Below are 57,671 nucleotides of genomic sequence, written 5' to 3' on the forward strand. Positions count from 1 at the left end.
GCCCCTTCCAGCGCTTCGGCATTGGAGGGCGCTATCGTCGCCCCCGCCGCCGCATAGTCCTCGTCCGTGATCCCGGAGGCCAGGCCCGCCCCGCTCGCGACCCGAACCGCCGCGCCAAGCGCAAGCAGCTTCTTCACCGTGTCGGGCGTCGCTCCAACCCGGGGCTCGCCGGGCTCCGTTTCCGAGGGAATACCGATCTTCATGATGATGTCCGCTCCGACAGATCAGCTTTCATGAGTCAGGCCTGGCCGACGGCGCGCAGCGGAGCCGGCGCCGCCTCCTGCGGGAAAGTGGGGTAGAGCCCCCGAACCCGCGCCATCTGCTGGACCAAAGCGAGCACGGCATCGATATGCGGCGTCTCGATCTCGGCGATGCGCCCCATTTCCTGCACCGAGGTGAGCAGGGCGTCGATCTCCAGTGCCCGTCCCTTGTCGAGATCCTGCAGCATCGAGGTGCGATGGGCGCCGACACCGGCCGCGCCGTCGATGCGCCGGTCGACCCCGACCCTGAAGCGCGCCCCGAACTTGAGGCCGATCTGCTCGGCCTCCACCATCATGGCGCGCGCCAGCGCCCGCGTGCCCGGCTCGGTCGCGATCACGTCGAGCGTAGCATGGGTGAGGGCGGAGATCGGGTTGAAGCACAGATTGCCCCAGAGCTTCAGCCAGATGTCGTCGCGAATATCCTCGTAGAGGCGGGGCTTCAGGCCGCCGGCCGTCATCGCTTCGGCGAGCCTGGCGACGCGCAGGCTCTCCGTGCGGTTGGGCTCGCCGAGGCCGAACTGGTTGCCGTAGATGTGCCTGACCACGCCGGGCTCGGTGATCTCGGTGGCCGGATAGACCGTGCAGCCGATTATGCGCTCGGGGCCGATGGCCTGCCACTGCCGGTTGCCCGGATCGACGCTGGCGAGGCGGGTGTCGCCATGAGGCGCGGGCAGGCCGTAGAAATACCACCAGGGCACGCCGTTCTGGGCGGTGACCACGGCGGTGTCGCGGCCGAGCAGCGGCTTGAATGCCTCCGCCGATTCCCAGGCCTGGTGCGCCTTGAGGGCGACGATCACATAATCCTGCGGTCCCAGATCGGCTGGGTTCTGCGTTGCCGTGAGCGAGGCCGTCAGTTCCTGCCCGTCGACGAGCAGCTTGAGGCCGCGGGCCTGCATGGCCTTGAGATGGTCCCCGCGTGCGATGACCGAGACTTCGGCGCCTGCACGTTGCAGCATCACCGCCATGTAGCCGCCGATCGCGCCGGCGCCATAGATGCAGATCTTCATGATGTCGCTCCCCTTCTGCAGCCCGCCTTGCGGGTCTTGGTTTCAGCTGGTCGTGGTGGTGACGGCGTGGTTGGCCATGAGTTCGAGGGCTCGCACCATGGCGGAATGGTCCCAATCCCTGCCGCCATGGGAGGCGCAAGTGTTGAAGAGTTCCTGCGCCGTCGCCGTATTGGGCAAGGCGATGCCCAGCGTGCGGGCCCCGTCCAGCGCCAGATTGAGGTCCTTCTGGTGCAGGGCGATGCGGAAGCCCGGATCGAAAGTGCGCTTGACCATGCGATCACCATGCACTTCCAGGATGCGGGAGGCGGCAAAGCCGCCCATCAGCGCTTGGCGCACCTTGGCCGGGTCGGCGCCCGCCTTGGAGGCGAACAGCAGGGCTTCGCCGACGGCCTCGATGGTGAGGGCGACGATGATCTGGTTGGCGACCTTGGTGGTCTGGCCGTCGCCATTGCCGCCGACCAAAGTGATGTTCTTGCCCATTGTCTCGAACAGCGGCCTGGCGCGCTCGAAAGCGGCCTCGGGGCCACCGACCATGATGGTGAGGGAGGCCGCCTTGGCGCCGACCTCGCCGCCAGAGACCGGCGCGTCGAGATAGTCGCAGCCGAGCTCGTTGATGCGCTTGGCGAATTTCTTGGTCTCGACAGGCGAGATCGAGCTCATGTCGATGACGAGCTTGCCGGCGGAAAGGCCCTCGGCGACACCGTTCTTGCCAAACAGCACCGTCTCCACGTCCGGGGTATCCGGTACCATGGTGATGATGATGTCGGCCTTGCGGGCGACATCGGCGGCGCTCGCTTCGGCCTTGCCGCCGGCGGCGGTGAGCTCGGCCGGAACCGGGCCGAGTGTGGTCAGGTAGACGGTGTGGCCGGCCGCGATCAGATGCCCCGCCATCGGGGAACCCATGATGCCCAGTCCGACAAAGCCGATATTCATGGTGAGAGTCCTATATGGTTAAGGTCGAAACGCTGGGGCCTTCCCTTCTCCCCTTGCGGGAGAAGGTGGCGCGAAGCGCCGGATGAGGGGTGGAGGCACTTCGTTCTGGCAAGTTGGAGAGACCCCTCATCCCCCTGCCGGGACCTTCTCCCGCAAGGGGAGAAGGGAGTTCATTCAACTCAGCGAGCGGCACCCGCCGCCTTCAGCCAACCCAAACCCGCTTCCGTCTCGCCCTTGGGCTTGTATTCGCAGCCGATCCAGCCGGCATAGCCGAGCTGGTCGAGCCACTGATAGAGGAAGGGATAGTTGATCTCGCCGGTGCCCGGCTCGTTGCGGCCGGGATTGTCGGCCAGCTGCACATGCCAGATCTGCGGCAGGTATTTCTCGATGGTGCGGGCGAGGTCCCCTTCCATGATCTGCATGTGGTAGATGTCGTATTGCAGGCCGATATTGTCCGAGCCCGTCTCGGCGATGATCTCGGCGGCCTGGCTTGTGTTGGTCAGGAAGAAGCCGGGAATGTCGCGCGTATTGATCGCCTCGATCACCAGGCGGATGCCGGCCTTCTTGAGCTCCCCGGCGGCATAGCCGATGTTCTCGACCAAGGTGGTCCTTGCCTGCCCCGCATCGACGGAAGCGGGCGCGATGCCGGCCAGGCAGTTGACCAGCTTGCAGTCGAGCCCCTTGGCATAGCTGATCGCCTGGGCGACGCCCTCGCGGAATTCGGCCTTGCGATCGGGGAGCACGGCGATGCCGCGCTCCCCGCCCGCCCAGTCGCCGGCCGGCAGATTGTGCAGGACCTGGGTGAGCTTGTGCTCCTTCAGCGCCGCAGCCAGGTCGGCCGCCGCGAAGGGATAGGGGAACAGATATTCCACGCCCGAAAAGCCGTGGCGGGCGGCTGCCGCGAAGCGCTCCATGAACGGCACTTCGTTGAACAGCATGGTGAGGTTGGCGGCAAATCGGGGCATGGCTGGCTTCCCGGTTCAGGCGAATTGAGGACGAGGCTGTCCGATCGAGGAACGGTTTCCTCGGCAGGGACGTGGGCGTGGGATGAAGCGATAGCCGGCTATTCGGCCGCGACGGCTTCCGACCGGATGGGCAGGTCGAGGATGTCCTCGAACTCGGTCACCGCATCGATCTCCGGGCCCATGGCGATGTTGGTGACACGCTCCAGGATGAACTCGACCACGACGGGCACTCGATGCTCGCGCATCCATTCGCGGGCCTTCTCGAAGGCCTGGCCGAACTCGTTGGGACTGCGGACCCGGATCGCCTTGCAGCCGAGCCCTTCGGCGACGGCGACGTGGTCGACGCCATAGCTTTCGAGGTCCGGCGCATTGATGTTCTCGAAGGAGAGCTGGACCTGGAAATCCATGTCGAAGCCGCGCTGGGCCTGGCGGATCAGGCCGAGATAGGCGTTGTTCACCACGACATGGATATAGGGCAGCTTGAACTGGGCGCCGACGGCCAGTTCCTCGATCAGGAACTGGAAGTCGTAGTCGCCGGACAGGGCCACGATCTCCCTGTCGGGATCGGCGGCACGTACGCCGAGCGCGGCGGGAATGGTCCAGCCGAGCGGGCCGGCCTGGCCGCAATTGATCCAGTGGCGCGGGTGGTGCACGCGCAGGAACTGGGCGCCGGCGATCTGCGACAGGCCGATGGTCGAGACGTAGCAGACATCCCGGCCGAAGGCGGTGTTCATCTCCTCATAGACGCGCTGGGGCTTCAGCGGCACATTGTCGAAATGGCTGCGTCGATGCAGGCTGCTCTTGCGCCCGCGGCATTCGTCGGCCCAGGCCGAGCGGTCCTTGAGCCTGCCCTGCGCCTGTAGGTCACGGGCCACGTCAAGGAAGAGATCGAGGGCAGCGCCTGCATCGGAGACGATGCCGAGATCCGGGTTGAAGACCCGGCCGATCTGGGTCGGCTCGATGTCGACATGCACGAATTTGCGGCCCTTGGTGTAGACCTCCACCGAACCGGTGTGGCGGTTGGCCCAGCGATTGCCGATGCCGAAGACGAAATCGGAGGCGAGCAGCGTGGCATTGCCGTAGCGATGGCTGGTCTGCAGGCCGACCATGCCGGCCATCAGAGGATGGTCGTCGGGAATGGTGCCCCAGCCCATCAGGGTCGGGATGACAGGCACGCCGGTCAGCTCGGCGAAAGCGACGAGCTTGTCGGCGGCATCGGCATTGATGATGCCGCCGCCTGCCACGATCAGTGGGCGCTCGGCCGTCTGCAGGAGCGCGATGGCCTTCTCGGCCTGGAGCCGCGTCGCCACCGGCTTGTAGACGGGGAGCGGGGCATAGCTCTCGTCGTCGAACTCGATCTCGGCCGTCTGCACGTCGAGGGGCAGGTCGATCAGCACAGGGCCGGGGCGGCCCGAGCGCATCAGGTGGAAGGCCTGCTGGAACACGCGCGGCACCAGAGCCGGCTCACGCACGGTGACGGCCCATTTGGTGACGGGCTTGGCGATGGCCTCGATGTCGACGGCCTGGAAATCTTCCTTGTAGAGGCGGGCGCGCGGCGCCTGGCCGGTGATGCACAGGATCGGAATGGAATCGGCCGCCGCCGAATAGAGGCCGGTGATCATGTCGGTGCCAGCCGGGCCGGAGGTGCCGATGCAGACGCCGATATTGCCGGCCCTGGCCCGGGTGTAGCCCTCGGCCATATGTGAGGCACCTTCGACATGGCGGGCAAGGTAATGGTTGATCGAGCCGCGTGCCTTCATGGCCGAATAGAGCGGGTTGATCGCAGCGCCCGGCACGCCGAAGGCGCACACCACGCCCTCGCGTTCCAGCACCCTGACGGCGGCGTCGATTGCTCGCATTCTGGTCATGGAGGTTCCGCCCTGTTTCTGATTTTTCTGGTATACAAGATGCCAGCATTTGGAGGCGTGTCAACTGCTTTATGCAACCTGGCCTTTGCGCCGGCCGCGGCGGATTGGCGCAAATTGCTCCCGAATCCGCCAGTTCGGCGAAGCGAAAAGACCCTTTCTGTTGATGAACGGCGCTACCGTCGTACCGGTCCGATGCCTCCAGCCGTAATCTATGAGAAGCTGGCGTATCTTCACGATCACCCTGTCATTTCAAGGAGAACGGCCATGCGGCTATCCGACCTGATGCGAACCACTGTGGTAGGACTTGCGCTCCTCTCCACGGCAGGGTCGGCCCTCGCGGCCGCGAACTGCGCCAATGCCAGTGACGAGGCTGCCTTGAATCAATGTGCAAGCACATCGCTGAAGGCGTCCGATGGTGAGCTCAACACCCTCTACAGGCAGATCCAGAAACGCCTGAACGGTGATGCGGATAAAACGAAATTGCTGGTCGCGGCGCAAAGAGCCTGGGTCACCTTTCGCGACGCCGAATGCAATTTTTCAAGTGCCGGTGTCACCGGTGGCACCCTCTATCCGTTGGCGGTGACGCAGTGCCGCGATGGCCTGACCAAGGATCGCATCAAGACTTTCAAGACCTATCTCAACTGCGAGGAGGGCGATCTGAGCTGCTCGGTTCCGGCCGCGAATTAATCATCCGCCGTACCTTCGCCCGATTGCATTTCTGACACGATCCTCGTCGATAGGCTTTCTGCCGTCGCTCTCCCTGAGCAGGCCTGCGTTGATCGCCGATGGCTGGAACTTTATAAAGCCTCAGGATTCGATCGAAGAATCACACAAACGTCATGATGAAAGGACAGGAGTGTTCCCGTCAATGACGTAACCCTGCCGCTCTGACACTGAAACTGTCGTTCGTTCAACTGATACCGAACATCTCGCAGAGCGCGGGCAACTTATCGCAACATATACGGATCATGATATGTCTCGACCGACCCTAGCCGTCATCCTCGCCGCAGGTGAAGGCACCCGCATGAAATCGTCACTGCCGAAGGTGCTTCATGCCATCGCCGGCCGTTCCATGCTGGCCCATGTCCTGGCGAGCGTGAAGCAGGCCGGCATCACCGACGCGGCCGTCGTCGTCGGCCCCGGCCGGGAGGATGTCGCCAAGGTCGCCCAGAAAGAACTGCCCGGCTGCGCCGTGTTCACCCAGGTCGAGCGCAAGGGCACGGGTCACGCCGTGCTGGCGGCGAAGGAGGCCCTGGCTGATGGCAAGGACATCATCGTGCTCTATGCCGACACGCCGCTGGTGCGTCCGCAGTCGATCGAGACGCTCAAGGCAGCCTTGGCGGATGGCGCCAGCGTCGCCGTGCTCGGTTTCCATGCGGCCGATCCTACCGGCTATGGCAGGCTGATCGTCGAAGGCGATGCGCTCACCGCCATCGTGGAGGAAAAGGATGCCACGCCTCAGCAGAAGGCTGTCGGCTTTTGCAATGGCGGCCTGATGGCCCTCAGCGGCGAGCATGGCCTTGCCCTGCTCGAAGCCATCGGCAACGACAATGCCAAGGGCGAATATTATCTCACCGACGCAGCGGAGATCGCGCATCGGCGAGGGCTCCGGGCCGTCGCCCGCCCGATCGCCGAGGAGGAGGTGCAGGGCGTGAACGATCGCCTGCAACTGGCCGCGGCGGAGGCCGTGATGCAATCGCGTCTGCGCGCGCATGCCATGCGCGAAGGCGTGACCATGACTGCGCCCGAAACCGTGTTCCTCTCCCATGACACCCGCATCGGCAATGACGTGATGATCGAGCCCAATTGCTGGTTCGGCCCGGGCGTGACTATCGAGAGCGGCGCGGTGATCCATGCCTTCTCCCATCTGGAGGGCGCGCATGTCGGCAGTGGCGCTTCGGTCGGCCCCTTTGCCCGGCTGCGGCCGGGCGCCGACCTCGCCGAAGAGGTCAAGATCGGCAATTTCGTCGAGGTCAAGGCGGCAAGCGTCGAGAAGGGCGCCAAGATCAGCCATCTCAGCTATATCGGCGATGCCAGGGTGGGGGCCGAGGCCAATATCGGTGCGGGCACCATCACCTGTAATTATGACGGCTATCTCAAGCATCGCACCGACATCGGCGCGGGCGTGTTCGTCGGCTCCAACTCGGCCCTGGTGGCACCCGTGACGATCGGGGATAACGCCAATATCGGCGCCGGCTCGGTGATCACCCGGGATGTGCCCGCCGATGCCCTGGCGGTGGCCCGTGGCCGACAGGTCGGGATCGATGGCTGGGCCAAGACCTATCGCGCCAAGAAGAAGGCGGAAAAGGAGGCCAAGACCAAGGGCTGAAGAAAAAGCTCCGGGGAGCGCGGGCGAGCCGTCCGGGCTCCCCGGGAGACAATGGTCCGTTTGATCCTGTCTGCAGAAAATCAATGAAAATAGCCGGCTGAAAGCCGGCTATTTTCATGTCGAACGTCCCGTATCGGCCGGCGCTGCTGCGATCAACCTTCCGCCCGGAGCAGCACCACGCCGGATCGCGGCTTGAGTTCGATCGGACCGTTGACCGCTTGGCCGGACAGATCGCGCCAGCTGCCGGCGGGCGGCTGGATCGTGGCCGATTCCCGGTCCGAGAAGTTCACGGCAGCATAGCCGCGCTGGTAGTTGCGCCAGGCGGTTGTGCCCTGAAGCTGGGAAGCGCCGGTGGGAGGCCCGACAGGCGGATCGAGATTGGGATATTCGACCCAGCGCCCGGTGTCCTTCTGCGGCAGTACGGCGAGATAGCTGCGATTGTTGCGGTTCACCAGGAAGCTGGCGACGATCCAGGACAACTCGGCGTTGTCGGGGGGAGCGGAGCCGTTCGTGCAAGTGTAGTTGATCGAGACATAGGCCCGATCCTTGCGCTGCTGGATCAACTCACGCTTGAGACGCCAGGCGTCGTCGGTGATGCGGCGCCGGCAGCTGTCGCTGAAGCCGCCTTCATCGACCCAGATATCGGCGAGATTGATCAGGGCCTTGGTCTCGTCGGGCTGCTTGGGGTCGATCTTGGCATTCAGTGCGATCAGGCCGCCGCGTTGATGGATTTCCTTGGCGAGCCAGCCGATATAATCGAGCTTCTGGGCGGTATGAGCCGGATCCCGTGACTGCCCGCTGAAAAGCTGCACCCATTTGCCGTCGCGCCAGACACCGCAGCGCTTGTCAGTGTTGGGCAGGGCGACATTGTCGAAGGCAATGGAATGATAACCCTTGGCCAAGGCCGGCTCGATATAGGTCTTCAAGAGATATTGGCGCACCTCGGGATTGCTGGTGTCCAGCGGCGCATAGGCACCCCAGGAATAGGTGTAGCCGAAGGAGGGCGTCTGCTGATCACACTGATAGGTGATCCAGCTGGGATGATTGGCCTTGTACCATTCCGCCGTATGGGCGCGGTTGAGATCGCGCTGGTTGGGGTAGTAGAAGCTGTCGATCACCTTGTTCGAGCGCAGGGGTGTCTTGGAGCCCCAGACGAAGCCGACATTGGGCAGGTTGGCGGGCGACTTCATGCGACCGTTGAAGATCTGGGCGCGCGGGATGCGGTCCACGGTCTCCGGATGCGCCACGCTTTGTTGCCCCAGGGCTGCGGTCCCAACCAGGAGGGAGGCGGTGACGGCAATGCCGAAACTCACATGTTTTTGCAGCATGGCTCTTCCGTTGATCTATATGCGCATGCGCGGCCTCTCGACCTCGCCCGCAGGGTGAAACAGCCTCCAGCGGAGCCGGAGGCCGTCGTTTATTCCCGGCCCGGCAGGAGATGTCCGAGGAGGACCAGCGCAGTCGGATCCTCGTGGCGCAACGCGAGGGCATCGAAGCAGGCGCCGATGGCGTTCTCGATGTCCTGGCTGGCCCGGCAGGCACGTGCAAGCTGGACATAGTCGTCGGCGGTGGCAGCGCCCTGCGCGGAGACCGCCTGCAGCAGCGTCTTGGCCTGTGCATAGTGACGGTTGGCAATCAGGGCACGTGCATGCAGGCTGCGGGCGGCGCCGTCCTCCGGATAATCCGCGAGCAGGGCGGCGGTGTGCTCCTGGCTGTCCGGCTCCTTGGCGACCAGCACCTTGCGGGCTTCGGCGAGCCGGCGCGCCTTGATGCGTTCGGCAAGATCGCCCGCTGCCTGTTCGAGGCCGAGCCGGCCGCCGGCCTGCAGCCATTCATGGGCTTCCTGCCAGCGCTGGTCGCGGAAGGCCTGCCTGGCGCGATTGCCGACATCGCGGGCAAGGGTGGCCGAAGCATCGGCGAGGGCCGTTGCATCGGTAACCAGTTTGGCATTGTGGGCAAAGGCTCCGGCTTCGCCTGCCGAGGCCAGCAGCCTCAGGAAATCGATGCGAAGGGCGGCATTGTCCGGAGCAAGGGCGAGCGCCATTTCGAAGGCTGCCATCCGCTCCGGTGCCGGGTTCTGCTTTCGCAGTGCCTGCTGGCGGAGCAGGGTGACGATGCGCGGCAGCACTTCGGAATCGCAGGATTCGATCCTGGCGGGTGCCACCGCCGAGACGCGCGCCGCCGCCTGTACCTCGCCATGGCGCAGCAGGGCGCGAATGCCGGCAACGGCCTCGTTGACCGAAGAAGGCAGGAGATCGGTGAGGGCCGCGATGGTGCCCTCGATATCGCCCAGGCTCAAAGTGCTGCGCGCCAGGGTACGCAGGGCAATATTGTCGTCGGGCGTGATCGCCAGGGCGGTCCGTGCTTCCTCGGCAGCTTCGGCGAAGCGTTCAAGCTTGAAGAGTGCCACGCTTGCGCGCGTATGCGACTCCGCTGGAGAGGCTAGGGTCATCTTGACAACTCGGCGTTTGCCCCAGTCGGGGGAGGTGGATCTGGCTTTCGGCCCGTCGCGAAATTCCTTCGCGGCGAGCCGGCCGGGGGGTGTCTTGCAAGTCCGAGCTCAACTCAGACCCGGTAGTAGGAGCGGTACCATTCGACAAAGTTCTTGACGCCGACATCGATCGTCGTCGTCGGCTTGTAGTCGATGAGCTGCTCCAAGAGATCCGCGGCCGCGAAGGTCGCGGGAACATCGCCCTTCTGCATGTCGAGGAAGTTCCGCTTCACCGGCATGCCCAGGCATTTTTCGACGGCATCGACATAGTCGAGCAGGCCGACCGGCTGGCCGCCGCCGATATTGACGACGCGATAGGGCCCGGCCGGCGACAGGGAATCGATGTCGCTGACCGGCTGGCCCTCCACGGGCGGCACCTTGGTGAGGCGCGCGATGGATTCGACCAGATCTTCGACATAGGTGAAGTCGCGCTGCATCTTGCCATGGCCGTAGACGTCGATCGGCTCGCCAGCCAGCGTCGCCTTGACGAATTTGAACAGGGCCATGTCGGGCCGGCCCCAGGGGCCGTAGACCGTGAAGAAGCGGAAGGCCGTGGTCGGGATCTTCCACAGATGCGCATAGGAATGCGCCATGTCCTCGGTGGCCTTCTTGGTCGCCGCGTAGAGCGTGAGCGGATGATCGGTGCGCTCGCGCTCGTTGAAGGGCATGTCCTTGTTGGCGCCGTAGACCGAACTCGTCGAGGCGAACAGGAAATGGCCGACGGAATGAGCCCGGGCCAACTCCATCACGTTGAAGGTGCCGACCAGGTTGGCATCGACATAGGCGCGCGGATTTTCCAGGCTGTAGCGCACGCCCGCCTGGGCGGCGAGATGGATGATGACATCGGGCTTCTCGTCGGCGACGACCTGCTCGAGCGCACCGAAATCCTCCAGCATCAGGATGTGTTCGCGGAACGCATTGGTCTTGCCGAGCATGGCGTGCCGGGCCTGCTTCAGCGTGACGTCGTAATACGGCGTCATGCCGTCCACGCCTGCCACGAAGTGGCCGTCGGCCAACAGGCGGCGGGCGAGATGGAAGCCGATGAAGCCAGCCGTGCCGGTAATCAGAAAGCGCATAAAGGGTCAGTCCTTTCATAGCGTTTTGCGATTTGGCGGTATCGCCAAGAATCGCAAAGACGCGTCACGATAAAGAGCTGGAGCAGAGCGGCGGTTGCACCAAAACGCGCTTTGCTCCGAGGTGGATAAAACCGACGCGGCGGGCCGTCAGGCCGCCAGGTCGGGAATGACGGAAGCGTTCGGCTTGATCACGCGGTTGAGCAGATACCAGCCATACATTTGTTCGAAGCCCGGGTCGTAGTGATCGAGATCGGCGCCCTGGCGTTCGAGGGCACGCGTGCGGCCGACGGCCTCGATCACGCCGCGCGGCTCGAAGACCGGAATGCCGAGTTCCGCCCCGATCTTCTTCACCCGGGCGATGAAGGTTTCACGGCTCTGCAGCACCCGCCCGTCCTGCAGCGGCAGGCCGACATGAGATACCGCAGCCATCGGCTTGCCCCACAGCTGCTTGAGCTCGATCAGGCCCTGGCGCAAGGCATCCTCGTCGGCAAGTTCGCAGCGGGCGTTGCGCAGGATCCGGGCGTCGGCCTCCCCGAAACCCGCCTCGGCGAACTGTTCTGAGGCGATGACCTTCTTGGCGGTTTCGGCCGAGATGCAGCGTTTTTGCAGCATCTCCTTCCACCACAATTTGCCTCCTTCGCCCAGCGGGCTGAGCAAATGGCGGTGGAGATAGTTGAGCTGGAGATAGATGCCGTCGCAGATCAACTCCTTCTCGGAAGCGACCTCGACAAGGAGGAAATCGGCCTTGGCCTGTTCCTTCTGGGCATTGGCGGAAAGCCTGGGCACGCGCTCCGTCGAGAAGACATAGGGCGCCATACCGTCGGGGATCTGGCATTCGCCGCGCATCCAGCGCAGACGCTGCACGGCCTCGCCGACCGAGTGCAGATAGGCGCGTGAACCGCCGTCATAGTGGCTGCAGCGCCCGGTGGCGGCGATCTCTTCCATCGGCCTGTGCAGACGGCAGGAACCCAGAACGAATACCTTCATCGCGCGTCACTCCTTGCATGAATGGGATAGCGGGAGAATTGGAGAGTTGAACAGCCGGAGCCAAGCTTCATCGCCAAACCTCACCGGCCCGAGATCGCGTTGCGGATCAGGCCGCCGGTCACCGAAGCGAGAAAGGCCAGGGCCAGCCCCACCAGCAGGGCGGAGCCGAGAGCGGTCAGCTTCTGGGGATAGGTAGGCGTGTAATCGGCCTTGGGCTGGGCGATCGGCGAGACATAGCGCTGCTGGCGCAGGATCGCCACGCGCGCCTGGTCCAAAGACTGGCGTGCGGAAGCCAGGTTGGTGTCGGCGAAGTCCTGCGCGATCTTCAGGCTTTCATAGCTGGAAAGCTGCTTGGCCACCGTTTCGCTGCCGCCACCCAGCCGCTGGCGGGTATCGTCGATTTCCTTGCGGAGAGTGACGATCCGGGTCTCCACGCTCTTGCGCCGCGGATTGTCGCCCTGCGTCGCCTTGATCTGGCCGAGATCGGTCTGGGCAGCCGCCAGCTGGGCTTCGAGCTGTCCGATCAGATTGGTCAGCACGGTCAGGTCACCCGTCGGATCGACATTGGCATTCCGGTTACGCCAGTTCGCCACTTCGAGGCGAGCCGCCGCCGAACGCTGTTCGCTGCGGCTGACTTCCTCCTGCGCGACCTTGAGGGCGTCGTCGAGGGCGCGCTGGTTCATCTTGTTGGCGAAGGTGTCGGACAGATCGATCAACGCATTGGAGATCTTGACGGAGTCCTCCGGGGTGAAGGCCTCGACCTGCAGGACGACGATCTGCTCGATCATGTTGTAGCGCACCGTGACCAGCGACTTATAGGCCCGATACAGCTCGTCCGGCGACGGATTGTCCGGCAGGCTCACCAGCGGATCGGCCGGATGCTCGGTGAGCATCTTGGTGAGGTCGATCTTCTTGGCGAGCCCGTCCATCGCTTCGCGCGACTGCAGGAAGTCGCGCACGGCGTAGCCATCGACGAAGCCGCTGACACCCATGCCGGACGAGCCGGACGAGAGCAGGCCACCGACGCCGACCGGCTGCTGGACATCGCCGCCTCGGATCGCGAACCGCGACTCCGCCGTATAGAGCGGCGTGGCGACAACGAAGACATAGAATGCCGTCAGCGCCAATGGCAGCAAAGCAAGCATCAGTCCGATCAAGGAAAAACGCCGCCTCCGGCGCCTTACCTTGTGCTGGTAGCGCAGAAACGCCGCACTCTCTTCCGGAGCGATCTCGCCTTTAAGCGAATTGATCGTCGACAAGGGGCTCGGGTTGACCTCGTCCAGTGTCGTTGATGTCGGGACGGAGAGGGAATTTGCGGAGGACTTCGTCAAGTTGGCTCTCTATTTCGATCAGACCCTGATTGAGGATGAGGGCGGTGTCACAGAACTCATCGACTTCGGATTTGCGGACGGTCGACAGGAGAAGCGTGCGACCGTCAATACGCTGCTCGAAAAGGGCTCTCCACAACAAGGTGAAGCGATCTTTCCGATAGGGGAACGTGCCGTCGACGACGTAGATGTCAAATGTCGGCAGGAGCGGCAAAATATACCCAAATTCCTGCCGCGCTGTGGCCGGCCAATGCTCTACGAACTCGTCGAGATATTCCGGCAGAGTCAACATCGACTCGACGAGGTATATACAGAATCTATAGTCAAGATGATACAAACGGGAGATTAAGGCTACAATTTGTCTCCCGCTCAATTTACCACGGACAAAGCCTGCTCGTCCGATGGGCCAGGAACAACTGCCCCCTCGGACGACACGACCGCTGCTTGGAGGGCGCAGGCCGGCGAACAGGTCGATGGCGGGTTTGCGCGCGATCGGATCCGGCGAGACGACGGCGTAGCGCCGGATCGGCAGCGTCATGGTGATGTCGAGCGCTATGGGATAGGGCGTTCCCCCCACCATGGGCGTATCCACGACATGTTCGAGAGCGATCATGGTCCTCACACCGGTTGAATGCGAGGCCGTGCGTGCTTTTCGGCCAGGAGGCCGACGCCCAACACAGCGATCAGACACAGAAAGAAATAGGTCGGGTTGGCGTCCGAGGAGGCGTAGCCCGGGAAATAGGCGGCACGCAGAAGCTGCATGCCATGGGCGGTCGGGGACCACAGCACGTAGGCGCGATATTCCTCGGGCAGCTGCTCGGTCACGAAGAACACCGATGAGAACAGCTGCAGGCCGCGTTCGAGCACCGAAGCCAGGCGCAGGAAGAACGGCCAGTGCACGGCAATGCTGCCGAAGATGAGACCGATCGCCAGGCCATACGACCACATCGCAACGACATAGCTGACCACCTTCGGCACGTCGGCGGGAAGGGTGATCATGTTGACCATCCTTCCGCAGGTCAGCAGGATCATGAAGACCACGGCGTAGATGATCAGATATTGGATCGCAAAGGCGAGCGCCTGATGGATCGGCCGGACAGGAGGCAGATTAATGAAGACGCGGTTATGCGCGACTGCCGTGCTGACACGGAAGATCACCTGGCGACACATGATCCAAGTCGTGCTTCCGAGCAGGGCGAAGGTCGGCACGTCCATGTTCATGATGAACTGCGTCTGAAGAATGAAATAGATCAGCGAGATCAGCGTCAGCAACACGGCCGGCTGAATCAGCATCCAGAGAATGCCGAAGCGACTTTCGGAGGCGATGAGCTGGAACTGGACGATGAGAATGGCGCGCACCACGCCGATCGCACCGGCAACCCGGGTGCCGCGGCCGTTCTTCCCGCGGGCAGGATCGGCCAGGAACAGCCCGTTGCTGAGATGGGCGATCAGCTCCAGGTCCTGTCGGCTGGCACGGCTGAGATAGTCTTCCTGCACCCCGCCATCGACAAGCCGTGCCTCCCTGGCTGCGGCGTTGCGCTTGCGGGAGCGCCTGAGATCGCGCGCTTCGGCCAGCTTGTTGGCGGCCTCGCGCAGATCCGGCGGCGCATAGTTGTCGGCGAAGACGTCGATGTCGGCACGGATGTCGTTTTCGAGGATCCGGATCGTCGTTCTCAATAGACGATGATGATAGTCGAGATCCTCTGCATCGGTCTCGCTCTCATCTTCGTCGAAGATCTGCTTTTGGGTCTTTTCAGCATGATTGTAGACGGCTCGCCGCGTCTTGACATTGTTGTCAGGCAGATCGCGCAGCGCGTGGCGCAGCAGGATGAGATATCCGTCCCAATCTTGTTGGAGGACTTCAGCTGACGTCATCGGCCATGATCCTTCTGTCTGCCATGGGCCGGTGACGGCTGGGGAAGTAACGGGCTGCGTGCTGCCCGGCAACGCAATGGGCGTAAGGCCTCATCCTCACTCCGGGTCGACGCAAGGGGATGCCAGAGCCCATGCCTGCCCCGCGGAAGCGGGACAGGCATTGCGCCGAAGCGCCTATGATGCGTTGAGCGTTCAAGAGTGCGAGGTCACAGCCGCCAGACTGTGACACCCTCCGGCGCGGTCGCGCGATCGAGTACGCCCTTGACGTCCATGACCACGCCCGTGCCGTTGCGCAGGCGCGACTTGATCAGCGGCCAACCCTTGGCGGCATATTCCTTGTGGGGAACGGCCAGGATGATGGCGTCTGCCGGTTCGACCTCGTCCAGTTCGGAAAGCTCGACACCATATTCGTGCAGCGCTTCCTCATTGGAGGCCCAGGGATCGTGCACTGCGGTCTGGATGCCGAAACGGTTGAGCTCCTTGAGGATGCTCGCCGCCTTGGAGTTGCGCAGATCCGGCACGTCTTCCTTGAAGGTCAGGCCGAGCTGCAGCACGTTCTCGACCTTACGGCCCTCCTGCAGCAGCAGGCGCACGCATTCGCGGGCGATGCGCTCGCCGACGGAGTCGTTGATGCGCCGGCCCGACAGGATGACCTGGGGATGGTAGCCCGCCTTCTCCGACCGGTAGGTCAGGTAATAGGGGTCGACGCCGATGCAATGGCCGCCGACCAGGCCCGGCTTGAAGGGCAGGAAGTTCCACTTGGTGGAGGCCGCTTCGAGTACGTCGCTGGTATCGACGTCGAGGAGCTGGAAGATGTGCGACAGCTCGTTCATGAAGGCGATGTTGATGTCGCGCTGGGCATTCTCGATCACCTTGGCGGCCTCGGCCACCTTGATGGTGGGAGCGACATGCACACCGGCGGTGATGACCGACCCATAGACGTCGGCGACGATACCGCGGGTCTCCTCGTCCTGGCCGGACACCACCTTCTTGATCTTGGTGAAGGTGTGTTCCTTGTCGCCCGGATTGATGCGCTCGGGGGAGTAGCCGACGGTGAAGTCGACGCCGCTGGTGAGACCCGAGGCCTTTTCCAGCACAGGCACGCATTCTTCCTCGGTCGCGCCGGGATAGACGGTGGATTCATAGACGACGATGTCGCCGCGCTTGAGAGCGCCGCCGACGGTGCGCGAGGCGGCGCGCAGGGCGCCGAGATCGGGCTGGTTGGCGCTGTCGACAGGGGTCGGCACGGTGACGATGAAGAAATCGGCTTTGTTGAGATCGGCCGGATTGAAGGAGAAGATCGGCGGCGTTGCCTTCAGCTCTTCGCTGGAGATTTCGCGGGTGCGATCCTCGCCGGACTGTAGTTCCTTGACGCGGGTCTGATCGATGTCGAAGCCGATCGTGTCATAGCCATGCTTGGCAAAGGCTACCGCGACCGGCAGGCCGACATAACCCAGCCCGATGACTGCGATCTTGCGTTTCTGACTCAAGACATAACTCCTTGCGGTTTGTCATTGCGACGCCCTGGGGGCTGTTGCGTGGGTCGATCGCCTGGAACGGCAGATCGTCCGTAGGTCACCGTCCTCCTGCGGGAGGCGGACAGGTTTCGAAAAAGGGATGGAGTTCCTTCGTGGATGGAGGTCTCGTCATCCCATTCCTCTTGCGCTCACAAGCAGGCCTGCGAGGTTCGATGGGGGATGACTGGTTATGTGTGAGGGGCGGAGCCATCAGCGGATCCCCCGCCAGATGCCGCCGCTGAGCCGGAGGTTTTCGGGGCCGCGCAGGATCTGCCGTTCGACTTCCCGGAAGAAGGCGTCCTGATAGGCTTGGGCGAAAGCGGGGAATTCCTGGCCCTCCTGCTTGGCGGGCATGGCCTCGACGTGGAATTTCACGCGGCGGTCCTGCCAATAGGGGATGGTGATGAAGCTCGGAACGCCAAGGCGGTAGCACAGCCCGGCGGCGAACGGAGAATAGGTTACCCGCCGCCCCTCCCAGCCGACGCGTGGGGCCGCGGGGCTCATCGCGCCGTCGATGGCGATGATGACCGCATTGCCGTGGCGCAGGGAAGTCATCACCTCGCGCGTCACCTCCAGTTCCGAATGCTCGCTGGTGGAGATCAGGGAGCCGACATGCGGGAAGGAGGCGATCTTGGGGGCGGATGCGAGCCATTTCATTGGAATGCCGGCCATGTGCAGCGCCAGGGGCCCGGCATACATCGGTCCCATGTGCGGGCTGATCAGCAGAGCACCCTTGCCCTTGTCCAAGCCGTTGCGGAGGCCGGCTACGGCGGCATCGATACCGTCGAGCATTTCAGCCACTTCGCCCACCCGCTCGGGAGCGCATTCGAGCCAGTCGAGGAGCAAGAGGTCGGCCAGGCAACCCCAGCGCACCCGGTCGTCCCAAGCGTTGCGGTCCGCAGGCTCGCTGCCGGCAAGCCGGCTGGCGAGCGACCAGGCGAAGTCGAGCCTGCCTTTGGGGATGGGCGCACTGGCCAGGTTCTGGTCGAGGCGGGCGAGCGCATCGGTGAAGGAACCCTGGAGATAGGCGCGTTTGCGGACGACCAGATCGGCATAGTGTCCCTGGGCTTCATCCTCCAGACCCGCCTGCAGCAGCGTCGAGATGGTGTAGCGCTGCAAGGCCGGCGAATGGGGGTCTTCCTGTGCCAGCTTGCGCAGCAGCGTGGCCGCCTCGTCATAGTGGCGTGCCAGCCGCAGCGCGCGTGCCAGCAGCATCTTGAGATTGCGCAGATCCGGCGCCAGCGCGCTCGCCTGCCTGAGGACGTCGACAGCCTCTTCATTCTGGCGCAGCCTGAGCAGGGTCTCGCCGAGGGTGCGCAGGAGAAGCACGTCCTTGGCGGCCTTGTCGCGTGCCTGGCGCAGGTGCTCGAGGATCTCCGCGTCTTCCCCGCCGAGTGACAGCATCGCATTGGCGACGACGAGGTGCAGCCTGGGCGACTCCCCGCCCTGTTCCAGCGCCTTGCGGCCGATGGCCAGCGCCTCTTCGTGGCGCCCCGCCAGTTGCAGGACCTGGGCGACTTCGAGGGCGAGGTCGGCGGTAAGGTCGGGCTGGTCCTGCAAGCGCTCGACGATGACGAGACTTGTATCGAGATCACCCGCTCGCGCTAGAGCGATCAGGCAGAGCTGAGCCAGCCGTGCATGGTCCGGGCTGCGGTCGGCATAGCGGCGTGCGAAGTCGCGGGCGGCGTCGAAATCGGTCGCCTGGACCAGGGCCTGCAGCCGCACCGCCGCGATGGCGAGATTGTCGGGGTCGAGTTCTCCGGCCCGTTCGATATGCGCCTGGCCTGCGTCGCGGCGGCCGGCACGCATCATCACGCTGCCAAGCGTGAGGAGGTCGTCGCTGGAAGAGGGATTGGCCTCGACCAGGCGTTCCAGGAAGAGGCGGGCGGTGTCGAGTTCACCGGCGCGCATGGCGGGGGCGACGACCAGGCGGCGGACCTGGTTGCGGTTGCGCGGAATGGCGGCCACGGGCGGCGTCAGCAAGGCGAGAGCGTCCTGCATCCGGCCGTCACCGGCCAAAGCGAGGACATCGTCGATCGCCTGCCTGGCATCCGCAGCCTTGGTATCTTGTTCGGTCATTCGCTTCATGCGTTGTCGCCTCGCGGATTAGCGGTCGAGATAGGCATCGACGGTCAGTTCCAGCATGCGGCGCATGGAAAAGCGTTCGCGGGACCATTTCGCCACATTGGCGGCGAGTTCCGCGCGGTCCTGATGGTCGCGGCGCCAGGCCAGCACTTCGCCGGCGATGGCATCCGGTTGCAGATTGTCGATCGAAGGCAACACGGTGCCGCTCACTCTCGGCATCAGCGTTTCGGCCGCGCCACCTGCCGGCGTGGTCACGACCGGAACCCCGCTGAACTGCGCTTCGATCAGCACGTTGGGCAGGCCTTCATGGCGCGACAACAGCAGGAAGACGTCCATATGCGACAGCCAATGGCCGACGCGGGGGGAGCGGCCGGTGAACAGCACGCGATCGGCGATGCCCAATTCCTCGGCATAGGCGGTCGCTTTGCCGAGCAGGGGGCCGTCACCCACCAGGATGAAGCGGGCATCGGGCACGCGGGCGGCGAGGCTCGCGGCGGTCTCCAGCCAGAGCAGCGGGCGCTTGTTGTCGTCAAATCGCATGACCGAGCCGACGGTGAAGCCGGCCTTGACCTCGAAGCTCTCAAGCTTTTGGGTCAGGGCCAGGGTCTTCTCGTCGGTTGCCGTGCTCAGGGGATCGAGCCCGTTGGGAATGATGCGCACCGAGCCGCGCGGCAGTTTGAGCCAGGCTTCGTAGCGCTCGCCGGCGGCCTGGGAATTCGCCACGATGGCAACGCCCCGTGCCGAGAGCAGCGAGCGATAGACCGCCTCATATTCAGGCTTGTTGCGTTCGAAGCGATCTTCCGGCGGCAGCGTGCGCACGCCGAGCAGGATGCGCGGCACGCCGGCCAGCAGGGCGGCGAGGCCGGTGGCGAGGACCGAGCCGTCCTGCCAGATATGCACGATGTCGGGGCGGATATAGTTCAGTGCGTCGGTAAGGCGGACCACGCCCGTCCGCATCTGCGTCGGAAGGTGGTCGAGGAAGCCGATCAGCTCCTTGACGCGGGAATAGCGCGGGCGTCCGCCATATTCGGCAAACAACGAATATTCATGGATCTGCAGGCCCGCTTCCACGAATTGCGGCACGAAGAAATCGGCACCGGCACGCGAATGCAGCGAGCTGCAGACCACATGGATGGGGCCCATGATGTCGGTATCGGCGATCGGGCTGGCCGAGTGGATCGCCCGGTTCAGGCCGAGCGCCGTGTTGGTGAACTGGCGTTCGGCCCCGCCCGATCCCAGGCTGCCATTGATCAGCACCACCGGCCCGACGAAGCGGCGCGGCTCGAAGTCCGCGGTCGCCGCCCGCTGGGCGATGGCCATCTCGAACACGCGCTCGATCACCAGATTGGGCAAATGGTCGTCGCTGTCGGCGTGATCGGGCACGAGTTCGCTGAGGCTGCGCAGGTCCTGTTCGATCCGCGCCTGCGTCTGGGCGATGTGCTTGGTCTCGCCGAACTTGTCGCGTGCGAACTCGATGATCTCGCGCGCCCGCATCGGCTGTCCCAGCGAGACATAGAGGCGTCCGAGCGCGACCAGCACGGATTCGGGTGTGTTGTCCATTTCGACGAGCTGGCCGAAGGCGGCCTCGGCGCCGTCGAAATCCTTCAATTCGATCAGGCCGCGGCCATAGATCAGCAGCTGCGAGGGATCTTCCGGCTCTTCGGGGAAGCGCTCGCTGTGAAGTGTCCTGCCGGCATCGACCCCGTCGATGCGGATGGTCCAGCGCAGCACGCGGAAGAAGGCTTCGCGCGAGGTCGGGAAGCGCTCGTCGATGCCGCGCCAGACCAGGAGGGCACGCGGGTCCTGCACGCGTTCGAGCGCCCGGGCGACCAGGGCCTGGAAGCGCTCCTCGCGCGGATGCTTGATCACATAGGGAAGCAGCTTGTCGAGGGCCTCGGTGAGTTCGGGCAGCCGGCGCATTGCGTTGGAGATGTCGCGGGCCCGGTTGACTTCGGCTGTGGTCACGCGCTGCACGCCATTGCCCGCGCGCAGGCCGTTGGCCACCGCGGCCGAAACGATGTCGCGTGCCGAGATCTCGTGGGCTACCGGTGCCGACGTGGCGCCGCTTGCGCCGGCGTCATCCACCGGCTGCACGGCAGGCTGGGTGCGGAAGGCCATCATGACGAGGGAACCGCCCGGGCCTTGCGGAGCCGTTCGACCAGCGCGTTTGCCGATGACAAGGCACGCCACTCCTCAGCCCGGCTCGCGCTCTTGTCCTGCTGCGCATGGCGCAGCGAAGCGTCACCGGCGAGCCGGCGCAGCGTTTCGGCCAGGCCGTCCTCGCCGTCCTCGATCCAGACCGCGGCATTGCCCAGGATGGCGCGGGCCACCGGGCCGTCGGACGCCACGATGGTCTTGCCATGCATGAGGGCATCGACGAGGTCGAACCGGGTCCGTTCGCTCCGGGCCACACCCGCCAGGGCGGGCGTAACGAAGATGTCGATCGCCTTGTAGGCCTCGGCGATGGAGCCGACCTTGGGACGGCCGGGGAAGAGCACGCGCTCGCCATGGCCCATATGGCTCAGGCGCTCATGCAGCTTGAGGAAGCGCGAACCCACGCCGAAAACCGCCAGCCCGGCGTCGATCCCATGGCCCACGAGCTTGTCGAAGGCATCGGCGATGCCGTCCAGGTCGAGGTCGTCATAGGGATCGCCGACATAGCCAAGGACCAGCCGGTCCTTGAGGGCCGGGTCGCTGCGCCAGGCGGGAGTCTTCTCGTCGTGCTTGAAGGCGGGTGCATTCTCGCCCAGCAACAGGAGCTTTTCGGCCGGCACGCCCCGGGCTGAGAGGGCCTCCGTGGCGCCGGGCCAGCGGGCCAGCATCAGGCTCGCCTCCGCCACTAGGACGTCGTCCGCCTGTCGAAAGAGCGCTTCGCGGTCGTTGGCGGGCGCGGCATCGGCCGTCGATGCCAGGCGCTGGCAATCGAGAACGAGATCGGTGCCCGTCATGCGGGTGGCGATGGCGGCGGGATAAGCCGCCTCCAGCTCACCGGATACCATGATGACGTCGGCTTCCAGTGTCCTGGCGATCCGTCCGAGCGCCACGCCGGCCTCGCGGGCATATTGATCGATGATGGCCGGAGCGGCCTCTATCGGCGCCATGCGGTGATAGGCGATGCCATCCACCATGTCGGGGCCGGATTTGCGTGAGGCGCCAGTGTTGCGGACGGGATAGCCGGGCTGGGTCACCACCCGCACCGAACAGCCAAGGCTCGTCAGATCCTGGGCCAGGGCATGCGTGCGCATGCTGGTGGCAGACCAGTGATAGGGCAGGGATTGCGGCACATAGAGCAGGATATTGAGACGCGTGCCCTGTGCCTTGCGTGATACGGGCTTGGGCAGGCGAATGCCCTGGCCCTTGAACCGTTCGAGCGCCATCAGCTCTTCATAGCGGCGCGTTTCCGTCGCATTGAGGGCAGCGCCGGCGCGCAGGGCTTCCTGGAGAATGGCACTGGCCTCGTCGATCGAGCCGGTATCCATGAGCGTGAAGGCCAGGAGCTTGATCCGTCCCTCGTTCGGGTCGGCCTCGGCGGCGGCCTTGGCGAGCGCGACGGCCGCGGCCGGATCGGCGGTTCTGGCCTGCTTGGCCAGGTCGAGCAGCACGCGCGACAGCACGCTGCCACGCGGGCGCTGGTCGTGGATCCAGCGCTCGGCTGCGGCCAGGCCGTCCTTCTGCGCCTTGGCGAGGGCGATCTCGGACAGTTGCAGATATTCGGGGGCTGCACCGGTCGGCACCAGATCGGCCGGCAGCGAGAGGGAATGACGATAGTCGCGATACCATTCGGCGATGCGGGCCGGCAGGCGCATGCCATCGCGCCAGCTCGAAAAGCCGGTCATCATCACCTGGCCGAGCCGGTATGTATGGCCTTCACGCAGCTTGGCGATGCGCTGCTCGGCGTGTTTCCAGACGCTGCGCGTGTCGAGCACGGCCAGTTCCGCGCTGCGCTTGGCCTCGCGATAGACGTCGAGGTCGCGTTCCAGCTGCTGCAGCCGGGTGGTGAGGGCGACATTGTCCTCGGCCAGGGAACGCTCGGCCAGTTCGGCTTCGAGTTCCCTGATGCGCCGTGTCGCGGCCGCCTCGCGGTCGAGCGCGGCCTGGAGCTCGGTGTCGGAAGAAGAAGCCTGCAACGTTGAAACGGCTGCAAGCTTGGCTTTATGGCGAGCGGGAGAACCGGAACCGTGCAGGGCGCTGCCCATGGCAATTGCCGCCCCTTCGAGCTGGCTGTCGTCGAAGGAGGTCGTCCTGGAACTTACATGTTCTGCCGGCACATCGCCGTTACGATGCAGCTTCGGCGCTTCGGTCACTCTGCTCACCTTGATCTCCGGCTCCTCAGAACAAGGCGCGTTCAGGGAGAACGCGCCTTTGCTCCAACTTTTCGTTCGGATGCGTCTTGCGAGGGCCGGCGCGAACGCCGGATCGCAGGAGGCTCTGGGCTCAGCTCGCCAGCTTGAGGTTCAGCAAGCCTTCCAGGTTCTTGCTGGCGCTGTTGTCCGGGGCGAGCTCGCGGCTGCGGGTCACGGCCGCCGAGGCCGTGGCGAGATCGCCGGCCCGGTGGCTCGCGCGCGCCAGATGCAGCCAATGGGTGGCCGAGTCCGGCTTGAGCTCGAGCACGCGCTGGTAGTAGTTGGCCGAGTCGGCGAAGGCGTGCGTCTGGTAGAGATGATGCGCCACCGCCGTCAGGGCCGGCACGTTCTCCGGATCGATCTGGAGCAGGAGATAGGCGACCTCGGCAGCCTCCGCCGGGCGCTTCTCGCGGCGATGGGCGCTCAGCTCCTTGGAAAGGATCGCCGCGACCTTGCGGCGCAGCAGCTGCAGTTCGTCGTCGTCCTGGCCGACCTTAGCCAGCAGGGCCAGATGGAGCGCTGCCTGGCGGGCCTCGCCGCCGCGCAGGGCGAGCTTGGCGGCGCGACGGACGCGCTGGATCAGGCGGCCGACGTAGTCGACCTCGGGCGCGGCCAGGCCGGCCTGATAGAGGGTCACCAGGCCCGTATATTCGAGCTCGGCTTGTCCGGCGGCACGGGCGAGGCGCTTGGCGGCAACCTGATCGGTGGGATCGATGTCGAGCAGACGCGACCACAATTCAAGGGCGCGTTCCGGGGTACCGGTCCGTTCGGCTGCAGTCGCCAGACGCTTGGTCGCCGTGGGATGGCGTGGATCCACCTTGAGGACCTGTTCCCAAGCGGCCGCAAAGCCGGCGGGATCCTGTTCGAGATCGGTCTGCTTGGCCTGGTCCACCACGTCGTTGCGCAGGGCGATGATACGCTTGCGCAGGACCGGATCGGCGGGAGCCACCGCGTTGCCGAGGCGAAGCACGCGACGATAGCCGTCCTGGTCACCCGCCCGGTCGAGCTCGGCGGCGGCCTTGGCGAGATTGCTGCCGACCCGTGCGGTGATGTCGTCGAAACCCTCGATCGTGCCGGCATCGGCATGACGAATGGCGATCAGGACCTTGGCAGCGTCCTCGACCTGCTGGCTGCTCAGGAGCTTCTTGGCTGCCAGGAACGCGGTCGAGGGATGCGCTTCGGCAGCGGCGATTGCCGATTGTGCGACCTTGTCGAGCTGGCCGGCATTGATGGCCGCTCTCAGACGCATCTTCAGCGCATTGGCATGACTGGGCGAAATCGCCAGCAATTTGTCGGCCTCGGCGATCACCGCGTCCCAGTTCGAAGCCTGCCAGGCATCGCGCATGGTTTCGAGATGGTTGCGCAATTCCGGCGCCGAAGGCGAGATGCGCCGCTTCGACTGGGTCCAGCTTGCAGGGCCGGGAATGACGCTATGGCCGAAGGAGGCTTTCGAGAAGGCGTCGTTCGCAATGTCCATCTTCTATCTCACTCGTCATATTGCCTGGGTAGGCACTCGGCGATCACCACATGTGATCAATTGATCTGATCGTAAGGAAGCGACCAGAAACGTTCGGTACGAATCTGTGTGTATTTTTGGGCCAGGAGGCCAGTTAAGCACCTGAATTTGACGGCATAGTGGCAATAATTAAACAAAAATTAATTAAATTATATTTCTAATAGTTCGCAAATTAGGATATTATATTTGAAAATATACATTTAATTTCGATTTTAAGTTTTGTTTTCGCCGACTGACGCTGGCGATTTGCTTGCTGCCGGGTTGTCATCGACGACGGGACTCAGCGGGCACGGGCTCTCTTGTATTTCCGCGGTTGCTCGGCCGGAGGATCTGCCGCCGGCGGACTTGCCAACAAATCCACGGTTCGCTGCACCATCAGGGTGGTGGAGAAACGCTCGGAAGCAATTTGCCGGATGCGGTCCGCAAGGCTCGGATCCGAATGCCGCCAGTCGACGACGTGCCCGACCTTGGCGCACAAGGCGTCGAGATCGACGGCCTCGACCGTGTCGGTGGCCAGCCCCGTCACACCCGGCGTGAAGGTTTCGCAGGCGCCGCCTGCCGGGGTGGTCACCACCGGAATGCCAGCGAGCTGGGCTTCGATCAGCACGTTGGGCAGGCCCTCGAAACGCGACAGCAGCACGAAGGCATCCATCTTCGCCAGCCAATAGCCGACGCTGGCCGAACGGCCCACGAACAGTATCCGGTCGGCGATGCCGAGTTCGGCTGCACGCTGGCGTACGCGGGGCAGCAGAGGGCCGCTGCCGACCAGAACGAAGCGGGCATTCGGACGGGCCTCATGATAGGCGTGGACGAAATCGATCCAGAGTTCGGGGCGTTTGTCGACATCGATGCGAAAGACGCCGCCAATCGTCTCGGTGGCATCCGCAGTGCGGCGCTGGAATTTCTGCCAGCGCTCCTCGTCGGTCTCGTTCGGTTCGGGCGGCAGGTGCTCGACCCCGTTGTGAACGATGGTGAAACGCTCCTGCGGCAGGTCGAGCCACTCGCAATAGGCCTTGGCGGCCGCATGGCTGTTGCTCATGAACTCGACGCCGGGAATCCGAGCCAGGGCCCGATACATCGGCTCATATTCACCCCGGAACAGATGGGGCCGCAAAACCGGCGGCAGGCCGCGTACATTGAGGACGATGCGGGGGACGCCGGCCACGAGTGCCGCCAGGGCAGCGAACAGGACGGCGCCGTCCTGCCAGATATAGGCGACCTCGGTTTCGTGCCGCCGAAAATGCTCGACCAGGCGTTGCGTGCCGAAGGCCGCATGGACCGGCACCAGGGACAGCAAATGCCGGAGATCGCTCTCCTCGGGCACGAGTTCCGCCGGGCGGGCCGGCGTCATGTTGTCGATCTGATAGGCCTCGACCTGCTCGCAGGCGATCATGGGCAGAAAGAAGTCGTGATTGTTCTCGCGGCTAAGCGATTTGACCACGACCTGAATCGGACCGCGGATCTGCCGGCCGGAGATGCTGCCGCTTTCGCGCCGGGTGCGTTCCAGCCGGGCTGCGGTTCGGGCAAGCTGGCGTTCCGCTCCGCCGGTGCCGAGGCTGCCTGTGATAAGCGAGACGGAGCCGAGCCGGCCTGGCGCCACCGAACGCACGGATCGGTTGCGGAAGATGTCGATGGCCGCCCTCAGCACCACGATGCGGGCGGGGATGCCGCAGGTCTGCCAGTCCGGTACATGCCGGCCGAGCACCTCCATGCCCTTGCGCAGCTCCTCGGCCATGACCGAGGCGTTCTTGGGGGCTTGCCCGGTCGCCAGCAGCCGGTCCAGGATCAACAGGGCTTCGGTTAATTCTCCCCATTCGCGCAACCGCTTGGCATAGACGAGCGGCGCGTTCTTGGAATCCGGGAAATCGGCCAGGGTCGAGACGAACAGCGCCTTGGCTTTGGCGATTTCACGCAGTTCGACGAAAAGCTCGGCCTTGCCGAGGCGACGATCGACGTCCGAGGGCACGCCGGGGTAATGACGCTCGAGGATCTCGAGCCCCTCGGCAATGCGCTGATGCCGCGACAGCCAGCGCAGGCGATATTGCAGGGCCCGGTAATTGTCGGGGAATTTTTCGTGGACGCCGGTCCACAGCTCCAGCATGCCCTCGCGGACGCGGGTCATCTCGGCGACGAGAGCGTGGGAGAGATTGACGTCCAACTCCCCCGGAAAGCGGGAGAGCAGATATTTCAGGCGCGGCAGCGCAACCTGGGCGGTTTCGACATTGTCGGCACGCTTGACCAGATCGGCGCATTCGGCGCGCACGGCTTGCGAATAGACGTCGGAAGCGGAAAACCAAGCGTGGCCATTTTCATGGACCGCGAGTAAAGGCACCTCGGCGGTCTCCGACGATGGAAATCTGTTAGGTTTCAAGAGTGCCTGTCCCGTGGTTGCCCATGTATAGATTCCATACTCAATCATTAATTCCATAAAGATCAGATAATCTTTACAAAAGAATGACGCAAGTAAGGCAACTATTTGGTTTTCAACTGATGATTATCTAGGCGACTACAGAAAGAAATTTGGACTGTTTCTGTGAACAATTCCAATTTCGCTCGTTTTCCCCTCGGGCGGCATCATGTCCGTTTTGGACGGTTGGTGGTTGCGGCGCGTGGCGATGGATCGCCCCGCATGACCGCGCCGAATGGCCGCTCGGTACAGGCTCTGCGGATATTGCAATGCAGCAATGTCCGCGCAGCCGGATAGAGCGTCGGGGCTCTGGCTGTTGGATGGGCAGCGTGAGCGAGGGGTACTGCTGCGCCCAGAAACGTCGATAGCGCACAGGCCACTTTCGCCATCCGTCCTCCGATTCAACCAATGCCCCATACGGCACGATTCATCAGTACCTATGGCATTGCCAACCTCAGCGAGTCGGCTTTTTAGACTCATCGAAAATGGATTGCAAGCTTATAATGTTCTCCCCTTGGTGAAGCCAGCTTTGAATGATTGCAAATAGGCTGATCAAACCCCATTTTGTTCATCTATATGAACGATATGGGTATAACAGAAGAAATATGCTGTATTTACACTGACCATATTCTGACCATATTGTGTATGTTGAGTTTGATTGGCTGACTGTTGATGAATCTTTTATGACCGGGGTGTGATCAGTTGCGAGGCAGGGAAGTATGAGGCGGCTCGATTTCGGGCTGCCGTTCCACGTGTTTTGGCGCTGTGTCCGGACCGGTTGCCGTAGGGTGGGCAATCCAACACCAGCCTGTTGCGGCAAGGGATTTTGGCGGCTGGCCATCAACTTCATGACAACAAATCGGCAGGGGGTGGCGGGCACTTCGTGAGGTGCCGGAAGCTTGCTCGGATGTCTGGCAAAACCCGCCCTGCGGCCTTGGCCCGAGGCGGGTTGCGGCCGTCTGTCGTTACAAAACGTAAGGCATTTTGAATATGCCTTCTATCCAGAGTTCCTTAATCGAAAACACGATTGTTTTGATTCGGATCAAGATAAGGTAGAGCACATGTGTGGTATTGTTTGTGTTCTTGGCAACGAATCAGTGGCCATGCCGCTGGTGGATGCGTTGCGAAGACTGGAATATCGGGGGTATGATTCCGCCGGTATTGCGACCCTGGAGGGCGGCGCCATTGTCCGCCGGCGCGCCGAGGGCAAGCTGGTCAATCTCGAGGCCAAGCTCGGCCAGGCACCGCTCAAGGGCACCAGCGGTATCGGCCATACGCGTTGGGCGACACACGGCAAGCCGACGGAGGACAATGCCCATCCTCATGCGACCGAGCGGGTGGCTGTCGTTCATAACGGCATCATCGAGAATTTCCGCGAGTTGCGGGATGAATTGAGCGCAGATGGCGCCGATTTCCAGTCGGAAACCGATTCCGAGGTCATCGCGCATTTCGTCACGCGCGAGCTCGAGAAGGGCCAGTCGCCGATCGAGGCCGTGCAGGCCTGCCTCAAGCGCATTCGTGGTGCCTTCTCGCTCGGCTTCCTGTTTGCCGGGGAGGATGATCTCATCATCGGTGCCCGGCTGGGGCCGCCGCTGGCAGTCGGCTATGGCAACGGCGCGATGTTCCTGGGATCGGATGCTATCGCCCTCGGTCCACTGACGAATACTTTCGCTTATCTTGAGGATGGCGATAGTGTCGTGATTACCCGCTCCACCGCAACGATCTACGACGCCGGGTTCAATCAGGTCGAACGCCCCATCCAGAAGGCGGAGATTTCGGCGGCCATCGTCGAGAAGGGCAATTATCGCCATTTCATGGCCAAGGAGATCCACGAGCAGCCCGAGGTGATTTCCCATACCTTGGCTTCCCTGGTCGACATGACCAGCGAAACCGTTCGTTTGCCGGACCTGCCTTTCGATTGGAAGAACCTCAGTCGCCTGACCATCTCGGCCTGCGGTACGGCGTCCTTCGCCGGGCAGGTGGCGAAATACTGGTTCGAGCGCTATGCCCGCCTGCCGGTCGAGGTCGATATCGCCTCGGAATTTCGCTATCGCGAAGCGCCGCTCGAAAAGGGTGGATTGTCGCTCTTCGTCTCCCAATCGGGCGAAACCGCCGATACCATGGCGGCCTTGCGCTACTGCCAGGAGAATGGCCAGCATACGCTTGCCGTCGTCAATGTGCCGACCTCCACGATGTCGCGCGAGGCGGACGCCATGGTGCGCACGCTTGCCGGTCCCGAGATCGGCGTCGCCTCCACCAAGGCCTTCACCTGCCAGCTGGCCGTGCTCGCCTGCCTGGCGATCGGTGCGGGCAAGGCTCGCGGGACGCTGACGCCCGAGGCGGAAAAGGAACTGGTGCAGGCCCTGATCGAGGCACCGCGCCTGATGGCGGAGGCGCTCCGCCTCGATCATGAGATCGAGGCCTGCGCGCGCGATCTCTCCAAGGCCAAGGACGTGCTCTATCTCGGCCGCGGCACCAGTTTCCCGCTCGCTCTGGAAGGTGCGCTGAAACTCAAGGAAATCAGCTACATCCACGCCGAGGGTTATGCCGCGGGCGAACTCAAGCACGGCCCGATCGCGCTCATCGACGAGAGCATGCCGGTGGTGGTGATTGCTCCCTTCGATGCGATCTTCGAGAAGACCGTCTCGAACATGCAGGAGGTCGCCGCGCGCGGCGGGCGTATCATCCTGATCACAGACGAAGAAGGGGCCAAGGCCGCCTCGCTTCCGGGCGCCAAGACAATCGTGATGCCGGTAATGCCGTCGGTGGTTTCGCCACTGGTCTATTCCGTGCCGATCCAGCTTCTGGCCTATCATGCAGCAGTGCTGATCGGCGCGGATGTCGACCAGCCGCGCAACCTCGCCAAGAGTGTGACGGTGGAGTAGGCGCCGGACCGGCAAAGCGTTCGGCGATTTGACGGGAGACCTTGAATCGCGAGGACGCGTCGAAACGGAGAGACGGAGCAAAACGGCGCCCTGCGATGAAGACGTTTTGCTCGTGAGACCGCGGCATCGGGCCGGAATGACGCTGTAAAAAGGCAGTTCGACCGGCCCGATGCATCTGCAGGTAAGATCAGTAACGCGGAAACAATAACTGAGGCGCTGCAGGAATGACGCTGCAGCCATGCCTCGAAACCTCAGGGTTATCACATGAGCCGCAAATATTTCGGCACGGACGGCATCCGTGGCCTGGCCAATAGTGTCATTACGCCGGAACTGGCGATGAAGGTCGGCATGGCGGCCGGCCTCGCCTTCCAGCGCGGCGACCACCGCCATCGCGTGGTGATCGGCAAGGATACCCGCCTGTCGGGCTACATGATCGAGAACGCGCTGGTGGCGGGCTTTACCGCCGTCGGCGTCGACGTGATGCTGCTGGGCCCGATGCCCACCCCGGCTGTCGCCATGCTCACCAATTCGCTGCGCTGCGATATCGGCGTGATGATCTCGGCCTCGCACAATCCCTATGAAGACAACGGCATCAAGCTGTTCGGTCCCGACGGCTTCAAGCTGTCCGATGAGACCGAGCGTGCCATCGAGGCGCTGATCGACACCAACCTGTCCTCGCGGCTGGCCGGCTCGCGCGATCTCGGCCGGGCCCGCCGCATCGACGACGTGCATGCCCGCTATATCGAATTCGCCAAGCGCACCTTGCCGCGCGGTTTGCGCCTCGACGGCCTCCGGGTGGTGGTCGACTGCGCCAATGGCGCCGCCTACAAGGTCGCCCCGGAAGCCTTGTGGGAACTCGGGGCGGACGTCATTCCGATCGGTGTCGAGCCTGATGGCTACAACATCAACCGGGATGTCGGCTCGACCGCGCCGAGGGCTCTCGCCCAGAAAGTGCGGGATCTGCGCGGCGATATCGGCATCGCCCTCGACGGTGACGCCGATCGCGTCCTCATGGTCGACGAGAAGGGGCATGTCATCGACGGCGACCAGCTGATGGCGGTGGTGGCCTCGGACTGGAAGGACGAGGGCAAGCTCACCCAGCCCGGCATCGTCGCCACGGTGATGTCCAATCTCGGCCTGGAGCGCTATCTCGGCGGGCTCGGCCTGCAGCTCGAGCGTACGGCGGTCGGCGACCGCTACGTGCTCGAACGCATGCGGGCGCAGGGCTACAATGTCGGCGGCGAGCAGTCGGGCCACATCATCCTGTCCGATTTCGCCACCACCGGCGACGGCCTGGTCGCCGCCTTGCAGGTGCTGGCGGTGCTCAAGAAGGCCGATCGCCCGGTCAGCGAAGTCTGCCACCGTTTCGATCCGCTGCCGCAGATCCTCAAGAACGTGCGGATTCGTCGTCGCAAGGTGCTTGATGATCCCAAGGTCGCTGCCGTGATCGAGGGCGCGCGCAAGCAGCTCGGCGATGGCGGCCGCCTGGTCATCCGTCCCTCCGGTACCGAACCGGTCATTCGCGTCATGGCCGAGGCCGACGACCGTGCGAATGTCGAGACTGCCGTGGACGAGGTGATCGACGCCATCACCAAGGCCGCCGCCTGATTCTTTCGGGGGGCGGATCGGAAGATTCGCCCCCACGATTGCAATCAGGTCGCAGGGAGTGGCCATTAGACCTTGCGTCAACGCAAAGCTGGTTTGCTCGGCTGCGCAGGCACAGGGATGCTGGCTCGGCCGTTCAGCGCGCGAATTTGCGTATGAGCGCGACCAGTTGGGGCTCGTCGATCAGCAGGGCAGCGTCCTCCGGTGAGAGCCATTTGCGCAAACGCTGGGTCTCCTCGGGCCAGCTTTCGAGTTCGTTTTCGACCTTCAGCGGATAGACGTCGACCTCCACCATGCCGAAATGGCTCTTGAAGCGCTTCCAATAGCGATATTGGCCGATCGGCTTGCGCTTGATCTTGCCGAGGATGCCGGCTTCCTCCAGAGCTTCGCGCTCGGCCCATTTCCAGGTCTTGGGGCCCTCGGCCCAGCCTTTGGGAATGATGAAGCGGCGGGTCTGACGCGAGGTGAGCACCAGCACCTCGATGCCGCCGCCCTTGCGCCGGCGAAAAGGCAGGGCGGCGACCTGCCGAAGCGGGGTGCCGCTTGTCAGCGCCTTTTGATTCTTGCCCCTCGGCTTCGCCATCGCCGCCCCCCCGCTCAGGCGCCGTGTTTGCGGATGGCGGCCGAGATCTGCGCCAGGCCCTGCTTCAGCTCGTCCTCGAGCGGATAGGCAAAGCCGATGCGCAGATGGTTGCGTGGCATTTCGAACCAGTGCCCGGGACCGACATAGGTGCCGAAGCTCTCCAGCAGATCCTTGTAGAAGGCGTCGAAGTCGAAGCCAGCCTGATGGCGGAAGCGAGGAAAGCAGACCACGCCGCCCTTGGGCCCCACCCATTGGAGCTTGGGGTCGCCCGCGATCCAGTCGCGCATGATGGCGAGGCGGTCGGCGATCAATCCGGCCTGTTCCTCGAGAAAAGGGCCGCGTTGTTCGAGCACGCTGCCGGCGATCCATTCGTCCACCACGCTGCCGCAGATGCCGATCTGTTCCTTGGCGGCGAGGAAGCGCTCCTGCAGCTCGGCGTCGCGCGTGATGATCCAGCCGACGCGGATGCCCGGCACGCCATAGGCCTTGGAGAGCGAGGAGACGCTGATGGCGGCCGGGCTCAGCGAGGCCGCCACCGGCAGGATCCCGCCATGGCTGAGGTCGCGATAGGTTTCGTCGACCAGCAGCTTGCAGCCGGCCTGCTCGACCAGGGCGATCAGCCCTTCGAGTTCGGCCCGGCCGAGCATGGTGCCGGTCGGATTATGCGGACAGGTCACGCTGACATAGCGGGTTTGCGGCTTGATCGCCTCGGCGACCTTGGCAAGGTCGAGCGCAAAGCCCTGGTCGAAATCGAGATCGACATAGGTGATCGCGCAGCCGATCGCACGGGGCGTCTCGATATTGGTGGCGTAATTGGGCCTGACCACGACGAGATGGTCGCTCGGCGACAGCAATGTCGTGGCGATGATGAACAGGGCGCCGGCCGCGCCCGCGGTGACGAGTACATCGTCGGGCGAGAGGCGTTCGGCCTGCGAGGCGATCAGGCGGCGCAGGCGCTCCTCACCGCGATGTTCGCCGTAGAACAGCGTGAGATCGGGAATATCGAGGCCGAAATCGGAGAGTTTCCTGTCGCGGACCGAGCTCTCTGAGAGGTTGTAGCGGATACGGTCATAGCCATACTCCTCCGGCGCCTCCTTCTCGATCACCATGCGGGCATATTTCATCGCTGTTTCTCCCGCTCAGGATTTCGCTGCGAAGCGGGTGAGTGCCTCGAGGGTGGCATCGACCTCGGCCATGCTGGTGTAGTGCGACAGGCCGAGGCGGGCGACGCCGCCGCTCTCGCGCAGGCCGAGGGCACCCGACGCCTCATGCGCATAGAAATCGCCGGCCCAGCCGAAGATGTTCTGGGCAGCAAGGTGCTCCATGGTCGCCTGCGGTGTCCGGCTTTCCAGGCGGAAGCTGAAGGTCGGCACGCGCGCATCGAGCCGGTTGCGGCTGGCAATGCCGAAGAGCCTGAGCCCGGCGATGTCGGCGATGCCGGCCAGGAAGCGGTCCATCAGCCCGGCTTCATAGGCCGTGGCGGCCTGCAGCCCGGCCACGATGCGGCTGCGGAGCGGCTGGCTAGCCTCCACGCCGCCGAAAGCCTCGCCGAGCCAGGCCATGTGCTCGATGGCGGCCCGCGTACCGGCGAGTGCCTCGAAGGACGGCGTGCCCGGCGCAAGACGCCAGGGCATGTCGGTCGAGGCAGGACGGACCTTGAGGGGGACCAACCTGTCGCGCAGGTCGGCCCGGACATAGAGCACGCCGGCATGAGGGCCGAAGAACTTGTAGGCCGAGCAGGCGAGGAGGTCGCAGCCGATCGCCTTGACGTCGACCGGAATATGCGGGGTCGACTGCACCGCATCCACCATGGTCACCGCGCCCACCGCCTTGCCGGCGGCGACGATGCGGGCGACGTCATTGATGGTGCCGAACATGTTGCTGGCATGGTTGCAGGCCACCAGCCGGGTGCGTGGCCCGATCAGCCGGTCGAGCGCCTCATAGCGATATTCGTAGGTCTCCGGATCGAAATCGAGCCAGCGTACGGTGACGCCGCGTTCCTCGGCGGCGATCAGCCAGGGGCCGACATTGCCGTCATGGTCCATGCGAGTGAGGACGATCTCGTCGCCTTCCTGCCAGTCGCGCGCGATCATGCGCGAGAAATGGAAGAGCAGCGAGGTGCTGTTCAGCCCGTATACGATCTCGTCAGCCGCCGCGCCGAGCAGGGCTGCGGCTGCCCGATAGGCTCCGGCGAGGATATGATCGCTATCCTGCGAGGTGCGGAAGGGACCGCCTTCGTTGGCGCAGCTGTCGACCAGCACGCGCGTCATCGCCTCGACGACGCGACGCGGTACCTGCGAGCCACCGGGCGCGTCGAGATAGATGCGTGGCTTGCCGTCGTCGCGGAGCGAAAGCGCCGGGAAGGTCGCCCGAACGGCCTGGATGTCCCAAGGGCTTGTGGTCACGGTCAAATCCTTCCTGGCGTCAGCGGCTGGCGCGCAAAGCGGGAGCCCGCGTGGACAGGCGGGCGAGCACCTGCTCGTGCAAGGCCGGCGTGGCGCTGGCGGCAATGGCCTGGCGGCCGGAGCGGATGGTCAGTTCCTCGCCCTGCCAGGTGCTGATGACGCCGCCGGCATTGCGGACGATCGGGACCAGCGCGCAATAGTCGAAGGCGTCGAGGCCGCCATCGGTGCTGATGTCGAGTGCACCATCGGCGACGCGGCCATAGGCATGGCAGCCGCCGCCATAGACGCACCAGCGGGTCTGGCTGCGCAGGTCCTGGAACGCAGCCTGTTCGGCCGCGTCGAAGGGCTCGGGATTGCCATTGGCCAGGATCGCGTTTGCCAGTTCGGTGCAGGCGCGCGTACGGATTGGCTTGCCGTTCAGCGTGCTGGGAATGCCGTCGGCGCCGATCCAGCGTTCACGGGTGACGGGGTTGTCGATCACGCCGAGCACCGGCACGCCGCGAAAAGCGAGGGCGACCAGGGTGCCGAAGGTCGGGATGCCGGTGATGAAGGCCTTGGTGCCGTCGATGGGGTCGATCACCCAGACCCATTCGGCATCGAGATCGGCCGGTTCGAATTCCTCGCCGAGAATGCCGTGCTGGGGATATTGCTGCGCGATCTGGGCGCGCAGCGCGGTTTCGACCCGCCGATCGATCTCGGTGACCGGGCTGGCATCGTCCTTGGTAAGAAAATCGCGCTGATTGGCGAGGGCCTTGCGGATGATGGCGCCGCTGGCGTCGGCGAGGGTGCCGGCGAAGGTGGTGAAGGCTTCGAGATCAGGTCGCTGCATGGGAGCTTTCGGCAAGGTTGGGATGTGTCTGGACGAGGGGACGTCTATGCCGGCTCAGCCGATGCTCCAGGGCACGCAGGGCCGAGGTGAGGACATAGGTGATGGCGAGGTAAATCAGCGCGGCGGTGATGAAGAGCTCATAGGGAGCGAAGGTGCGTGCCACGATGGTGTTGGCGACGCCGGTGAGCTCCATCACGGTGATGGTGCTGGCGAGCGAGGTCGACTTCAGCATGCTGACGACCTCGTTGCCATAGGCCGGCAAGGCCAGGCGGAAGGCATGGGGCAGGATGATGCTGCGATAGGCCAGCGCCGTCGACATACCGCAGGCCCGGGCTGCCTCGATCTCGCCCGCCGGCACGGCCTGGATGGCGCCGCGCAGGATATAGGCGGTATAGGCTGCGGTGTTCAGGCTGAAGGTGAGGATGGCGCAGACCGAGGCCTGGCGCAGATAGGGCCAGAGGGCGCTGTCGCGCACCACATCGAACTGGGCGAGGCCGTAATAGACCAGGAAGATCTGGACCAGCAGCGGCGTGCCCCGGAAGAAATAGATGTAGCAGTGCAGGATCAGGCGCACCACGCGATTGCCGTTGATGCGCAGGATTGCCACCGGAACGGCGATGAGCATGCCGCAGGCGAGCGAAGCGGCCAGGAGCTGCAACGTGATCGCCGTGCCTTTGAGCAAAGCGGGAAGGCTTTCGAGCATGAGGTCGAAGTTCATTGCGCGAGCTTCCTTTCGCCGCGCGCGGCCCAGCGCTCGAGGGCGTCCACCGCCGAGGTGTTGACGATCGTCAGGATGAGATAGGCGAAGGCGGCGATGACGTAGAAACGGAAGGGGTCCCCGGCCACCGAGGTCGCCATGGAGCTGACGCGCATGATCTCCTCCAGGCCAACGATCGAGATCAGCGAGGTGTCCTTGATCAGGGAGATCCAGTTGTTGCCGAGGCCCGGCAGGGCGTAGCGCCACATCAGGGGCAGGCGGATATGGATGAAGCTGGTCAGGGACGACATGCCGAAGGCCTGGGCCGCCTCGACCTCGCCCTTGGGGATGGCGAGGAAGGCGCCGCGCAGCACCTCGGAGGCATAGCCGCCGAAGACCAGGCTGAGCGCGAAGACACCGGCCGGCAGCGCCGGGATCTCGACATAGGCGGCGTCGGGACGGATGGCCTTCATCAAGGCCGTCAGCGCAACGGTGCCGCCGAAATAGACGATCAGGATGATCAGGAGTTCGGGCGTGCCGCGCACGACCACGGCAAAGCCCCGGCCGAGGCCGCGCAGGAAGGCGTTGGAGGATAGTTGTGCCAGCGCCCCCAGCATGGCCCAGACGAAGCCGAGCAGCAGCGAGAGCACGGCGACCTCGATGGTCACCAGCAAGCCGAAGGCGATCTGCGTCCCCCAGCCCAAGAAGAAATCCATGGCCAACACGCTCCGACGGCGGGGTTGGAAGAGAAGCCAGCGCAGCTGACGGCGAGGCGTTTGCTTGTGGCTCGTGTCCCGTCATCCCCGGCGCCACCGGAGGTGGCGGGAAGGGGATCCAGGGGTCGTTGGTCGAGCCCTTCAGCCCCTGGATCCCCTTTCCCATGGCCTACGGCCATGCCGGGGATGACAGAACATATGCCTGCCAGCGCAGCCTTACTGGGTCGCCGCCGGCAGCACGCTGAACGACCAGTATTTGTCGTTGATGGCCTTGAAGGCCCCGTCGGCGAACATTGCCTTCAGGGCGCCGTCGACCTCGTCGCGCAGCTTGGCATCGTCCTTCCTCAGGCCGATGCCGACGCCGGGCCCGAAGAACTCCACGTCGTTGATCTCGGGGCCGACAAAGGCGTAGTCCTTGCCGCGCGGCTTATCGAGGAAGTCCTGGGCGAGCTTGATCGGTCCGGCAAACACCAGGTCGACGCGCTTGGAGGTGAGATCCAGCAGCATGTTGTCGACGGTGTCGTAGAGCACGATGTCCGCGTCGGGGAACTTGTCGCGCATGTATTTCTCATAGGTCGAGGAGCGCTGGATGGCGATCGCCTTGCCCTTGATCCCATCCGGGTTGGCCTTGCCGTCCGCCGTCAGCGGGGCGAGGCTGGAGCCTTTGGCTGCGATGAAGCGGGCGGTGGAGGAGCGGTAGGGCAGGCTGAACTCGATGCTCTTCTTGCGCTCGGCGGTGATCGACATGCTGGCGGCCAGCAGGTCGAACTTGCCCGCCATCAGGGCTGGGATCAGCGAATCGAAGGGCTGGCACACGAAGCTGATGTCGGCGCCGATGCGCTTGCCGACTTCGCGGGCGACATCGACGTCGAAGCCCTGCAGGGTGCCGCTGGCATCCTTGAAGTTGAAGGGCGGGTAGGTGCATTCGCTGCCGACCCGAAGTTCCCGGGCCTGGGCCATGGTCGCCAGGCAGGCGAGGGCGCCGGCGGCCATGAGCATGGTGATCTTCTTCATGGAATTCCCCTCCATTGTTCTCGAAGTTCTGGATGTCTCGTCAGAGCACGCGCTGCAGAAATGCGCGGCAGCGCTCGGATTTCGGCGCACCGAACACCTCGGCCGGCGGGCCGCGCTCCTCGATCACGCCCTTGTGCAGGAAGACGACTTCGGCCGAGATCTCGCGGGCGAAGGCCATTTCATGGGTGACCACGATCATGGTACGGCCTTCCTCGGCCAAGGTGCGCATGACGCCGAGCACCTCGCCGACCAGTTCGGGATCGAGGGCCGAGGTCGGCTCGTCGAACAGCATCAGCCGCGGTTCCATGGCGAGGGCGCGCGCAATGGCGACGCGCTGCTGCTGGCCGCCGGAGATATGGGCCGGATAATGCGAGCGCTTCTCCCACAGGCCGACCTTGGCGAGATAGGCCTCGCCCCGCTCCAGAGCCTCGCGTTTGGACAGGCCGAGCACCTTGATCGGCGCGATGGTGACGTTCTCCAGCACCGTGAGCTGGCTCCAGAGATTGAAGTTCTGGAACACCATGCCCATGCGGCTGCGCAGGCGGTTGATCTGCCTGGCATTCAGCTTGGTGCGGTCGCCGCGCCGGTCGAGCGTGATCTCCTCGCCCTCCACGGCGATGGAGCCGGCGCTCGGGATTTCCAGGAGGTTCATGCAGCGCAGGAAGGTGCTCTTGCCCGAGCCGGAGGCACCGATCATCGAGATGACGTCATGCGTGCGGGCAGTGAGATCGACGCCGCTCAGCACCTCCAGCGTGCCGAAACTCTTGCGAATACCCGTCGCGCTGAGCACGACTTGTTCTTGATTCCCCATGGAATTTCCCGTGCTCCAGAACAGAACGCGTTCAAGTGCGAACGCTTGTTTGCTCTGGCTCTTTGGTTGGACGCGTCTTTGCGATTCTTGGTGACGCCTTCAAATCGCAAAACGCTATAGCGCGGTGGTGTTCGCACGAGAGTGGGCGACTTGCCGGCCGTGCCCAAGAGCCAATTTCCGGTGGTGATGCAGTCCAATTCCGCCGCGGGGCGCAGGCTCAGCCGAGCTCTTCGATGGTGCGGGCCAGGATTTCGGCATAGCGGCGAATGCGCTTGACCGGATTGTTGCCGAAGCCGAGCACGAAGCCATGCCGCTTCAGCGCGCTGCGGCAATAGCGCGAGAGGGGCGGGCAATCCATTTCGTGATCGAGCAGTCGCTTCGAGACGGCGCGGTCGTCAAAGGGCCGGGGCGACCGGATGGTAAGATGAAGTCCCGCCTTGACGTCCGGAACGATGAAGTCGCCGCCGAGATGGCTGCGCAGGCCGTCCGCGAGCGTCCCCGCTCTTTCGCGATAGATCGCCCGCATGCGCCGCAGATGCGAGGCCAGATGGCCCGAACGCATGAATTCGGCGACGAGAGCCTGGTCCGGCAACGGCGCATAGAAGGAGAAGATGCGCTGGGCCAGCTTGAAGGCCTCGATCAGCTCCTGAGGGGCAACCAGATAGGCAAGCCTCAGGCCGGGTGCCAGCACCCGGTTGAAGGAGCTGGTATAGACCACGCGGCCGGAATTGCCGGCATGGAGCGGCGGGACGGGTGCGCCCGACCAGCGGATCTCGCTGTTGAAGTCATCCTCCAGGACCCAACCGTCTTCGGCCGCCGCCCAGTCGAGCAGGGCCTGGCGGCGAGCGGCGGACATGGTGCAGCCGAAGGGGAATTGTTCGACAGCCGAGACGATGGCAAGGCGTGCCGGTGACGCGGCATGGTCATGGGCTGCGATGTCGAAACCGTCGTCGTCGACGGGAACGGGCTCGACCCGCAGGCCGCAGGCCGTGAGGGTCGCCAGTTGGGTGACATGGCCGGGATCCTCCAGCAGCACGCGATCGCCCTGGTTCAGCAGCACGTGGGCGGTCATGGCGGCTGCCTGCACCGTGCTGGAGAAGATGATGACCTGCTCGGGGCGGCAGACGATGCCGCGTGTCTCCTCCAGATAGGCGGCGATCTGACGGCTAAGCGGCAGGGTGGCCCGGGCATAATCGTAGCCGGTGTGGGAGGCGGCATGGGCACGCCAGTGCTGCCCGGCAAGGCGGGCGAAAACCTCGTAGGGAAATTCGTTGAGAGCGGGAATGCCCGGGCTGAGGCCGAACCGCTCGATGCGCTCGGGCGGCACGTCGAGGGCGAGCAGGGCCTCGGCATGGATGGAGGGACGAGCAGGCCGCTCGTCGCCCCCCGGCATCGCGACGGGCGGGCGTGGCAGGTGATCCTCCGGAAAGACCTGCTCCACGAAAGTGCCCGCGCCGAGCCGCTTCTGCAGATAGCCTTCCGTCGCCAGCTTCTCATAGGCGAGCACTACTGTGTTGCGGGAGATGGCGAGTTCATCCGACAGCATGCGGCTCGGCGGCAGCCGCGCGCCGCGCGGGATCCGTCCATCGGCGATCAGGCCGCGCAATTGGGCGAAGAGCTGCTGATAGAGGGGGATGGCGGAGCCACGCTCTAAGGCGATCAGGTTCCAGGCAGGATAGTTGAAGACTTCCATCGGCATCCCAGCGAGATGATCGTCCGGCCAGGTTGCATTGTTTCATAAAGGTGGCGGTGGACTGCCGTCGATATCAGGCCGTTCTGCTCCGCTATGCAAGTGATTACACACGTCCCGGCGACGTGGTTCATCCGATGAAAGACGGCTCGCCGTCCTACCAGGCGATGCTTTTTCCATCGAAAGCGCGGAAACTGCCGCTGTCGGCCAAGGCGGCCCGAGCGATCAGGTCGTGCAGGGCCGCAGCGCTGTTCGACACCGGGACTTCGGCCCCTGTGCCGCCCATATCGGTCCGCACCCAGCCGGGATGGAGCGCCAGCGCGGTGATCCGGTCGCTCCTGAGGTCGAGCGCGAGCTTGGCGGTTGCCATGTTGAGCGCCGCCTTGGAGCAGCGATAGGCATAGTCTCCATCGTCGTCGCCGATCATGCCTTCGGCGATCGAACCGGCGCGGCTCGAAATATTGGCGATGATCTTGCTGTGCCCGATGCGCAGATTGGGCAGCAGTGCCTGCGCGACAAGCAGGGGTGCGAGGGCATTGACGCGCATCACCTCGAGGAAGTCATCGGGATCGAGCGTGGCAAGGCCGCCGGTATCGCCGCGGATGGCGGCATTGTTGATCACCACGTCGAGCGGTATGCCGGCAAGGCCGGTAGCGAGTTCGGCGATCGAGGCCGGGCAGGCGACATCGACACGGCGCCATTCGAGCCTGTCTTCATTGGGGGGCAGCGTGTCGGCGCGGATGCAGGCGATCACCCGCCAGCCCGCCCCGGCATAGTGCCGAGCCAGGGCCAGGCCGAGGCCTCGCGAGGCGCCGGTGATCAGTGCCGTGCCCTGAGTCGGGACCCCTTCCGAGATGCTGTCGAATTCACACATCTCGATCATGCCGGGGAAAGCGCGGGAATCCCTCCCCGGTTTCGGGGAGGGTGGACCGGCTAAGCCGGGCCGGGCGGGGTAGAGTGGCGCGACCGCACTTATTCCGGTCCACCTGCGCCACTCTCCCCCTTCCGTCGCTGCTGCGCATCGACACCTTCCCCGAAGTCGGGGAAGGATACCCGCACTCCATCCTGAGATCATGCCGCATATGAATCAGGCTGCCTTCACGCACGCGAAAGGCTCCGGGCCGGCTTCGCAGCGCTTCGTGCCTCATTGGCGATCTGCGCGTAGACCTCGCCCGAATATTTGATCCGCCGCTCCTGGGTTGCGAGATCGACATGGGTGATGCCGAAGGGGGTGGTGTAGCCATAGGCCCATTCGAAATTGTCCATCAGCGTCCAGGCGAAATAGCCCTCGACCGGCACGCCATCGGCGGCGGCCTTGGCCACCTGTTCGAGGTGGTCGACGTAGTAGAGCGCCCGCTGGTCGTCCCAGACGCGGCCGTCGGCGGTCACGGTCTCGGGTGCCGTCGCCACGCCGTTCTCGGAAATCAGGATGCGCCTGGGCTGGTAGTTGGCGTGGACGTAATGGAGGACGTCGTAGATGCAGCGCGGCCAGATCTCGTAGTCGACGGCGGAATAGACGCCCTCGGGCCGCACGCGCCTGTAGTTGAGCGGCGCGAGCTCGCCGCCCTCCGCGATCACCGAGCGGCGGTAAATGTTGACGCCGAGATAGTCGACCGGGGCGGCGATGATGGCATTGTCGCCGGGGCGGATGTCCGGCAGAAGCGGGCCGTAGAGCGCCAGCATGTCCTCGGGGTAGATGCCCTTGAACACGGCGTCGAGGAACCAGCGATTCTGGGCGCCGTCGAAACGCCGGGCGGCCGCGACATCGCGCGGGTCGGGGCTGGCCGGCTCGACCAAGTTGAGGTCGAAGACGATGCCGACGGAGGCGTCGGGCACTTCGGCACGCACCGCCGGCACGGCAAGGCCATGGCCGAGCAAAGCGTGATGGCTGGCGGTCACGCCGCCCTTGGTGCCGTCATGAAGGCCCGGCGCGTCCTCGCCGGTGGCGTGGCCCGACCAGCAGAAGGTCCAAGGCTCGTTCAGCGTGGTCCATTGCTTGACGCGGTCGCCGAAGGCGCGGGCGATCATCGAGGCGTAGGTGGCGAAATGTTCGGCGGTCTCGCGGTTGTACCAGCCGCCGCGATCCTGCAGCATTTGCGGCAGGTCCCAGTGATAGAGGGTGAGGTAGGGCTCGATCCCGGCTTCCAGCAGACCGTCGATCAGCCGGTCGTAAAAGGCGATCCCCTTGGCGTTCGGCGTGCCCGTGCCCTCGGGCAGGACGCGCGTCCAGGCGATGGAGAAGCGATAGGCGTCGAGGCCAAGCCGCTTCATCACCGCGATGTCCTCGCGCCACAGATGATAGTGGTCGCAGGCGACCTCGCCGCTGCTGGCGTCGGTGATCACGCCGGGCTTGCGGCAGAAACGGTCCCAGATGCTCTCACTCTTGCCGTCGAGGTCGTGGGCGCCCTCGATCTGGTAGGCGGCCGTGGCGGCGCCGAAGACGAAGCCCTTGGGGAAGACGAGGCCGCGGGCACGGGCTTCGAGAGCCTTGCGGCTCTCAGCGATGCTTGATGTCATATTTTCTCTCGATGGTGTTGACCAGGCTCGCCGCGGCGAGGGTCAGGACGATGTAGAAGATGGCGGCGGAGTTGTAGGGCGCGAAGGGCAGGAAGCTCGCCGACTGGAACTCGCGCATGCGCTGGGTGATGTCGCGGATCGACAGGATGGAGAGCAGCGAGGTGTCCTTGAGGATGGCGATCAGCTCGTTGCCGAGCGGGGGAATGATGATGCGGAAGGCCTGCGGCAGCACCACCAGCCGCGCCGTCTTCCAGCGCGACAGGCCGATGCTGCGGGCCGCCTCGATCTGGCCCATCGGGATGGCGTTGATGCCGGAGCGGAAGATTTCCGCCAGATAGGCCGAATAGGCGAAGGCCATGGCGACGATGCCGCGCAGCAGATTGGGCGGGTCGAGCGCGCCCTGGGTGGCATCCTTGAGCGCGCCGCTGAGCGGCAGGCCGATATAGAGCACGATCACCAGCATCGGGATGCCGCGGATGGTGTCGACGATGAACTCCGAGCCGATGGCGAGCGGGTGGCGGAAATTGAGATGGCCGCCGAAGGTGAGCAGGCCGAGGATGATGGCGAGTACCGCGAAGGTGATGCCGGCCGAACGGTCACGGTCGTTCAGGAGCTCGGTCTGCCAGAGCACCGGCAGGCCGGCGGGCAAAGCTGCGGCCGGGATGAGCGCTGCCGAAACGTCCTGTTTCCTGGCGATGGCGGCAAGGGCCTCGGGGGCGCCGGCGAAGCTGCGCACCGGCACCGGGGCGTTGGGTCCGCCGGGGAAGTCACCCTCGCGCACCGAGGCGATCAGGCTGGACGGCGTATTGCCGACGACCGCCACCTTGCCATCGAGCGTGCCGGCCAGGACATAGCTGTCGCGCGGCTGCATCAGGAACCAGCCCGCGGCCACGGCAAGCGCCAGAGTGAGGGCGACGAAGATCAGGCTGGCGCGCTCGCTGTAGCGCAATTGCAGCAGGCCGACCCAGACGAGGCCGAGCAGGGCGGCGAGAAGATAGGCGGCGACGGCGGCGCGGATGGTGGTGGCGACGCCGGCCGCGAAGGCGACATGGGCGAAGAAGAACAGGCCGACGCCGCCGACGCCGTTGACGAGGCCGAGGATCCAGCGCCCGGCGCGCCGCGGTGCCGCCTCCCGGGTCTCGCCGGGGCGCCCGCCCGCGAGGAATAGGCCGAGGCCGAGCAGAGTCAGGCCAAGATAGACCGGCAGGAGCCAGGCTTCGACATGGCCCAGCATCAAATCGGCGTCCGGGGTAAGCTGCCGGGGCGTCACGCCCTTCACCACCAGGGCCGAGGTGAAGGGATCGACGGCGTTGGCCAGGACCGAGGCGAGATAGGGATGGCTGAAGCCGCCCACTGCGATCGCCAGCGCGGCCGTGAGATTGAGGCCAGCGGCGGTGAGGGCGAGCCGCGGCCGGTAGGCATGGGCCCGTGAGAAGAACAGCACGGCAAGGCCCATGGTGAAGGCGATGGCCAGGGCTGCGAAGCCCGGCACGAAGGCGGACGAACCGTTCTCGACGCCGAGGATCGCCCGCAACGAGCGCTGATAGTCGCGCGAGGTCGAGAACAGATAGATGATGAAGGGCAGGGCCGTCAGAATGATCAGATTGCTGGGGCGTATGCGTCTGAGAGTATCCATTCGGTCCTCACCCACCGGGGCGATCGTGGTTTCGATGATTCTTTGGGAGCGCGGACGAGGGTGCCTATGGGCGTTGGGAACAGGATTGGGCGAGATGACAGGCCCATCGTGGAAGCGTGACGCTTGTGCCCCCTCGCCCCGTTCTTACGGGGAGAGGATAGAGGTGAGGGGCTGCGCAAGTGTTTGTGAGGTCACACTGCCCCTCATCCTTACCTTCTCCCCGTAAGAACGGGCGAAGGGACGGCCGATGTCGCGCCCTTTTTCCTTATCCCAGTGCAACCGGTAGAAGGTCCGCGCTCCCAAGAGAACCCTATCGTCAGAGCGGTAGCGTCCCTACTTGGCGCCCCAATATTTGGCGATCAGCTTGTCGAGCGTGCCGTCGGCCTTGATCTGGCTGAGCCCCTCGTTGAAGGCCGCGACATTGTCGTCGCCCTTGCGGAAGACGAGGCCGAGCGGGTCGGATTCCAGGCCCTTGATGCCGACGACGAGATCGCCGGCGAATTCGCGGTCATAGGCCGGCGCGTTGGCGCCGTTGATGACGACGCCGTCGACATCCTTGTTCTTGAGGGCGATGACCGAGGCGCTGAAGCTGTCATAGGCCACGACATTGTCCTTGCCGACGATCTTCTCGGCGACCTGGGCATCGGTGGTGTTGGCCTGGGCCGAGAGCTTCTTGGCCTTGCCCTTGAAGCCGTCGAGCGAGATGTCCTGGTCGGCCACGCGCACCAGGATCGCCTGGCTGTTGACGATATAGGGATCGGAGAAATCCATCGCCTTCTTGCGTTCGTCGGTGATCGACACGCCCGAGGCGACCAGGTCGAAGCTGCCCTGGTCGAGGGCGGCGAAGATGCCGTCCCAGCCGGTGGTCACGAATTCGGCCTTGCAGTTGATCTTGGCGCAGATCGCATTGACCACGTCGACATCGAAGCCGACGATCTGGTTGGTGGCGGGATCGACGCTCTCCATCGGCGGCGAGGTGGTGTCGGAGCCGACCTTCAGGAGCTTGCCGCCGAGGTCGGCCGCCTGCGCCCCGCCGGCGAAGGCCGACAACAGCAGGGCAGCCGCGATCGCGTTCAGTTTTTTCATGGTTTCCTCCTCCATTGGTTTTGTTGGTTTTGTGGGTCAGCTCCCGCGGCCGCCGCGATCGTCCGGCTGGCGGACCACCAGCTCGGGCCTGAAAGTCTGCTTCAAGGCGAGAGGTGCGGCGCCGGCCATGCGCTCCAGCAGATATTGGCCGAGCAGCCGTCCGCAGATCTCGATGGGCTGGTAGAAGGTGGTCACGGGCGGCGTGAAATAGGCGCTGACATTGATGTCGTCATAGGCGATGACGTCGATGTCGGTGCCGACCCGGCGCCCGAGCCCGGCCAGGCCCGAGAGCACGCCGAGCGTGGTCGATTCGTTGACACAGACGAAGGCGGTCGGCGGGTCGGCGCGCCCGAGCAATTCGATCGCAGCCTTGCGGCCGAACGCCGTCGAAAGATCGCCCTCGACGATCAGATCCGCGGAAGCAGGCAGGCTCGCCTCGGCGAAGGCACGTGTGAAGCCGTCGATCCTGTCCATGGCGTAGGACAGGCGGGCTTGAGGATTGACCAGGGCGATGCGCCGGTGTCCACCGGCGATCAGCCTCGCCGTGGCGGCGTGAGAGGCCCATTCATTGTCGATGTCGACATAGGCATAGTCGAGCGTCTTCCGGCAGCGCCCGAGCGAGACGAAGGGAAAGTCACGGGCGACCAGGAGGTCGATGCGCGGGTCGTCGGCGAGAATCCCCGAGAAGATCAGGCCATCGGCGAGGCCCTGCTCGACGATGCGGCGGGCGACCTCGCAGCCATCGGCGGCATCGCGGATGACATGGACGGAGAGGCTGTAATCACTGCCTTCGAGGGCCTGGCTGATGCCGCTGAGGATCTGGGTATATTCGACGCCGTCCCACTCATAGTCGGGGGCGGCCGTCACCGGCATCAGTACGGCGGCCTGATAGGTCTTGCCGGTGCGCAGCGCCATGCCACGCGTATTGGCCTGGTAGCCGATCTCTTGCGCAGCCCTGAAAATGGCATCGCGCGTCTCGGGCGCGACCACGGCATGGCCGCGCAGCGCCTTCGAGATGGTGGCGATCGAATAGCCCGTCCTGTCAGCCAGCGTCTTGATGGTGGGCGGCGCGGGGCGCGGCGGTTGCGATGATTTTTCGGCCATCCTCCCCTCCAGATTTGACGATTGTTGGATTTTGATATCAGCCAATAAAAACGTTTTCAATAAAAATAAAAACGTTTTTATTTAAAGGTGTACACGCTGTGAGTGATCCACGCGGATGGCGCCGCGGCATTTAGCGCGGGGACTGCAACCGGTTCGAAACTCGACGGGCAAGGGACGAGGTGGCTATGGTCGGCTCGATTCTGAATGAAGGGCCTGTCGATGAAGACCATCTCCACCTCGCGATCCCATGGCGGGATCCAGGGCGTCTATTCCCATGCCTCGTCGAGCTGCGATTGCGAGATGACCTTCGCGGTCTTCGTGCCGCCCCAGGCCGCCGAGCGCGCCTGCCCGGTGCTCTGGTACCTGTCGGGTCTGACCTGCACGCATCAGAACGTGATGGACAAGGGCGAATATCGCCGCCTTGCCGCCGAGCTGGGCCTGATCGTGGTCTGCCCCGACACCAGCCCGCGCGGCGAAGGCGTGCCGGACGAGAAGGACAATTGGCAGTTCGGCTCCGGCGCCGGCTTCTATCTCGACGCCACGCAAGAACCCTATGCCCGCAACTACCGGATGTATTCCTACCTCACCCAGGAATTGCCGGCGTTGATCGGCGAGCATTTCCCGGCCGACATGGCGCGCCAGTCGATCTTCGGCCATTCGATGGGCGGCCACGGCGCGCTGACCATCGCGCTGAAGCATCCGCAGCGCTACAAGAGCTGCTCGGCCTTCGCGCCGATCGTGCAGCCGAGCACGGCCGGCTGGTCGAAGCCGGCGCTGGAGAAATACCTCGGTGCCGATGAAGCGACCTGGCGCCCCTATGACGCCACGGCCCTGATCGCCGATGGCCACCGCTTCGACGCCTTCCTGGTCGATCAGGGCACGGCGGACGGCTTCCTCAAGGAAGGACTGCGGCCCTGGCTGCTGGAGGAGGCCTGCAGCAAAGCCGGCATCGCGCTGACCCTGCGCATGCAGGAGGGTTACGACCACTCCTACAATTTCATCTCCTCCTTCATGGACGATCATCTCGCCTGGCATGCCGAGCGGCTCGGCAAGTGAGGGACGGGGTGTAGCCAGCGCCATAGAACAGGCGCTTCCGTCATTCCTTTCGCAGTCGGGTGGCTTCAGCCGCCCGTCGACCGCAATGGACGGTCGGTGCCGATCCCAGGCCTATCATCCGCTCCCATGGCGGCAGCGTAGCCTGCCGGATCGAAACGCGTGGCGATGAGGGCGGCGATCGCCACCCAGGTGAGATGCATCAGCCACCCCTCGACGAAGCTGCCGCTCCAGCTGTGCAGAAAAGCCATAGCCAGGGGAGCGAGGCCGGCGATGAGGAAGCCGCCGCCCTGCATCAGGGCGGCGAGGGCGCCAGCTTCCTCGGGGCGCGGCAGATGGTCGAGTGCCGTCACCAGCGAAAGGGAGAAGCAACCGCCGAGCCCTGCGCCCCCCAGCGCGATCCAGAGCAAGGGCATGGTGCCGGGCAGGAAGGCAAGACCGCAGAAGCCCGCTGCCTGCATGGCGAGGGTGAGATAGAGCCAGGGACGCCGGTCGTGGCTGCGCGAGGCCAGAATCGGCAGAACCAGGGCGGCGACGGCCTGCGCCACGGCCATGATGGCGACCAGGCTGCCGCTTTGCGCTATGCCCCAGCCGCGCCCCTGCATATAGGGGGCGAGCCAGGCAACCATGGAGGAATAGCCGCCATTGACCAGGCCGAAACAGGCCATCAACTGCCAGCTGCGCGGACGATGAAGCAGGCGCGACACCAGGGCCTTGTCGGGTCGGGCCGTCCTGCCATCCGCCAACACGCGCCAGGCCAAGAGCAGCGCTGCCGCCGTCGGCAGCGCCAGCCACGCCAAGGCAAATCGCCAATCCTGTCCGCCATGGGCGAGGACCGGTGTCAGCTGGGCGCCCACGGCGCCGCCGCCCATGATCATCGCCGAATAGAGACCGGTGACGGCGGCCACCTTGTGCGGGAAGCCCTGCTTGATGATGCCCGGAAAGGCTGCCTGGATGAAGGCGACGCCCGCGCCGCACAGGGCCGCTGTCAGAATCAGGGAGAACCCGCCAGCAGACCAGAGCCTGAGCAGCGATCCCAGCAGGAGAAGGACGAGTGCCCACAGCATGCCCCGCCTGGTGCCGATCCTGGCCTGCAGCCCCGGTACCAGGAAAGCGCCGAGACCCATCAGCAGCATGGGCAGCAGCGTGAGCATGGCGATGCCGCCATAGCCCAGGCCCGTATCGGCCTCGATGCGTGCGATCAGGGGACCCGGCCCGGTCAGGAAGGGACGCAGGTTGAGCCCGATCAGCACCACCAGGGACAGCAGGACCAAGGGCGAAGACGGGGCGGAGGATTGGGGGGGCGTTCGGGGCATGATCAATCAGGGGGCGATCAGCGCGCGCCGGCGGCTTCGAGCAACGAGGTGATCTCGCGATAGCGCCGCTGCCGGGCATGCTGCAACGGCGTGACGCCGTCCTTGTCGGCGAGATTGACGTTGGCTCCCGCGGCGATGAGAAGCCTCACGATCTCGACATGGCGCGGCCCGCCATCGCTGAGAATGATGGCTTCCAGCAGGGCGGTCCAGCCGAGCCTGTTGACGTGATCGACGTTCACGCCGGCCTCGATCAAAGCCCGTACCGTGTCGACATGCCCCCGTTCGGAGGCCGGGATCAGGGCGGTGCCGCCATAGCGATTGGTGCTCTTGAGATCGGCTCCATGGGACAGCGTCAGCCGCAGAATGTCGAGATATCCGCGTGCGCCGGCCAGCAGATAGGGGCTGTCCTCAATGGCGTCCTTGGCGTTGACGTCGGCACCGACTTCGATGAGGTGGCGGGCGACCGCGACGTGATTGCCCTGGACCGCTGCCAGCAGGGCCGTGCGGCGGTTGCCGTCCCGCTCCTCCAGTGAAACGCCAGGAGCCAAGGCCTTGACCGCGGACAGGTCACCACGTTCGGCCGCAGCGATGAGGGCGGATGGCGCGGCTTTTGCCGGGACGCCTTGCGATGCGATGGACATGAGAATGGTTCCCGCCACGATGATCAGGACATTGCGTTTGGACAAGGGTCTGCGCATAGCCGGCCTCCTACCGGGGCCATGCGTATCTCCCCGTCTGGTCATTTGGAAATTAAATGTCCCCATGGCGGCTATTGGAAATGCAAATGACAGGCCTGGCATCAACCAGGCCTGTCATTTGTCGCCCGTACGAGTCACAAAGGCCGGCGGCTGGTCGTCAACTGCCGGAACGGCCGGCGAGCTGCGGCACGAACATGTCGCTCCACTGGGCGGGCTTGACCTTGATGGTACCGGCCCGGTGCATGAAGTCGGCGAACTGCATCACGCCCTGGGGCGTGGTGGAGAAGCGCGCATCCGGGTCCTCGAGCATCTGCTGGACCTCGGACACGTCGACCTTCACCTTCGAGCTCCGGGTGAAGATCTCCGCCGCCAGCTTCTTGTCCTTGGCGATCAACTGGTTGGCATCATCCATGGCATCGATGAAGGCCTGGGTCATCTTGGGATTGGCATCGACGAATTTCTTCGGCGCGAAGGTGACGTCGAGCGTGATGTTGCCCAGATAATCGACCGAGCTGAGCACACGGTGGACGCCGGGCGCCTTGGCCTCGATATATTGGAAGGGCGGCGAGGTGAAATGAGCCCGGATCTCCGTCTTGCCGCCGATCAGGGCGGTGACTGCCTCCGGATGTGGCAGGCTGACGGTGGCCGGATCGAGCTTGGCGTAGTTCTCCGGGCCGAACTCCTTGGCGGCGATCATCTGCAGAACCACGGCGGAGAGCGAGGTCTTGATGCCGGGCAGGGCGATCTTGTCCGCCGAGGTGAAGTCCTCCAGCTTCTTGATCTCGGGCTTGTTGGTGTTGAGCCAGAGCGAGGTCGAGCTCATGCCGGAGACGCCGACCACCTCGACATTCGGGATGCCCTTGGCTTTCGCCCACAAGGTGACGAAACCGGGTGCGCCGGTGCCGGCGAAGTCGAGCGTGCCCGCCATCATGGCGTCGTTGATGACGTTGCCGCCGTCCAGCATCAGCCAGGTGACCTTGACGTCGCCGAGGCCGGCGGCCTTGGCGCGCTTTTCGAGCAATTGCTGGTCCTGCATCACGATCAGCGGCAGGTAGAGGATGCCGAAACCCTTGGAGATGCGGACCTCGCTCACCTCGGCTTGCGCACTGCCCGATGCCAGAGCCGGCGCGAGCATTGCAATGGCCAGGGCTGTCCTGAGCCAGCGTTTGAATGTCATGAAGAATCCTCCCTGATGGATGAGCCGTTCCGGCTTTGTCGGTTGGTGGTGGTTCAGTGCTGCATGCCCCAGCGCCGGATCGTCCTGCGCTCGATGGCGGCGAAGATGACGTTCTCGACGAACAGGCCGATCAGGATCACGGTGAACAGGCCGGCGAAGACATTGGCCGTTTCGAGCTGGTTGCGGTTTTCGTAGATGAACCAGCCCAGTCCGCCGGAGCCGGAGGAGACGCCGAAGACGAGCTCGGCGGCAATCAGGGTGCGCCAGGCAAAGGCCCAGCCGACCTTGAGGCCGGTCAGGATGGCGGGGAAGGCGGCCGGGATCAGGATGAGACGCACCAGCCTCAGATTGCGCAGGCCATAATTGAGGCCGACCATGCGCAGCGTGTTGGAGACGGCGCGAAAGCCGGCATGGGTGTTGAGCGCGATGGCCCACAGCACGGAGTGGACGAGCACGAAGATGATGCTGCCCGTGCCCAGGCCGAACCAGATCAGGGCCAGCGGCAGCAGCGCGATCGCGGGCAGGGGGTTGAACATGGAAGTCAGCGTTTCCAGAAGGTCCGCCCCGATGCGCGAACCGATCGCCAGGGTGGTTAGCAGGGCGGCAAGTCCGATGCCGATGGCATAGCCGATGAGGAGCGTCTGCAGCGATACCAGCATGCGCTCGGGAATGATGCCGTTGGCGATATTGGCGAGGAAGGCCTGCACCGTCTCGCCAAAGGTCGGAAACAGCAGGGGGTTGCCGAGCCAGCGCCCATAGGCTTCCCATGCCAGGGCCAGCACGGCGAGGATCAGGCCCTTGCGCACGAAGCCGAGCCGATAGAGCCGTTCGGCGATGCCGAGGGATTTGGCGACGACGGGAGCACTGCCCGAATGGACTTCCCGGATGATGTCGGGACGGAAGCTGAGAAGATCGGTCATGTCTGGGATCCCCGGCTCAATGCGCGGCAAAGAGCATGTCGTTGATGCGGGTTTCGAGCGCGGCCTGCGTGCCGGTACCCATCTCTTCGGGCGGCACGCTGTTGAGCTCGGCCTTGACCTCCCCGGGATGAGGCGAAAGCAGCAGGATGCGCGTGCCGATGCGGATGGCTTCCTCGATGGAGTGGGTCACGAAAAGCACGGTGAAGCGGGTGTCGTCCCATAGCCGCAGCAATTCGTCCTGCATCTTGCGGCGCGTCAGGGCATCGAGGGCAGCAAAGGGCTCGTCCATCAGCAGCACGTCGGGCTCCATCGCCATGCCGCGGGCGATCGCCACGCGCTGCTTCATGCCGCCGGACAGCATATGCGGATAGGAATCGATGAACTTCGTCAGCCCGACCTTGTCGATATAGGAACGGGCGCGCTCGGCGGCCTCGGCAACCGGCACCCGCCGGCTCGACGTCAGGGCGAAGACGACGTTTTCGCGCACGGTCTTCCAGGGCAGGAGCTGGTCGAATTCCTGGAACACCATCATCCTGTCGGGACCGGGTTCGGTGACGTCGGTCCCTTTCAGGCTGATGCTGCCTTCGACGGGCGTCAGATAGCCGCCGATCGCCTTGAGGATGGTGGATTTGCCGCAGCCTGACGGGCCCAGGAGCACGAAGCGGTCGGAGGGATAGACATCGAAGGAAACGCGCCTGGTGGCGGTGACGAGGGCGTCCGGTGTCTTGTATTGCAGCGTCACGTCCTTCACCGACAAAAGTGGTGTCATGGCGCTGGGGCTCGGCGAAGCGGGCAAACTTTCCTCCCTTGGATGGCTTTCTTGCGCACTATTGGCGCTTGCGATAGGCCTAGCACTCGAAGCTGACTTGGAACTGACTCCAGGAAGACTTGGAACTGACTCCAGGAACCTGAATCTTGGGACCTGAATCTTGGGACCTGCCTCTGTCGCTGCGGAGCCGCCTTGCGCGTTTTGGTCGTCGAAGACACTGCCGATATTGCCGAGGCCGTGGTGGCGCGGCTGGAGGCGATGGGGCACGCCGTCGATTGGGAAGACAATGGCCGCACGGCCTCCGAGCTCCTGGAGGTCCAGGCCTATGACCTGGTGGTGCTCGACCTCAGCCTGCCGGGCGAGGACGGGCTCGAGCTCCTGAGGAAATTGCGGGCGCGGCGGGCCAAGATGCCGGTGCTGGTGATCACGGCCCGCTCGGCTGTCGATGCCCGGGTCGATACCCTGGATCTGGGTGCCGACGACTATCTGACCAAGCCCTTCGATTTTCGCGAGTTCGAGGCCAGGGCCCGCGCCTTGTTGCGCCGGAGCGCCGGCCTGCCCGACAATATGCTGCGCGTGGGCTCTCTCGCGATCGACCGGGCCGGGCGGGTCGCCAGCGTCGACGACAGGCCGCTCAACCTCACCCGGCGCGAATTGACGGTGCTTGAAATCCTGGCGATCCGGCCCGAGCGGATCGTGCCAAAGGAAGAACTCGTCGAACAGCTCTTCAATTTCGACCAGGATCCGAGCCCCAACGCGGTGGAGCAGTTCGTCGCCCGCCTGAGGCGCAAGCTGACGGGATCTCCGGTCGAGATCCAGACCCTGCGGGGATTGGGCTACCGGCTTGCAACGCGGTGATCTCCGCCTGTCGCTGCGCATCCGCATCATCGCCGTGCTTTCGGCGGTGTTGTCGGCGGGAGCCGTCGTGCTGGGGTTGGCCGCCTGGCAATATGCCTCGATCGCGGCCCAGCAGGCCTATGACCGGCTGCTGAGCGGGGCCACCATCCAGGTGGCCGAGAACGTCTATGTGCAGGGCGGGGTCGTGGCGCTCGATCCGCCGGTGGCGGCCTTTTCGACGCTCTCGGCCTATGACCTGGTCTACTACAAGGTCGTCGACCCGCGCGGCGTGATCGTGGCGGGTTACGAGGACCTGGCGTCGTCTGCCACCCCGGCTGCGATGCGCAGCGGCATCGTGCTGGAGGAGGGGCATTACCAGAACCAGTCGGTACGGATCGCCACCATCGCGCGCCGGATCGACGACAAGGACGCCGGACAGTGGGCCACGATCATCGTCGCACAGACTGTCAATGCCCGTACCGCTCTGGCACGTGACCTTACCCTGAAGGCGCTTGCCGTGATCGCAGCGATGAGCGTGCTGGCATTGCTGGCGGTAGGGTTCGCCGTTCGCTTCGGCCTGAAGCCGCTGGCTTTGATCGAACAGGAGATCGTGGAGAGGCGGCCCGACGATTTGCGTCCGATCCGGGCCGGGCGTCCCGCCGAGATCCGCAACCTCGTCCAGGCCATCGATGATTTCATGCGCCGGTTGTCCGAACGGATGGCGCTGATGCAGCGTTTCATCGCCGACGCGGCGCATCAGATCCGCACACCCCTGGCGGCGCTCGATGCTCAGGTCGAGCTGCTTTCGGGACCGCAGGATGCGAAGCGGCGGGCCGAACATTTGTCGCGCGTTCGAGAACGGACAACCGAGCTGGCCCGCCTGACCCGGCAGCTTCTCGACCACGCCATGGTCGTCCATCGCGCGGATGCGGCGCAGACCTCGCCGATCGATCTCAACGAACTCGCCAAGGCGACGCTTGCGAAATCCGTGCCCCTCTCACTGGCACGCGAGGTCGATATCGCCTTCGAACACGCTGTTCCGCCACCTGTCATCGAGGGCGATGCCATCAGCCTGCGCGAGGCGCTGGCCAATCTGATCGACAACGCCCTGGTCCATGGTGCGAGCAGTCGCCTCACCGTGGTGGTCGGCCAGGTGGGCGACCGGGCCTGGATCGAGGTGCGGGACGATGGCGAAGGCTTCCCTCAGGAAGAAGGGGGGAGCCTCGTCGCCCCCTTCCAGAAGGGTGAGCGATCCGCGGGGTCAGGGCTCGGTCTGGCGATTGCCGACGAGGTCGCACGCGCCCATGGCGGTGCCCTGGAATTCGCCGAGGAGGACGGGCTCACGGTGGTGCGCCTGTGCCTCTCGGTGTCGCGCAAATGACCGCAGGGCGGAGGCGGCCTATTTGTCCGCCAGCAGGTGGCGGATGAACTGGTTGAACAGCTCCGTTTGGCTGGAAATGCCGAGCTTGGCATAGATGTTCTTGCGGTGGATCTTGACCGTGCCCTCGGTAATGTCGAGCAGGCTGCCGATCGAGAGGCTGGAATGGCCGCGCAGCACCAGGCTGACGATGGTCTGCTCGCGCGGCGTCAGCAGCGCCGGCGCGAAGCTGAGAAAGGCCTGTTCGATGGCATGCTCGCGCGGAGCGGGTGCGGCTCCCGGGTCCCTTCCCTCTGCGAGGGCCTGCCACTGGCGACCCATGAGTGCGAGCACCATCGGCGCTGCCCGGGCGAGATCCGCCATTTCAGCGGTTGCGAACGGGGATGAACCGTTCTGGCGCAACAGCGAATAGGCGAGATAGAGATCCGGCCTGAGGGCGTGCAGGAAGACGATCTCCTCGGTGAGGGAGCCGCTTTCCATCGAGATGCAGGGGTGGACGTCCGGCGAATTGAAGTATTCGCCTTCGAAGAAATCATCCGGGGCGAGATCGTGCAGGCGATAGAGGCCTGACGGCGTGGTGTGCACGCAGGCGGTGTAGACGGCGTCGAGGAGATAGGTGCCGGCGAGATAATTGGCCATGATCTGCGAAGAAGACACCGCCTTCAGGCCGTCATGCAGCAGTGTCGGCCTGTCTTCGAGCGGATAGGCGAAGATGCAGCTCAGGTCGAAGGGAGCAATCTGCCCCAGGGCTGCGTCGAGGGCAGCTGCAAATTGCGGAGAACCCAGCAGGGCGACCAGGTCCGGCGTCGCATGATGCCAGCTGTCTGCGGCCGATCGTTCGCGGCTGTTCATGGCCGTCCCTTCATCCTCCGTTTCCTGCTTGCCTGTATGCCCGCTCCCGTCAGCGGCAGCCTCTATCTCTTTAGGGATATTTATCGCAACGCTGCTTTTCGGATCATCGGGATGTCGCAAAGAGGAGAATTTTACAAGCTCCTCGGCAAGAGGGGACTTCCATGACGATCGAGACGACCAGCCGCCCGACCGGCGGCGTAACCTATCAGAGTGTCGACGAGGCCTATTTCGAGCAACGCCAGCTCAAGCGCCATGCCGGACTGTTCACCCTGTGGATGATGGGCGTCGGCGCCGTCGTCGCCGGCGAATATTCGGGCTGGAACATCGGCCTTTCGCAAGGCGGCTTCGGCGGCATGCTGCTCGGCGCGCTGATCATCGGCTTCATGTATGTCTGCCTGTGCTCGTCGATCAGCGAGATGAGCGCGGCCCTGCCGCATACGGGCGGCGCCTATTCCTTCGCGCGCACCGCGCTCGGGCCCTGGGGCGGCTTCACCACGGGCCTGGCCGAGAACATCGAATTCGTGCTGGCCCCTGGCGCCAACATGTTCTTCATGGCCTCCTATCTCGCCGCCATTTTCGGCACGCCCGACAGCTGGCTGCCGCTGTGGTGGGTCGCCGGCTATATGGTGATGCTCGGCCTGTCCGTGCGTGGCCTGGAACTGTCGATGCGGGTGGTGGTCTGGATCACCGTCGCGGCCGTGCTGGTCCTGTTGTTCTTCTTCGTTGTGGCCCTTCCTCATGTGGATTTCGTCCGGCATGCGCTCAACATCGGCACGGACGGCAAGCTCGTGGCCGACGGCGCGGGCCCCTGGCTGCCCTTCGGCCTCACGGGCGTCATGCTGTCGCTGCCCTTCGGCGTCTACATGTTCCTGGCCGTCGAGCAATTGCCGCTCACCGCCGAGGAAGCCAAGAACCCCACGCGCGACATGCCGCGCGCCCTGATCCTGTCGATCCTGACGCTGATCGCGCTCGCCCTCGGCGTGCTGTTCTTCAGCGCCTCCATTCCGCCGGGCGCCCATGCCATGGGTTCGTCGGGTGAGCCGCTGCTCGATGGCTTCCGTACCATCTTCGGCGATGGCTGGGCCAAGCTGCTGGCGGGCGTGGCGGTGCTGGGGCTTGCCGCAAGCTTCTTCGCCGGCAGCTTCGCCTCGGGCCGCAACATCTATTCGCTGTCGCGCGCCGGCTATCTGCCGACCGTGCTGTCGGTGACCAATCCGCGCACCAAGACGCCGAACATCGCGTTGGCGACCGGCGCGGGCTTTGCCCTCATCGTGCTGCTGGCGATCTGGTTCCTGGGTGGCAAGGACAATGTTGCCTTCATGGCCGGCTTCCTGGTCAGCATGATCGTGTTCGCGGGCATGGTGTCCTACATCCTGCAGAGCATCGCCTTCCTGCGCCTGCGCCGGCTCTATCCCGATATCGCCAGGCCGTTCCGCAGCCCCTTCGGTGCCTTCGGGGCCTATGCCACCATCGGCATCTGCATCCTCACGCTCGGCTACCAGTTCTTCGATCCGCTCTATCGCTGGGCGGCGATCGCGGCGGCGGCCTGGTATCTGATCGGCCTCGGCTATTTCGGCTTCTACCGCCGCCATCGCCTGGTGCTGTCTCCGGAGGAGGAGTTCGCGGTGTCCGGCGGCACGTGCGGCCGCCCGCTCGGCGAGCATTGAGGCGCCGGCCGGAGCGAACGGATATCGGCCGGGTGTTCCGGTCGATTATGGATCGAATAGTCTAAATTTAAGCGAGGACATCATGGCCGCAAGGCTAGCAGGCAAGACCGCCATCATTTCGGGCGGGGCGACGGGCATGGGCGGGGCGGCTTCCAGGCTGTTCGCGGCCGAGGGCGCCAAGGTCGCCATCATCGACCGCAATGCCGTCGCGGCGGAGGAGACGGCGGCCGCAATCCGCGCGGCCGGAGGCGAGGCGACCGCCTTCGTCGCCGACGTCTCGGAGGAGGCCGAAGTCGAGACGGCGGTCAGGGCGGTGCAGGAGTGCTTCGGTCCCGTCACCACCTTGTTCAATCATGCCGGCACCATCCTGATCAAACCCTTCCTCGAGATCTCGCTCACCGAGTGGGACTGGCTGCATGCGGTCAATGTCCGCTCGATG

The 57,671-nt window shown here is 64.5% G+C and carries 46 protein-coding genes and 1 pseudogene (1 of these 47 running past the window's edge); 9 read left to right on the plus strand and 38 right to left on the minus strand.

Features of this window, described 5'->3' with window-relative positions; all coding sequences use genetic code 11:
* The 5 genes and pseudogenes from ABXS05_RS32210 to gcl form a co-directional block, all read right to left on the minus strand.
* Positions 1-203, minus strand: a pseudogene (locus tag ABXS05_RS32210) (NAD(P)(+) transhydrogenase (Re/Si-specific) subunit alpha); the annotation flags it as partial.
* A gap of 35 nt (positions 204-238) precedes the next feature.
* Positions 239-1,267 carry a 2-dehydropantoate 2-reductase gene (locus tag ABXS05_RS32215; RefSeq protein WP_367626721.1) on the minus strand — a complete coding sequence of 343 codons (1,029 nt, stop codon included), beginning with the start codon at positions 1,265-1,267 and terminating at the stop codon, positions 239-241.
* A gap of 42 nt (positions 1,268-1,309) precedes the next feature.
* Positions 1,310-2,200, minus strand: coding sequence for a 2-hydroxy-3-oxopropionate reductase (gene glxR / locus ABXS05_RS32220; RefSeq protein WP_367626722.1), 891 nt, complete (start codon positions 2,198-2,200; stop codon positions 1,310-1,312).
* A gap of 179 nt (positions 2,201-2,379) precedes the next feature.
* The gene (gene hyi / locus ABXS05_RS32225; protein WP_367626723.1) at positions 2,380-3,165 is read right to left on the minus strand and encodes a hydroxypyruvate isomerase; all 786 of its coding nucleotides are present in this window, start codon (positions 3,163-3,165) and stop codon (positions 2,380-2,382) included.
* Between the two features lie 98 nt (positions 3,166-3,263).
* Positions 3,264-5,033: a glyoxylate carboligase gene (gcl, locus tag ABXS05_RS32230; protein ID WP_367626724.1), complete on the minus strand. Its 1,770-nt coding sequence runs from the start codon at positions 5,031-5,033 to the stop codon at positions 3,264-3,266.
* A gap of 264 nt (positions 5,034-5,297) precedes the next feature.
* On the opposite strand from gcl, the gene ABXS05_RS32235 reads away from it, so the two are divergent.
* Complete coding sequence (locus ABXS05_RS32235) at positions 5,298-5,720, plus strand: lysozyme inhibitor LprI family protein (protein WP_367626725.1); 423 nt, start codon at positions 5,298-5,300, stop codon at positions 5,718-5,720.
* A 286-nt stretch (positions 5,721-6,006) separates the two neighbouring features.
* The gene (gene glmU, locus ABXS05_RS32240) at positions 6,007-7,362 is read left to right on the plus strand and encodes a bifunctional UDP-N-acetylglucosamine diphosphorylase/glucosamine-1-phosphate N-acetyltransferase GlmU (RefSeq protein ID WP_367626726.1); all 1,356 of its coding nucleotides are present in this window, start codon (positions 6,007-6,009) and stop codon (positions 7,360-7,362) included.
* Positions 7,363-7,514: 152 nt separating this feature from the next.
* On the opposite strand, the gene ABXS05_RS32245 is transcribed toward glmU, so the two are convergent.
* From ABXS05_RS32245 to ABXS05_RS32305, 13 genes are all read right to left on the minus strand, one after another.
* The gene (locus ABXS05_RS32245) at positions 7,515-8,690 is read right to left on the minus strand and encodes an endo alpha-1,4 polygalactosaminidase (protein WP_311944579.1); all 1,176 of its coding nucleotides are present in this window, start codon (positions 8,688-8,690) and stop codon (positions 7,515-7,517) included.
* A gap of 89 nt (positions 8,691-8,779) precedes the next feature.
* Positions 8,780-9,772, minus strand: a complete 993-nt coding sequence (locus ABXS05_RS32250) for a tetratricopeptide repeat protein (RefSeq protein ID WP_367626727.1) — start codon at positions 9,770-9,772, stop codon at positions 8,780-8,782.
* Positions 9,773-9,927: 155 nt separating this feature from the next.
* Positions 9,928-10,929 carry an NAD-dependent epimerase/dehydratase family protein gene (locus tag ABXS05_RS32255; RefSeq protein WP_311944581.1) on the minus strand — a complete coding sequence of 334 codons (1,002 nt, stop codon included), beginning with the start codon at positions 10,927-10,929 and terminating at the stop codon, positions 9,928-9,930.
* 147 nt (positions 10,930-11,076) lie between these two features.
* Positions 11,077-11,916: a hypothetical protein gene (locus tag ABXS05_RS32260; RefSeq protein WP_311944582.1), complete on the minus strand. Its 840-nt coding sequence runs from the start codon at positions 11,914-11,916 to the stop codon at positions 11,077-11,079.
* Positions 11,917-11,996: 80 nt separating this feature from the next.
* Positions 11,997-13,061, minus strand: a complete 1,065-nt coding sequence (locus ABXS05_RS32265) for a KpsE/RkpR family capsule polysaccharide export protein (protein WP_311944583.1) — start codon at positions 13,059-13,061, stop codon at positions 11,997-11,999.
* A gap of 91 nt (positions 13,062-13,152) precedes the next feature.
* Entirely contained in the window at positions 13,153-13,857 is a 705-nt protein-coding gene (locus ABXS05_RS32270; RefSeq protein WP_311944584.1) for a P-loop NTPase family protein, read from the minus strand.
* A gap of 5 nt (positions 13,858-13,862) precedes the next feature.
* Entirely contained in the window at positions 13,863-15,119 is a 1,257-nt protein-coding gene (locus ABXS05_RS32275) for an ABC transporter permease (RefSeq protein WP_367626728.1), read from the minus strand.
* Positions 15,120-15,325: 206 nt separating this feature from the next.
* Positions 15,326-16,609, minus strand: coding sequence for a nucleotide sugar dehydrogenase (locus ABXS05_RS32280; protein WP_311944586.1), 1,284 nt, complete (start codon positions 16,607-16,609; stop codon positions 15,326-15,328).
* Between the two features lie 237 nt (positions 16,610-16,846).
* Positions 16,847-18,715: a tetratricopeptide repeat protein gene (locus ABXS05_RS32285; protein WP_367626729.1), complete on the minus strand. Its 1,869-nt coding sequence runs from the start codon at positions 18,713-18,715 to the stop codon at positions 16,847-16,849.
* 27 nt (positions 18,716-18,742) lie between these two features.
* Positions 18,743-20,842 carry a glycosyltransferase gene (locus ABXS05_RS32290; protein WP_367626730.1) on the minus strand — a complete coding sequence of 700 codons (2,100 nt, stop codon included), beginning with the start codon at positions 20,840-20,842 and terminating at the stop codon, positions 18,743-18,745.
* A complete protein-coding gene (locus ABXS05_RS32295) occupies positions 20,839-23,034 on the minus strand; it encodes a glycosyltransferase (RefSeq protein ID WP_367626731.1) in 2,196 nt (731 codons plus the stop codon). The genes ABXS05_RS32290 and ABXS05_RS32295 overlap by 4 nt, the downstream gene beginning before the upstream one ends.
* A 121-nt stretch (positions 23,035-23,155) precedes the next feature.
* Entirely contained in the window at positions 23,156-24,541 is a 1,386-nt protein-coding gene (locus ABXS05_RS32300) for a tetratricopeptide repeat protein (protein ID WP_367626732.1), read from the minus strand.
* A 319-nt stretch (positions 24,542-24,860) separates the two neighbouring features.
* Positions 24,861-26,912 carry a glycosyltransferase gene (locus ABXS05_RS32305; RefSeq protein WP_367626733.1) on the minus strand — a complete coding sequence of 684 codons (2,052 nt, stop codon included), beginning with the start codon at positions 26,910-26,912 and terminating at the stop codon, positions 24,861-24,863.
* A 1,136-nt stretch (positions 26,913-28,048) separates the two neighbouring features.
* Here ABXS05_RS32305 and glmS point away from each other — a divergent pair.
* Positions 28,049-29,872 carry a glutamine--fructose-6-phosphate transaminase (isomerizing) gene (gene glmS, locus ABXS05_RS32310; protein WP_311944593.1) on the plus strand — a complete coding sequence of 608 codons (1,824 nt, stop codon included), beginning with the start codon at positions 28,049-28,051 and terminating at the stop codon, positions 29,870-29,872.
* 264 nt (positions 29,873-30,136) lie between these two features.
* Positions 30,137-31,480, plus strand: coding sequence for a phosphoglucosamine mutase (gene glmM, locus ABXS05_RS32315; protein ID WP_367626734.1), 1,344 nt, complete (start codon positions 30,137-30,139; stop codon positions 31,478-31,480).
* A 133-nt stretch (positions 31,481-31,613) separates the two neighbouring features.
* Here glmM and ABXS05_RS32320 read toward each other — a convergent pair whose 3' ends face one another.
* The 14 genes from ABXS05_RS32320 to ABXS05_RS32385 all read right to left on the minus strand — a co-directional run bounded on the left by ABXS05_RS32320 (position 31,614) and on the right by ABXS05_RS32385 (position 46,565).
* Positions 31,614-32,060 (minus strand): NUDIX hydrolase, encoded by a 447-nt coding sequence (locus ABXS05_RS32320; protein ID WP_311944595.1) that lies wholly within the window; start codon positions 32,058-32,060, stop codon positions 31,614-31,616.
* Between the two features lie 14 nt (positions 32,061-32,074).
* Positions 32,075-33,184 carry an aminotransferase class I/II-fold pyridoxal phosphate-dependent enzyme gene (locus tag ABXS05_RS32325; RefSeq protein WP_367626735.1) on the minus strand — a complete coding sequence of 370 codons (1,110 nt, stop codon included), beginning with the start codon at positions 33,182-33,184 and terminating at the stop codon, positions 32,075-32,077.
* Between the two features lie 15 nt (positions 33,185-33,199).
* A complete protein-coding gene (locus tag ABXS05_RS32330) occupies positions 33,200-34,465 on the minus strand; it encodes a cysteine desulfurase-like protein (protein ID WP_367626736.1) in 1,266 nt (421 codons plus the stop codon).
* Positions 34,466-34,484: 19 nt separating this feature from the next.
* Entirely contained in the window at positions 34,485-35,294 is an 810-nt protein-coding gene (locus ABXS05_RS32335) for an inositol monophosphatase family protein (RefSeq protein ID WP_367626737.1), read from the minus strand.
* Positions 35,281-36,012, minus strand: a complete 732-nt coding sequence (locus tag ABXS05_RS32340; protein ID WP_367626738.1) for an ABC transporter permease — start codon at positions 36,010-36,012, stop codon at positions 35,281-35,283. The genes ABXS05_RS32335 and ABXS05_RS32340 overlap by 14 nt, the downstream gene beginning before the upstream one ends.
* Positions 36,009-36,707 (minus strand): ABC transporter permease, encoded by a 699-nt coding sequence (locus ABXS05_RS32345; protein ID WP_149251889.1) that lies wholly within the window; start codon positions 36,705-36,707, stop codon positions 36,009-36,011. Before ABXS05_RS32345 ends, ABXS05_RS32340 begins: the two co-directional genes overlap by 4 nt.
* 216 nt (positions 36,708-36,923) lie before the next feature.
* The gene (locus ABXS05_RS32350) at positions 36,924-37,721 is read right to left on the minus strand and encodes an ABC transporter substrate-binding protein (RefSeq protein ID WP_311944605.1); all 798 of its coding nucleotides are present in this window, start codon (positions 37,719-37,721) and stop codon (positions 36,924-36,926) included.
* Between the two features lie 40 nt (positions 37,722-37,761).
* Entirely contained in the window at positions 37,762-38,532 is a 771-nt protein-coding gene (locus tag ABXS05_RS32355) for an ABC transporter ATP-binding protein (RefSeq protein ID WP_367626739.1), read from the minus strand.
* 217 nt (positions 38,533-38,749) lie between these two features.
* Positions 38,750-40,231, minus strand: a complete 1,482-nt coding sequence (pdxR, locus tag ABXS05_RS32360; protein WP_367626740.1) for a MocR-like pyridoxine biosynthesis transcription factor PdxR — start codon at positions 40,229-40,231, stop codon at positions 38,750-38,752.
* Between the two features lie 148 nt (positions 40,232-40,379).
* Positions 40,380-41,096: an SDR family oxidoreductase gene (locus ABXS05_RS32365; protein ID WP_367626741.1), complete on the minus strand. Its 717-nt coding sequence runs from the start codon at positions 41,094-41,096 to the stop codon at positions 40,380-40,382.
* A 224-nt stretch (positions 41,097-41,320) separates the two neighbouring features.
* Positions 41,321-42,739, minus strand: coding sequence for a GH1 family beta-glucosidase (locus tag ABXS05_RS32370; RefSeq protein ID WP_367626742.1), 1,419 nt, complete (start codon positions 42,737-42,739; stop codon positions 41,321-41,323).
* On the minus strand, positions 42,720-44,375 hold the full coding sequence (locus ABXS05_RS32375; RefSeq protein ID WP_367626743.1) for an amino acid ABC transporter permease: 1,656 nt from the start codon (positions 44,373-44,375) through the stop codon (positions 42,720-42,722). The genes ABXS05_RS32370 and ABXS05_RS32375 overlap by 20 nt, the downstream gene beginning before the upstream one ends.
* A 333-nt stretch (positions 44,376-44,708) precedes the next feature.
* Entirely contained in the window at positions 44,709-45,461 is a 753-nt protein-coding gene (locus tag ABXS05_RS32380) for a transporter substrate-binding domain-containing protein (protein WP_367626744.1), read from the minus strand.
* Between the two features lie 36 nt (positions 45,462-45,497).
* On the minus strand, positions 45,498-46,565 hold the full coding sequence (locus ABXS05_RS32385) for a LacI family DNA-binding transcriptional regulator (RefSeq protein WP_367626745.1): 1,068 nt from the start codon (positions 46,563-46,565) through the stop codon (positions 45,498-45,500).
* 219 nt (positions 46,566-46,784) lie between these two features.
* On the opposite strand from ABXS05_RS32385, the gene fghA reads away from it, so the two are divergent.
* A complete protein-coding gene (fghA, locus tag ABXS05_RS32390) occupies positions 46,785-47,621 on the plus strand; it encodes an S-formylglutathione hydrolase (RefSeq protein WP_367626746.1) in 837 nt (278 codons plus the stop codon).
* Positions 47,622-47,686: 65 nt separating this feature from the next.
* Here the strand turns inward: fghA and ABXS05_RS32395 are convergent, their stop codons facing one another.
* The 5 genes from ABXS05_RS32395 to ABXS05_RS32415 form a co-directional block, all read right to left on the minus strand.
* Complete coding sequence (locus ABXS05_RS32395; protein WP_367626747.1) at positions 47,687-48,934, minus strand: cyanate transporter; 1,248 nt, start codon at positions 48,932-48,934, stop codon at positions 47,687-47,689.
* A 17-nt stretch (positions 48,935-48,951) separates the two neighbouring features.
* Entirely contained in the window at positions 48,952-49,632 is a 681-nt protein-coding gene (locus ABXS05_RS32400) for an ankyrin repeat domain-containing protein (protein ID WP_311944622.1), read from the minus strand.
* 157 nt (positions 49,633-49,789) lie between these two features.
* Entirely contained in the window at positions 49,790-50,767 is a 978-nt protein-coding gene (locus ABXS05_RS32405; protein ID WP_376717793.1) for an ABC transporter substrate-binding protein, read from the minus strand.
* 95 nt (positions 50,768-50,862) lie between these two features.
* Positions 50,863-51,729, minus strand: coding sequence for an ABC transporter permease (locus ABXS05_RS32410; RefSeq protein WP_311944626.1), 867 nt, complete (start codon positions 51,727-51,729; stop codon positions 50,863-50,865).
* A gap of 16 nt (positions 51,730-51,745) precedes the next feature.
* On the minus strand, positions 51,746-52,498 hold the full coding sequence (locus ABXS05_RS32415; protein WP_311944627.1) for an ABC transporter ATP-binding protein: 753 nt from the start codon (positions 52,496-52,498) through the stop codon (positions 51,746-51,748).
* A 192-nt stretch (positions 52,499-52,690) separates the two neighbouring features.
* Between ABXS05_RS32415 and ABXS05_RS32420 the strand changes: the two genes are divergently transcribed.
* Together ABXS05_RS32420 and ABXS05_RS32425 are read left to right on the plus strand one after the other, a co-directional pair.
* A complete protein-coding gene (locus ABXS05_RS32420) occupies positions 52,691-53,356 on the plus strand; it encodes a response regulator (RefSeq protein WP_367626748.1) in 666 nt (221 codons plus the stop codon).
* Entirely contained in the window at positions 53,343-54,716 is a 1,374-nt protein-coding gene (locus ABXS05_RS32425) for a sensor histidine kinase (protein WP_311944629.1), read from the plus strand. Before ABXS05_RS32420 ends, ABXS05_RS32425 begins: the two co-directional genes overlap by 14 nt.
* 18 nt (positions 54,717-54,734) lie before the next feature.
* Here ABXS05_RS32425 and ABXS05_RS32430 read toward each other — a convergent pair whose 3' ends face one another.
* The gene (locus tag ABXS05_RS32430; RefSeq protein ID WP_367626749.1) at positions 54,735-55,565 is read right to left on the minus strand and encodes a helix-turn-helix transcriptional regulator; all 831 of its coding nucleotides are present in this window, start codon (positions 55,563-55,565) and stop codon (positions 54,735-54,737) included.
* Between the two features lie 161 nt (positions 55,566-55,726).
* Here ABXS05_RS32430 and ABXS05_RS32435 point away from each other — a divergent pair, with 161 nt between their 5' ends.
* Positions 55,727-57,232: an amino acid permease gene (locus tag ABXS05_RS32435; RefSeq protein ID WP_367626750.1), complete on the plus strand. Its 1,506-nt coding sequence runs from the start codon at positions 55,727-55,729 to the stop codon at positions 57,230-57,232.
* Between the two features lie 82 nt (positions 57,233-57,314).
* Positions 57,315-57,671: the start of an SDR family NAD(P)-dependent oxidoreductase gene (locus ABXS05_RS32440; RefSeq protein ID WP_367626751.1), read on the plus strand. The gene runs 411 nt beyond the window's last position; 357 of the gene's 768 nt are visible here — the first part of the coding sequence; its start codon is at positions 57,315-57,317; its stop codon lies beyond the right edge, outside the window.

The organism is Labrys neptuniae (assembly GCF_040797145.1).
GTDB lineage: Bacteria > Pseudomonadota > Alphaproteobacteria > Rhizobiales > Labraceae > Labrys > Labrys neptuniae.

Bases quoted from the DNA above. Each gene is read 5' to 3' on its own strand.
- ABXS05_RS32380 (WP_367626744.1), bottom strand. From the start codon at position 45,461: ATGAAAAAACTGAACGCGATCGCGGCTGCCCTGCTGTTGTCGGCCTTC.
- ABXS05_RS32265 (WP_311944583.1), bottom strand. From the start codon at position 13,061: ATGCTTGCTTTGCTGCCATTGGCGCTGACGGCATTCTATGTCTTCGTT.
- ABXS05_RS32350 (WP_311944605.1), bottom strand. From the start codon at position 37,721: ATGAAGAAGATCACCATGCTCATGGCCGCCGGCGCCCTCGCCTGCCTG.
- ABXS05_RS32275 (WP_367626728.1), bottom strand. From the start codon at position 15,119: ATGACGTCAGCTGAAGTCCTCCAACAAGATTGGGACGGATATCTCATC.
- ABXS05_RS32290 (WP_367626730.1), bottom strand. From the start codon at position 20,842: ATGATGGCCTTCCGCACCCAGCCTGCCGTGCAGCCGGTGGATGACGCC.
- ABXS05_RS32410 (WP_311944626.1), bottom strand. From the start codon at position 51,729: ATGACCGATCTTCTCAGCTTCCGTCCCGACATCATCCGGGAAGTCCAT.
- ABXS05_RS32385 (WP_367626745.1), bottom strand. From the start codon at position 46,565: ATGGCCGAAAAATCATCGCAACCGCCGCGCCCCGCGCCGCCCACCATC.
- ABXS05_RS32300 (WP_367626732.1), bottom strand. From the start codon at position 24,541: ATGGACATTGCGAACGACGCCTTCTCGAAAGCCTCCTTCGGCCATAGC.
- ABXS05_RS32370 (WP_367626742.1), bottom strand. From the start codon at position 42,739: ATGACATCAAGCATCGCTGAGAGCCGCAAGGCTCTCGAAGCCCGTGCC.
- ABXS05_RS32215 (WP_367626721.1), bottom strand. From the start codon at position 1,267: ATGAAGATCTGCATCTATGGCGCCGGCGCGATCGGCGGCTACATGGCG.
- gcl (WP_367626724.1), bottom strand. From the start codon at position 5,033: ATGACCAGAATGCGAGCAATCGACGCCGCCGTCAGGGTGCTGGAACGC.
- ABXS05_RS32430 (WP_367626749.1), bottom strand. From the start codon at position 55,565: ATGAACAGCCGCGAACGATCGGCCGCAGACAGCTGGCATCATGCGACG.
- ABXS05_RS32260 (WP_311944582.1), bottom strand. From the start codon at position 11,916: ATGAAGGTATTCGTTCTGGGTTCCTGCCGTCTGCACAGGCCGATGGAA.
- ABXS05_RS32270 (WP_311944584.1), bottom strand. From the start codon at position 13,857: ATGATCGCTCTCGAACATGTCGTGGATACGCCCATGGTGGGGGGAACG.
- ABXS05_RS32335 (WP_367626737.1), bottom strand. From the start codon at position 35,294: ATGCAGCGACCTGATCTCGAAGCCTTCACCACCTTCGCCGGCACCCTC.
- fghA (WP_367626746.1), top strand. From the start codon at position 46,785: ATGAAGACCATCTCCACCTCGCGATCCCATGGCGGGATCCAGGGCGTC.
- glmM (WP_367626734.1), top strand. From the start codon at position 30,137: ATGAGCCGCAAATATTTCGGCACGGACGGCATCCGTGGCCTGGCCAAT.
- hyi (WP_367626723.1), bottom strand. From the start codon at position 3,165: ATGCCCCGATTTGCCGCCAACCTCACCATGCTGTTCAACGAAGTGCCG.
- glmS (WP_311944593.1), top strand. From the start codon at position 28,049: ATGTGTGGTATTGTTTGTGTTCTTGGCAACGAATCAGTGGCCATGCCG.
- ABXS05_RS32245 (WP_311944579.1), bottom strand. From the start codon at position 8,690: ATGCTGCAAAAACATGTGAGTTTCGGCATTGCCGTCACCGCCTCCCTC.
- ABXS05_RS32345 (WP_149251889.1), bottom strand. From the start codon at position 36,707: ATGGATTTCTTCTTGGGCTGGGGGACGCAGATCGCCTTCGGCTTGCTG.
- ABXS05_RS32285 (WP_367626729.1), bottom strand. From the start codon at position 18,715: ATGACCGAACAAGATACCAAGGCTGCGGATGCCAGGCAGGCGATCGAC.
- ABXS05_RS32400 (WP_311944622.1), bottom strand. From the start codon at position 49,632: ATGCGCAGACCCTTGTCCAAACGCAATGTCCTGATCATCGTGGCGGGA.
- ABXS05_RS32235 (WP_367626725.1), top strand. From the start codon at position 5,298: ATGCGGCTATCCGACCTGATGCGAACCACTGTGGTAGGACTTGCGCTC.
- ABXS05_RS32435 (WP_367626750.1), top strand. From the start codon at position 55,727: ATGACGATCGAGACGACCAGCCGCCCGACCGGCGGCGTAACCTATCAG.
- ABXS05_RS32320 (WP_311944595.1), bottom strand. From the start codon at position 32,060: ATGGCGAAGCCGAGGGGCAAGAATCAAAAGGCGCTGACAAGCGGCACC.
- ABXS05_RS32405 (WP_376717793.1), bottom strand. From the start codon at position 50,767: ATGCTCGCGCCGGCTCTGGCATCGGGCAGTGCGCAAGCCGAGGTGAGC.
- ABXS05_RS32340 (WP_367626738.1), bottom strand. From the start codon at position 36,012: ATGAACTTCGACCTCATGCTCGAAAGCCTTCCCGCTTTGCTCAAAGGC.
- ABXS05_RS32255 (WP_311944581.1), bottom strand. From the start codon at position 10,929: ATGCGCTTTCTGATTACCGGCACGGCTGGCTTCATCGGCTTCCATCTC.
- ABXS05_RS32365 (WP_367626741.1), bottom strand. From the start codon at position 41,096: ATGTGTGAATTCGACAGCATCTCGGAAGGGGTCCCGACTCAGGGCACG.
- glxR (WP_367626722.1), bottom strand. From the start codon at position 2,200: ATGAATATCGGCTTTGTCGGACTGGGCATCATGGGTTCCCCGATGGCG.
- pdxR (WP_367626740.1), bottom strand. From the start codon at position 40,231: ATGCCGATGGAAGTCTTCAACTATCCTGCCTGGAACCTGATCGCCTTA.
- ABXS05_RS32375 (WP_367626743.1), bottom strand. From the start codon at position 44,375: ATGGATACTCTCAGACGCATACGCCCCAGCAATCTGATCATTCTGACG.
- ABXS05_RS32355 (WP_367626739.1), bottom strand. From the start codon at position 38,532: ATGGGGAATCAAGAACAAGTCGTGCTCAGCGCGACGGGTATTCGCAAG.
- glmU (WP_367626726.1), top strand. From the start codon at position 6,007: ATGTCTCGACCGACCCTAGCCGTCATCCTCGCCGCAGGTGAAGGCACC.
- ABXS05_RS32325 (WP_367626735.1), bottom strand. From the start codon at position 33,184: ATGAAATATGCCCGCATGGTGATCGAGAAGGAGGCGCCGGAGGAGTAT.
- ABXS05_RS32395 (WP_367626747.1), bottom strand. From the start codon at position 48,934: ATGCCCCGAACGCCCCCCCAATCCTCCGCCCCGTCTTCGCCCTTGGTC.
- ABXS05_RS32415 (WP_311944627.1), bottom strand. From the start codon at position 52,498: ATGACACCACTTTTGTCGGTGAAGGACGTGACGCTGCAATACAAGACA.